Consider the following 45465-nt stretch of genomic DNA (forward strand, 5'->3'; position numbering starts at 1 on the left):
CGGCCCCGCCGCCGCGGAACTCTTCGACGCGCCGCTCGACACCCTGGGCCGCCACATGGTGGTGACACTGGTGAACAGCCGCCGGGAGACGCAGACCGACCCGTTGCTGCGCGTCGTCTTCTCGCTCGGCAACCGCGACGAACGCTCCCTGCTGCGCGACCGCTTCCACGAACAGGTCACCGAGGCCCTGGCCGCCCGCCTCACCGGCCCCGAACGCGCCCTGCGCGCCGAGCTGATCGCCGGCCACCTCCTCGGCCTCGGCGCCACCCTCGGCCTCCACCGCGACGGCGCGGGCGCGGGCGCCACCCCCGAACACATCGCGGACCTGTACGCGCCCGCGCTCCAGTCCCTGATCACGGGGTGACGCGGGGCCCCGGACCGGACAGGGCGACGGAGGCGGACCCCGAGGGTCCCGGCCGCACCGAGGAGCCGATCGCCCGGATCGGCACCCGCGACCGCACCGACCCCCGAGAACCACCACTGCCGCTGCACCGCTGACACTGCGCCATTGCCATTGCCATTGCCATTGCCGCTGCCACTGCCGCCCGGTCGCCGGGCGATGAGTTCTTCCGGCGGCCGGAGTCATACCTCTGTCATCACAACGGCACCCCGACCGCGGGCTGCCGACGGAGGAAGGACCACCGGCATGACCGCCATCCACACTCTTCGGGTACCCGGCGCGCACCTGCACTACGAGGTGCGCGGCTCGGGACCGCTGCTGCTGCTCATGGGGTCGCCGATGGAGGCCGCGGCCTTCGCGTCGCTGGCCGACGCGCTCGCGGGCGACCGCACCGTCGTCACCCACGACCCGAGGGGCATCTCCGGCAGCACCCTCGACGACCCCGACGAGGACACCGCGGTCGACCGGCGGGCGGACGACGTGGTGGCGATCCTGGACGCGCTCGGGGCCGATTCGGCCGATGTGTTCGGCAGCAGTGGCGGCGCGGTGACCGGGCTGGCACTCGTCGCCCGCCACCCGGACCGGGTACGTACGCTCGTCGCGCACGAGCCGCCCGTCATGGAGATCCTCCCCGACGTGGCCGAGCACCGCGCCATGACCGAGGACATCATCGAGACCTTCCGCCGGGAGGGGCAGGGCGCGGCATGGGCGAAGTTCATGACCGGCGCGGGCTTCGACGACGAGAGCTGCGAGGAGGCCCCCGCCGGCCCGCACGGCGAGCCCTCGGCGCAGGACGTCGCCAACGGCGACCGCTTCTTCGGCCACGACCTGCGGGCCACCGCCGGCTACGTGCCCGACGTCCCCGCACTGACGGCCGCACCGACCCGGGTCGTCGTCGGGGTCGGCGCCACATCGAAGGGCCTGATCACGTACCGGACGTCCGTCGCGCTGGCGGAACTGCTCGGCACGCGACCGGCCGAGTTCCCCGGCGACCACGCGGGTTTCCTGGAGGACCCGGACGGGTTCGCCGAGGCCCTGCGCAGGACACTGGAGGGCTGACAACGACCGGGCCGGGGGCGGGGCGGACGCGGGACGACCGGAACGGGCACAGGTACGGGCACGGGCACGGGCGTGGGTACGGGCGTGGGCGGAAAAAATCCGGCAACTCCCGGTAGTGTCCCGAAAGTTACGAGAGGGTGCGGGGCCGGTCGAAGGCATCCGCCGACCGTGGGGGGACCGGCTGTGGTTCTCGAGATCTGTACGTACCTGCTGAAGCCCGGCACCGGCCTGGAGTTCTCCGAGGTGATGCGCGAGGAGTCGGTGCCGCTACTGAGGAGGGTCGGCATCCGGGTCGTTGACCACGGGGCGTCCATGGCGGACGAGGACGGGCGCGAGGAGGCGTATCTGATCCGTGCGTTCTCCTCCATGGAGCAGCGCCACCGGCAGAAGAAGGAGTTCTACGACAGCGACGCCTGGCGGCAGGGTCCGCGCGAGGCCATCGTGTCCCGGATCCTCGAGTCCCACACGGTCGTTCTCGACCCCGAGGAAGGTCTCGCCCGGGCGCTCCGGACCTGGTGAAGGCCGTCGCCCGCCCCGACGTACGTACACACCGCCCCCGCGCACGTACACACCGCCCCGCGTACGAGCACACCGCCCCGGCCGTACAGGCACACCACCGCCCCGGTACGGGCGCGGGGCACGGTTCGTACCGGGGCGGTGGCGGTCACCTGGCGCGGATCGTGGCGCGGCGCGGTGGCCGGGTCAGCTGAAGACGACCGAACGCAGCTTCAGTCGGCTGGAGGCGTGGCCGCCGTCGGGCCGCAGGGTGAAGTAGTCGCCCTGGCAGCCGGGTCCGGTGAAGACCGTCGCGCTGGAGTCGGTGAGGTTCTGCGGGGTGTGGGCCGGGTACGACGAGTTGGGGTCGGCGACCTCGGGCAGCGTGATGCACACCCGGCTCGGCGGGTCGATGAGGAAGCCCACCCGCGGCGAGCCGTCGAGGCCGGTGTACGTGTACGAGAAGTCTCCGGTGGCCGCGTGGGCCGAGGCCGGCAGGGCGACGACGAGCGCGAGCGCGCCGAGGGCGGCTGCCGCGGTGGAACGAAGGCGCATGGAAAGGGCACTCCTTGGTGGGGGGATCGGAACCGGCCCAAGTCTGTGCCGCTGAGCTGCGGGCACCGTCGAAAGTCGGGCCCCGCCACTCGGATGGCAGCTGCCGAATCGATTTTTCCGACGCCAACCGGGTCATGCCCGTAACCTGCGCGGGAGTTCCGGGAAGGATCGACCGCCGCTTCTGGAGCGTTGGATTCACGCTTTAGTGTGGTCCGATGAAGACGCGCATGATCGTGCTCAACGGCGGTTCCAGTTCGGGGAAGACCGGGATCGCCCGGTGCCTGCAGTCGGTGCTGCCGGACCAATGGCTTCTGCTCGGGGTGGACACACTGATCGACGCGATGCCCGCAGCCATGCAGGCGTCGGACGAGGGAATCGACTTCGCCCCCGACGGCGGGGTGGCCGTGGGCTCCGGGTTCCGCGAGCTGGAGGCCGCGTGGATCGAGGGTGTCGCCGCGATGGCACGCGCGGGGGCCGGGATCGTCGTCGACGAGGTCTTCCTCGGCGGTGCCGAATCCCAGCGCCGCTGGCAGAAGGCGCTCGACGGGGTAGGGGTGTTGTGGGTCGGCGTCCGGTGCGATGCCGCCGTCGCCGCGGGCCGTGAGACCGCGCGGGGCGACCGGGTCTCCGGTATGGCGGCCCTGCAGGCGGACGTGGTGCACCGGGGCGTGACCTACGACCTGGAGGTGGACACGACGCGGCAGGAATCCATGGAGTGCGCGCGGATCATCGCCGCCCATGTGGCGTGAGGTCGCACGGTACGGGCCCGCACCGCACGACCACGCACCGCACGATCGCACGGCCTCGCACCACACGGCCGCACGACCACACACCGCCCGGCCTCGTACCGCATGGCCTCGCACTGCACGGCCGCACGGCCGACGCCGGGGAACATCGTCCCAATGATCATTTCCGGCCACGGCAACACCCGGGGAACGGGCGGCACCCGCGGACGGGTCCGCCCGTCCTCACCCGCACACTCACCCACCATGGAGCGGCCGGGTCGTCCCGGCCGCTCCGGCCGTCCGACTACGCGTCGCCGAGCTCCAGTTCACCCACGACCTGGTCCCCGCTCATCTCCCCGGTCAGCTCGAACCCGAGTCCGAGATAGAACCCCTCGGGCCCGTGCGCGCCGGGAACCCAGGTCACGGTCACACGGTTCTGTCCCCGCCGCCGGATCTCCTCGCACACCGCCTCCACGGCGAAACGGCCGTATCCCCGGCCCTGCTGATCGGCGGCGATGTTCAGCCGCCACAGCCCGGAACGGAGCCGGTCCCCGGGGTTGTCCGGGTCGAACCGGACGTCGAAGAAGGCCATCACGAAACCGACGAGCCGTTCACCGTCGAAGACCAGTCGGGGCCAGGCGATGTCGGGGGTCGCGTAGGCCTGGGCCAGCGACCAGGCGACCGGCTTCACCAGTCCCTCCTGGTCGGGCCGTACTTCCAGTGCACAGGCGGCCTCGACGTTGTCCGAGGTGATCTTTTCGAGGCGGAGCGATGAGGTCATGGCCGCAACCTACAGATCGGTGTCCTGCCCCGTGCAGCAGGTTCGCCGGGTGCCGGTGCCGGTGCCGGTGCCGGGTGCCGGGGCCGCCGGATCAGCGGCACCGGCACCCGGTGGATTCCCTTGTCGCGTGCGTCAGTTGGCGGGTGCCTGGTAGAGGCCCCGGCCGGCGCGGTGGGCGCGGGAGGTGGCGACGAGCCGGTCGAGGGTGCTGCGCACGGTGTTGATGCCGTTGGGGGTGAGCTCGCGCCCCAGGGCCTCCGTGACGTCACGGGCGCGGACGGCGGCGTCGCCGGACGCGGCCAGCACCTTCATGACCAGCTCGGTGAGGCTGCCGCTGTCGTCACCGGCCGGTGCGGCAGCCGCCTTCTTCGTGGCCGCGGTCGTGGCCCTGGCCTTCGTGGACCGGGTGGTCCTGGCGGCCTTGGCGGCCTTCTTGGCCGGTGCGGCGGCGGACTTCGCGCTCCGGGCCGCCTTGGTCGCCTTGGCGGGCGCGTCGGAGTCCGCGGCCTCGGCACCCTTGTCGGCCTCGGCGGACGCGGGCTTGTCGGCGGCGGCCTTCTTGGCGGCCTGGCCGCGCTCGGCCTTCGGCTTGGCCGCGGCCCGCTTGCGGCCCTTGGGCGCGGCAGGCGCCTTGCGCGCACGGCGACGCGCGGGGGCGGGCTCGGCCTCCGCCGACTCCTGTGCGGCTTCAGCCGGTTCCTGCGCGGCCTCCACCGGCGCCTGTGCGGCCTCCTCCTGAACGGCGGAGTCGGCGGAGTCCTGCGCCTGCTGCGGAATCCTGGCGGCGGGAACGCTCGCCGGCTCGGCCTCGACGGCCTCGGCGCCGTCCGCTTCCACCGCGGCCTTCGGCTCCGCCTCGGCACCGCCGTCCGCCACGGGAACCGGGCTCGGGGCGGACGACAGCGCACGCAGCGCCGTCAGTGCGGTCCGCACCGACTCCAACCGTCCGGTGACGGCGGAGAGTTCCTTCTCCAGGGTCTGCTGGTGCTGCTCGAGGCGCGGAAGTTCCGCCTCCAGCAAGGCAGTTGTCGCATCGATGGTGACCAGTGTGCTGGTCTCTGAGGTCATGTTGTCGCCCTTCTGTCCCGGCCGACCGTTGGTGATCGATGTATCGCAGGGTAAGGGGTGTTGTGTTGTGGCCGGAAATTGCCCCTCTGATGCGAACTGTTCGATCGACACCGTCAGCACTGACCGACAGTCTCCCGAAACCCCGGGCGCCGCGCCCCGAAGTCGGCGAATGACCCACTCGTTCGGCCGCATGCCCCGCCACCGGCGAGGCGGTTTCGACAGCGCCTCCCCGGCCCGCCCCAACCGTCAGTCGTCGCCGCCCGCATCACCACCACCGCGTGAGGCGGCCTCCGCCATGCGCGTTGTGGTGCTGGAACCGTCCAGTGCCTCCCGGACGATGTCCGCGTGCCCGCTGTGATGGGCGATCTCCCGGAAGACGTGCAACAACACGTGCCGCACGGTCCACGTGACCGGCTCCGACGGCGACCAGGGGTACTGCGGAAGCGTCACGAGGCGCCCCAGATCGGGTTCCTGCCGCACGGTGCGATCGAACTCGGCCGCCGCCGCGCGGAACGCGTCCACCAGCCCCGCCAGGGTCTCGCCCTCGGTCATCCGGTTCCCGTCGGGATCGAGGTCGGTCCACTCGACCTTCGCCGGCGCCGTGCCGTCGACCACTGCGAGCCAGGTCCGCTGCACCTCGCCGAGATGCTTGACCAGCCCGCCCAGGGTCAGTTCGCTGACCGTCGTGGCGCGGCCGGCCTGCTCGTCGGTGACGTCGGCGACGGTGTAGAGGAAGTTGGTGCGCTGATCGGCCACGATCGCGAGCAGGTCCTCCCGCTCCCCGGCCTGCGGGGCGCCGGTGTTCGTCGTTCCCATGGGCGTTCCTCCTGATCGACTGCGGGTGCGCCCACACTAGGGGTGACTACGGGCGTCCGCCCGGTTTCACAACAACCCGCCCCGTGCCCCGCCCGTGCCCGTGCCCGTGCCCGTGCCCGTGCCCGTGCCCGTGCCCGTGCCCACGATCGCGGGCCGGCCCCAGCCGCAGAGCCGTGGCGGCCAGCGCGGCCAATGCGAACCCGATTCCGGCGAGGGGGAGTTGACGGGTTCCCCAGTCGGTCATGACCCAGCCGCCGACCGCGGTGCCCACGGTGATGCCCAGGTTCGAGAAGGAGATGAAGAGGCTGTTGCCGAACTCGGGCGCGTCGCCCGCGTCCCGCCCCAGCCAGCTCTGGCTCACGACGAGTCCGCCCGAGTGCACGGCGCCCCAGAGCAGCACAGCCGGAACCATCGGTGCGAGCAGCGGGCCGACGGCGTACAGCAGTGCGTACACCAGCAGGCACAGCACCGGGTAGGCGACGACGGTACGGACGAGACCGCGTCGCAGCAGGCCGCCGAAGGCGAAGTTCCCGAGGACCATCACGATGCCGAACGCCATCAGCATGGCGCTGACCCAGCTGCCGTCCATGTGTGTGACCTGGCCCAGGAACTCGGCGAAGTAGCCGTAGACCGAGAACATCGCGGCGAAGACGAGAACGACGGAGATGATGGTCAGCCATATGTGGGGCCGCTTCAGAATGCCCAACTGGTTTCGGTGGGAGAGCCGTTGGCCGCGCTCGACGGGCATGGCCGGGACGAAGCGCAGGATGCCCAGGAAGGCGACCAGGTTGACGAGCGCGCCGAACCAGAACGCCGACGCCAGCGAAAGGTGCTCGGCGAGGTACGAGGTCAGCGGCACACCGAACGCGAAACCGACGGTGACCCCGGCGAACACGGTCGTCGTGGCCCGCACCGCGTTCTCGGCGGGCACCGTCCGGGCCGCGGTCGCGAGCGCGACGGCGAAGAACACGGGGTGGAAGAGCGCGGGAACGACACGGAAGGCGAGCATCACCTCGTACTGCGTGGTGAGCGCGTAGGCGGCGTTGGAAACGGCGAACACCGCGATCGCCGCGGCGAGCACCTTCTTGCGGTCGATGCCGGAGGCGAGCAGCGTGGTGAACGGCCCGGAGACCGCGATGACCAGGGCGAAGACCCCGACGAGCCAGCCGGCGGCGGACGGGCTGACGCCGAGTTCGGCCGAGACCCGGGGGAGCACGCCGACCATGCCCATCTCGGTGGTGATGATCCCGAACACGCCCAGGGCGAGCACGGGGACGGTGAGGGAGGTCCTTCGCATCGGAACGAACGAAACCTTTCTTCAAATCCAGAAAAGTAGATATGTAGGGACAGGGGTCGGGCCGGGGCATGGGCGATCGCCCTCGGGGGGAGCTACAGCTCGTCGCGGACGTGCGCCGCGAACTCGGCGATCGCCGGCTCGTCGCGCCGGTAGTACGTCCACTTGCCGATGCGCTCCGAGGTGAGCAGTCCGGCGTCCTTCAGGGTCTGGAGGTAGCCGGAGACCACCGACTGGGCCAGCCCGGCGCGCTTCTGGATGTCGCCGACGCAGACGCCGATGTGGAAACCGAGCCCCTGCTGCCGGTAGGACTCCTCGTCGAAGTACTTCTCCGGCTCCTTCAGCCACTGCATGAACTGCAGGCGGGCGGGGTTGGCGAGCGCCTTGTGCACGGCCAGGGGGTCCATGGTCGCCTCTCCTTCGCTCCCGGGGTTCGTATCCAGCTTTCGCGATATGTAGTGCCAAGTCAAATCGCGGGACCGGCCCCCGTGGGCCGGCGAGTGACGGGCGATGGGCGGCGGGTGACGGGCGGGGCCTTGTTCCGGCGTCTCCGGGCTCCCCGACCTCAATCGTTATGCCGGGCCAGTACGACAAATCGCAGATTGAGTGACATAGGTGTATCGATGCGCCTTGACGGACCCATGAGGCCGAAGGAGGCTGAAGCGCCCCCCACGGAAGCCCATCTCCCACCTGTTGGAATTGTCTATGCGCTCACTCGCTTCCGCAGGCACGTTCGCAGCAGCCGTCGCCGCGACGATGCTGCTGGCTCCTGCCGCCCATGCCACCCCTCCCGGCGACAACGGCACCGTGAAGATTCACGACGCCAAGACCGGTGAGGAGCTCCGTAAGAACGAGCCCCACGTGTGCACCTTCTACCTCGACGCCTTCGGGTTCGACGGTGGTCAGAACGTCGACTGGCGCATCGAGGCGTGGGCCCCGACCGCCGGCGTCAAGGGCGAGGTCGTGAAGACCGGCTCGCTGAAGCTCGACGCCGAGGGGCACGGCCGTACGCCGGACCAGTCCCTGCCGGACGGCCACTACAAGCTGTTCTGGAACTTCGACGGCGAGCACGGCCGTGCCAAGCACAAGGTCTTCTGGACCGACTGCGACGGGGAGAAGCCCGGCGGCGGCAAGCCGACGCCCTCCACCGGCGAGTCGACCCCCGGCACCCCGTCCTCCGCGCCCTCCTCCCCGTCGGCCCCGTCCTCCGGCCCGGCGAAGCCGAGCGGAGAACCCACGCCGTCCACCCCCGGAGGCACGGTCCCCACCCCGCAGTCCTCCATCTCCTCGCCGCCCGCGTCGGCAACACCGTCGCCGACGTCGTCCGAGCCCACGAAGGGCGACCTCGCCGAAACCGGCACGGGCGCCCCCGTCGGCCTGCTGTCCGCAGCAGCCGCCGCCCTCGTGGCAGCAGGCGCCTACCTGGCCCTCCGCCGCCGCAAGGCCCAGCAGCAGCACTGACGGCCCCACCGCTCCACCGGCCATGAGGCCCCGCTGCCCCCGCACTCCTTCGTGGCGTGCGGGGGCAGCGTTGTGCGCGGCCGGCGAAGCGGAACGGGCTCCCGTTTCTGTTTCAGAACAGCCCTGCCTGGCGCATTCGGGAGACCGGGCGGCTGGCGCGGAGGTCAGCCGGATTCCCGGACCGCTGCGGACAGCAGGAACTTGACGTCTTCGTGCCGGCCGGCGTTGTTGAGGGCGGCCGTGATGTTCAAGACGGCTTGCCTGTCCGAGCGTTCAGCAGCGTTGAGAAGTATGGTCTCGGCGGCGTCCAGCAGACCGGCTGAGTGGCACGAGGTGACGGCCCTGACGATTTCTTCGGCCGAGTACGAAACCCCTGCCCGCCAGAGCAGGAGGTCCGCGTCGCGGCTCTGGCCCTCAGCAAGGTACCGGGCCACCAGTCGGGTCTCGCTCCAGGTGAGTTCGGCGACTTCTGAGGGGTGCCGGTCCCCCTCCGCATGGGGGACCGGCACCCGCGTCTGTTCCTGTGGCACGGAAAACTTGCGCCGACGGGACATGCGGCGAAGACGCAGCGCCCGCCTCATTGGTGGTTTCTGAACGATCCGGGAAGCCGGCCGCTCCGCGTCGGCCGGGCCGACAGCGGATGGATATCCGATGCTGCAGCAGTCGCAGTGCCGTTTCTGCGCGTGGATGCGGAGATCCAGCAAGGCGTCCAGCGTGTGCGGCAGTGGGCCGGTGGCGTCCTTCCTGATGACCTTGTAGAAGGCCCTGAGCGGGGACTCATCGGGGATACGGCCACCGTTGAGGTGGTTCGAGAGGGTTGTGGCCGCTTGGTGTGCTTCAGCCGCGATCTTCGCTTGGGTCCTTGGGCTGCACTCCCGGACTTCGCGCATCGCCGTCACCAGGGCGCGGTGAGCCGCACTGATGTCGCTCGGCAGCTCTTTCCATCTCTTCGGTCTGGACGTCACCTGCGGTTTCCGTTCGTCTGATGGCCCGACGATGAATGACCAATTGTGTAGGACGCGGCTAGTTCTCGGGCCGCGCGAATATTTTCCATCTCCCCTCGAAACTCTGTGAAGCCTGGCGTGATGAGGCGTCATGCGAGAAGACTGGCAATGCCCGCAAGGGGGTGCCAGCGGTTTCTTCATGGCTCTCGTTCGGGCTGCCATATGCCTACATAAGGGGAATGTGAATGACTCTGCCGTCGTGGCAGGACGGGAAGTACGGCACCATGAAGCGCGCCGCGCTGTGGCTGGTTACGGTCATCGGGGAGGGCAACGTCTTCACCAAGGAAGACGTTAAGAGCGCTTTCCCGGGAATCAGCCAGGCCGATCGCCGGGTACGTGACCTGCGCGACTACGGGTGGAAGATCGACACGCACAGGGAAGACGCACTGCTGGGGCAGCATGAGCAGCGGTTCGTTGCCCAGGGACAGCCGGTCTGGGAGCCCGGCAAGGCGACCAAGGCCAGCTCAGCCATCACGGAGACCCAGCGGCGGAAGATTCTGACCATGGACGGCAACCACTGCCGGTCGTGCGGGATCACTCCCGGACAGGTCTACGCCGGCTCATTCGAGTCAGCGCAGATCGACATCGCCCGGCGGAAGGTGAAGCAGCCTGACGGCAGCATCGCGGTCCAGCCCGTGGCGGAGTGCAACCGCTGCCGCGTGGGCGGCCGTGGTTTGGAGGCAGACTTGGGTGCCGTGATCGAAGGCATCTCGAAGCTTGGCAGTCTGCAGCGTCAGATGCTTACGGACTGGGTGGTCGCGGACGAGCGGGAGTTCGGTGCCGTGGAGCTGCTCTGGGCCGACTTCCGTACGCTGCCGGCGGAGTCCAGGGACAAGGTCCGTGAGGCTCTGGGGCTGCCCCCCGCCTGAGCCGTTCCCCGCGATCTCGTGGTGGGGGCCACCTCCAGCGGCGGCCCCCACCACGAACAGAACTCGATCTTTTGTTAGCCAGAGGAGAACGTACTGTGAGCAAGAACGTCGGAGAGTTTGGGCTCCCTCCGCACGCGGCCAGGAACAAGGACGTTGTGGAACAGCGCCTTAAGGACGTGGCCTCGGGCTCGGGGCTTCAGGAAACCCTGACGATCGAGTGGCGCACGAAGCCGGTGGTAGTAGAGGTCATCGACATGCCCGTGGAGTTGCTTTACTACAACCCGGGCACCCACCGGATCCGGGCGCAGCGCAGTTTCGACCCTCAGCAGGATCGCCGGCTGGACGATGATCCGTGGAGCGATGAGAGCCAGGATTACCTTCAGTACCTGCTTCAGGCAGAGCCTTCCGACCCTTCGAAGAGGGACAAGGACTTTGATGAGCTGAAGCAGAGTCTCAAGGACTTCCGGCAGAACGAACCTGGTCTGATCACCCGCGAGGGCATCCTGGTCAACGGCAACACCCGTGCGGCAGCACTGCGGGAGCTTGGCGTCCCTGACATCCGGGTGGCCGTACTCCCCGACTCCTGCACCTGGGCGGACATCAACAAGGTTGAGCTCTCGCTCCAGCTGCGGCATGACACCCGCAGGCCGTACTCGTACATCAACAGACTGCTCACCATCGACGAGCAGGTTGAAGCAGGCCGGCCTCTCAGGGAGGTCGCGCGTGACTTCCGCATTAGGGAGTCGACGGCGGAGCAGGATCTCTGGGTGCTCGCCTGCCTCCGGGACCTGAGGGACAGGTCCACGACCGGAGATGTGCAGCTTCGGCTGCTGGACTTCGAGGACGCCCAGGAGAAGCTTCGTGAGGTGCATCGCGCCTACGGCAAGGAAGCCAAAGCCGATCTTAAGAAGGCGGAGCTGCTCAAGGAGAACCGCCTGGCCGCGATCGTGATGGACTTCTCCAAGACCGATGTCCGTCTCATCGAGTCCAACTTCAGGGAAAGATACTTGGAGCACCGGCTGCCGGACGAGCTGAAGGCCGAGCCCGCCGTGGCAACCGCGCGAGTCATTCCCGGGATCAACCGGACGGTGAAGGCCGAGGTGCCGCAGGTGGCCACCGCTCGCGCGTTCACTGACTCGGTTCTGCGGGCGAAGGCCGTGATCCGCGCAGGGGACAAGGTTCCCCTGGCACAGTCCCAGCAGGCTGCCTCGGTGTTCAAGGAAGCGCACAAGGCGGTCGAGGACGCCCTTGAGCCGGCAGGTAAGGACGCCCGTGTACGCAAGCGGAAGCAGGCAGCGCCTGACAGGCTCAACGACGCCTGTCAGGACATCGAACAGTGCATCACGGACATGGTGCTGGCGAGCGGGTCCCGGAGCCTGGATGAGGAAGCTCTCGACGAGGCTGTTCTCAAGCTGAAGGCCACTTTGAAGAAGCTGGCCCTGGCCACCGCCCAGAGCATTGAAGTGCCCGGTGAGGGCGTTGAGTGGCTGCGCGAAGCCGTCCGGCAGGAGCAGCGGTGACCGTGACTGTCGAGGAATCGTCCCTGCAGATCGGCTTCGACGTAACGCGGACCAGGGCTGTTCTGCGCACCACTGAGCTGTGCCGCAGCGACCTGAACCGGCTGGCAGCCCGCTTTCCCGGGGGCGGGCTGCGCGGTCGGCTCACCCTGGAGCTGTCTCTGGACGACTTTCTGGTGGGCATTGACGCCCTGGCCGACTGGCCGTACCCAGAGTCAGTCGCCTGGACGGATGAGCTCGGTGAACTGGTTGGCGAAGTACTTGATGACGCTGACCAGGCTGAACAGAGGCTCCAGGCACCCGGCCAGGACCGGATGGGGGATGACGATGCAGTGGAGGCAATGCTGGGCTCCGCCTGGCATGCCGACCTGACGGGATTCCAGCGGCGTGACATCGCCCGGCTGCTGTCGTTGCAGCACGGTGCCAACTTCAGTGTTCCCGGGGCCGGTAAGACCCGTGTGGGACTGGCTGTGTACGCGGCCATGAGGGAGCGCGGTGAAGCCCGGCGTCTGCTGGTCGTGAGTCCCAAGTCCGCGTACGAGGCATGGCTTTCTGAGAGCGAGCTCTGCTTCAAGCAGCCTCCGGTCACCATGGTCATGGGGAAGATTCCTGACCCTAGGGCCGAGATCCTGGTGGTCAACTACGAACGCCTCGACAAGTCGCTCGCGGCACTGGCCTCTTGGCTGCGTGGCGCTCCCTCGATGATCGTCCTTGACGAAGCGCATCGCATGAAGCTGGGAGCACAGGGGACGTACGGCAGCGCGTGCATGGCACTTGGGCCGCTCAGCCGGCGGCGGCTCATCCTGACTGGTACACCGGCTCCCAACGGGGCACGGGACCTGGAGAACCTGCTGTCCTTCGTCTGGCCGGGCCACGGACGCCGGGTAGTGACGCAGGCCGTCGCGGGAGGCGACCTCGCGTACGCCAGTTCAGTGCTCCGCCCGCTCTTCACCCGTACCACGAAGAACGAGCTGGGTCTGCCTCCGTTCGAGACACGAATCCGGCGTCTGAAGATGCCTGAGCTCCACCGTGAGGTGTACGACGCGCTGGTCGGACGCTTCACCGCCAGGGCTGAGGCGTCCCGGGCCGACTTTGACGCCCTGGGTAAAGCGATGTTGCGTTTGCTCATGGCCGCCACCAGCCCCGCGCTGCTCGTCGAGGGCGAGAGCCGGCACGAACCGCTGACTTACCAGGTGCCGCCGTTGGAGATCCCGCAGCACGAGTCGCTGTACTCGCTGATGCGGAACCTGCCACAGCATGAGCTTTCTCCGAAGTACAAGGAAGCACTGAAAATCGTCGCGACCAACGCCGCGATGGGACGGAAGACTCTGGTCTGGACGACGTTCGTGCGCAGTATCACCACGATGGAGCGTCTGTTCGCGGGGTACGGGCCTGCTGTGGTGCACGGCGGTACCCCCGACCGTGAAGAGCAGATCAGGCGGTTCCGTGAGGACCCGGACTGCCATGTCCTCCTTTCCAACCCGGCCACGCTTGGCGAAGGCATCAGCCTGCACCACGTCTGCCATGACGCTGTCTACGTGGACCGCGATTTCATGGCCGGACGGTTCCTGCAGAGCCTGGACCGGATTCACCGTCTCGGTCTCGCTCCCGGTACCGAGACACGAGTCACCGTGCTCGCGGTTGAAGGCACCATCGATGAGGTGGTGGCCATGAGGCTTGAAGAGAAGCTTGAGTTCATGGGGAGGATCTTGGACGACCCCTCCGTGCAGCAGCTGGCAGATCTTGAGGACGAGCCGTCTGGCGCCGCAGGCATGGACATGGCTGATGTCCGGGCGTTGCTGAGGCATGTCGATGCTGTCGCCGCCCAGTGACGCCACGCGGCGAGCAGCGCTTCGCTGGCTGGCCGAGCTGCGTGGAGCCGGGGTGCCTAGAGTCCGCATGCTCTTCGCCAACCATCCGGCCTACGCGGACCTCACGCCGGCGCAATACGCCGAAGGCCTTGCCTGGCTCAGACTGACAGGAATGGTGACGGCAACGGGGCATCCCACCGTGGAGATCAGCGACAGCGAGCTGAGGGACACAGAGGCGGCGTCGGCGATTACCCAAGTCCGGTGGAGCCGTGCCGCCGAAGAAGCCAGACGGGCTGTCGGGGAGTCGGGCGAGCAGGCGCTGCTCCGGCTGCTCATAAAGGGAGGTGTGCCGCAGGTCAGGCACGTGGCTGCGGAGTCGGACGCTTATGGGTACGACATAGCCGCAGGAGCTTCCACGGAACGTGCGCACCTGGAGGTCAAGTCAACGACCAACCCCACCCGTCTTGTGATTCACCTGACGCGGCACGAGTACGAGGTCATGGCCACGGATCCTGTCTGGTACCTGGTCGCTGTTCTCGTTGGCAGGGACGGTGACGCGGTGAACGTGGCCACGGTAAGTCGTGCGTGGCTTCACTCAGCCGTCCCGGCGGACCGGGACAGGGCCGGCCGCTGGGAGTCAGTGAGGCTTGAGGTTCCTGCCCGCGCCATAACCCCAGGACTCGCTACGAAGGCGTGGAGGCTTGTGGAGAACTGGCCGACATCCGGCCGGTCGGTCTGGGCGTTCCAGCCCCCGGCACCACTGCCCGTATGAGCGTGAGCGGCGGAATCCAGAGAGGGACGCTCCGGCAGTAGCGGGACGCCGGGAGCGCGACCCGGCCAAGTTTTTGTGGCTGAGGTCACAGGCTGCGTACTTGTTCCCCGCTGCCGGCTGCTGGAGCGGATGCCCGGGCAGAAGGTGCGCGAAAGGAACCAGCGGAGCAGGTCTGGTGTGTACCGACAGCTTTCAGCCGGGCCGAGGGGCGGGATGACCAGCCCGGCCTCGTTTGGCGGGAGGTGAGAAGGCGCCGAGAACCGGATGCTTAGATGCGACACTTGCATGTCTGTATCAGCCATGCCAGGAGGAGTCCCATGGGGTCCCGGTCCCGTCAGCCACACCAGGAGCAGCTGGTGGGCCCGAACGATCACACGTTGACCTCGATCGAGATCTGCGCAGGTGCTGGTGGGCAGGCCATCGGGCTTCACCAGGCCGGTTTCAAGCACCTGGCTCTTGTCGAGATCGATCCACATGCCGCGGCCACGCTTGAGGCGAATATTAAGCGGTTGGAAGAGTGGAGTTGGGAGCAGAGCTACTGCGACGTATTTTCTGGGGATGTTAATAAATTTGTTCCGATCCCCACCGAAGAGGTTCCTGATTCCGGCTTGAGGAAGCCGGTTGGTTTTTTGGGCGGTCCGCTTCGCAGAGGTGATCTTGACCTTCTTGCCGGTGGCGTCCCCTGCCCGCCCTTCTCGCATGCCGGTAAGCAGCTGGGGAAGGATGATGAGCGAGACCTCTTCCCGCGCATGCTGGACCTTGTTGACAAGCTGCACCCCAGGGCAGTGATGATCGAGAACGTTCGCGGGATCAAGGACGCGAAGTTCGAAGATTATCGAACCTATATTGAAGCGCGCCTTCAGGGCGGGCGAGCTAAGCACCCTGAGACGGGGATTGAAGAAGATTTCGCTGGATTCGGCTACGAAGTATGCGAGTGGGAGGTGCTTGAGGCCAGCGATTTCGGTGTACCTCAGCTGCGCCCGCGAGCCGTTCTTGTGGCTATCAGGAAAGACGTGCTCGGTGATCTGAAATTTGTTTGGCCGACCGTCATGGGTGAGCCGAAGAGTGTTTTCGATGCCCTCTCTGAATCTATGGAGAACCGCTACCGCCCTTACTTGGAAAAGGGGGGAGAATTCGCAGGGGTGGCGAGGAAATGCCTGGATGGCTGGAAGCAGAAGGCGTCCAGGGCTGCCGTAGAGAAGAAGGACGGTGGCGTCGCTCCCACTTTGGTTGGAGGGTCGAAGAAGCATGGCGGCGCTGACCTCGGACCGAGCCGGGCGAAGGCGGCGTGGAAGCAGCTCGGCGTTTCTGGTATGGGCGTAGCAAATGGCTACGAAGAAGGGGAGAAGAAGCGGAGCCAGGGTCGTGATCTTTTTGGTCCGGACGGCCCCATGCTGACGGTTGAGCAGGCCGCGATCATCCAGGGATTCCCGGACGACTGGGAATTCACTGGCGGAAAGACCGCTCGGTACCGGCAGGTAGGTAATGCCTTCCCTCCGCCTGTTGCCAGGGTGGTAGGAGAAGCGATCGCGGACGTGCTGCGCGCTGCGCGTGAACGCGACGAGCAGGCCGAGAAGTAGTCACTGAACCCTTACCGGGGGAGGTTGCGCCGACGGTCGAGGACCGTGCTGATGATCGATGCGGCGCAAGCGTCCGAATCCTGGTGTTCCCAGAACCGCAGGACCATCCAGCCTGCTTCGGTAAGGCGCTGGTTGGTGTCACGGTCACGGGCCATGTTTCGCGCGACTTTTTCTGACCAGTAGCCAGAGTTGGTCTTCGGCGGAATGTAGTGCTCCGGGCATCCATGCCAGTAGCAGCCATCGATGAATACCGCGACCTTCGCCGGACGGAAGACCAGGTCTGCCGTCCGGCGAAGGTCTGGAAGAGGTCTGGCCGCGACGCGATAACGCAGACCTTGGGCGTGGACGAGCTTGCGGATCAGCTGTTCTGGCTTCGTGTCGCGACTACGGATGGCTTGCATGTTCCGGCGTCGCGCGGCCGAAGATGCCCAGGACCCCTCTGGCGGTACCCAGTCGTCGCTCATTCTTCCCCAGGTCTGTGCGCGGGGTAAGTGCTAGGTATTTACACGCCCCTCCTGGGATTCTCGCGCCAATCCGGCTCGGTTGCAATCCTGGATGAAGGATTGGAAGTGTTTATTCCTTTTGGTGGTCGGGGGTGGTGCTCACTTATCGGAATGGGTGCCGATGATTGGCGAGTCTGCCTGTCCGGAGTTGATTACGCGGAAATGGAGGCAGGGGGTTGACCTGGCTAGAGGGTTCGCGGCTGGGATGAAGGCCATAGCCATGATGACCTTGGCCGGATCGATGCTGCCGCGTGTCACGTGACCAGCGAGAGGGCCAAGATCAGGGTCAACCACTGGGTAGAGGAGAACGGCTCCACGCCGTGGCTGATGAAGCTGGGAGGCGAAGGGGTCGTCCTCGCACAGCGGACGGATGCCGGCGATGCGTTCGGCGGACTGCCGGTGGGACACGCCGGAGATGCGGTTGAAGACGCCGTGGGCATTTCGCTTGCGCTGCACGAGAGTGAGCGGCTCCGCTCCAAGGATCCCAGCTGAGACGCTCGTGCGGCCAGAGGTCTGGGGAAGGACCAGGGCCCAGTCGTCAGTGGCGCAGCCAGCGCCGCTGGAGTCCTTGAGGTAAGCCAGGTGGGGAGCGAAAAGGTCGGGGCGTCCCCAAGCGAGACCACCCATGACGCTGAGCAGCTGATCATGGCTGAGGACCGTGGTCCTGGCCGGGTACCGGATGTAGTTTCCACGGTCGTCTTCGGACAAGGTGACGAACACGGAGATGTCCTGGTCTAACGTCTCAAGAGCGGGCAGCCACGTCTCCGTGTTGTGCCGCAGGTCCGCCGGGTCCGTGGGGTATGCCGTCGGCTCGACCCACTGGCCCGGTGAACGGATCTCCACCAGCTCCGCGTTGAACATCTTGTTGCGGCCGCTCGGCCTGATCCACGGCAGGTGCTGGGATACCAGCGGGGGGATCTGGGCGGGGGTCACCTGGGGTCTGCCGTCCACCGGTTTCGCGTAGCGCGAGAGCTGGGAGCGGAAGGTCTCCTCGTCGCGGCAGATCGCCTCGAACGCCTCGTACAGGTCGACCGTCCGCGTCTTCGTCAGTGGTTCCTCGCGGCCGATGTAGAGGCGGACCAGGTCGCGGTAGCCGGGGCGGAAGCCGAACCAGCGGCCCATCTGCATCAGGGTGTCCGCCTGGCGGGTGGTGCGGCGGTAGTAGGTGACGGTGAGGCCCTCGACCGTGAAGCCGCGGGAGAGCTTCGTGCCGCCGACCAGGATCTTCCAGACGTTCGGTGTCCGGTCGAAGTCCAGGTCCACCTGGGAGAAGTAGCGGTCCGTGTCGCCGTTGACGACCACGACCGGGTTGCCGCCCGCGTTGATGAGCTGGCGGGCGCGGGAGACGTACGGGCGCAGCTCGGCGTAGTCGGACGGGGTCGGGAGGCCGTCGTCCGCGTGGCGGGCGAAGTCGTCGGCGAGCAGTGCCTCCAGGCGGGCGTGGCCCTCGTGGGAGGTGTAACCCGCCCGGTGCCACTGGGTGTTGATGCGCAGCGCCAGGTCCGCGTGGTCGTCCATCCTCACCGATTCGTGCACCAGCATCGTGTGGTGGCGGAACGGGCCCTCGGGGACTCCGCGATCGATGCGGTACAGCTTCAGCGCACCGGTGAGGACGAACGCGTCCATCGCCTCCTGGAGACGGTCGCCCGTGTCGTCGCGGATGCCGCGTACGTGCGTCTCCTCGGCCGTTCCCCCGCCGTCCAGGTCGTGGAAGTCCTGCACGCCCATGTAACCGGTGGGGCGGGGAAGGGAGATGAGGAAGTCGCGCGGGAAGATGTCCTCGCCGTCGCTCGGGTCGATGAAGACGTTCGCGAACGGGGTGGCGGTGTAGCCGACGTACTGGGCGCGCGGGAGCAGGCCCAGGAGCTGGGAGATCAGACCGTTGATCGCCGTGCGCCGCGTCCGGCCCGATTCCCACTTCTTCGGGTCGGACGTGTTCACGGACGCCTGGTCGGACTCGTCGTCGATGATCAGGGTGGGGATCTCCCGGAGGATCGGGCCGATCTTCCGGAGGTCCTTCACCAGGTTCGTCAGGACGGACTTGTTCTTCTTGACGACCATGACGCGGGCGGCCGCGCGGTGCAGGTTGTCGGGGACGTACAGCGGCAGGTGCTTCTCGCGCTTCTCGATCTCCAGGGCCCCGATGCCCTGCAGGAGGCTGCGGTAGTCGTTGTCCCGGGTGGTGAGGCGTTCGATGTTGAACGGGCGGTGGCCGTGGCTGACGAACTTCGCCGGCCAGTCCTCGTCGTCCTGGTAGTCCACGCCGACCAGCGAGTCCGGGTCGGACGGGTCGGCGCCGCGCAGGATGTTCTCCTGCCCGATCAGCTCCATGTCCAGGCGGCGCTGGGTCTGGCCGCGCAGGAGGTTCAGCGTGCCGCCGAGGACGATGACCAGGCGGTAGCCCGCGTCGACGGCCTTCGCCGCGACACCGGTGAAGTTGGCCGTCTTGCCGGACTGGACGTAGCCCACGACCAGTCCGCGGGCGCCGTACGCCTCGGTGCGGGTGGGGTCGGAGAGGCGTTCCACCACGGCGTGGCTCGCCTCGTCCAGGCCGGCGACCGCGGCGTCCGACCAGCCCTTGCGGCGCAGCAGCCGCTCGTAGGAGTTCCAGTAGAAGGAGCGGGCGGCGGCGAGGTCCCGCGAGTACCAGGAGACGAATTCCTCGCTGATGACGGTGGGACCGGGCTCCTTGAAGACCGGGACCGCGGAGTCGAGCGCCTTGCGCAGGTCGGCGCCGAGGCCGAGACGGTCGTACGTGTCCGTGCGGCGGGCGTCGGTGCGGGGCGGGGCGGTGGACCAACCGGCCTGTTCCGCCAGGTCCCAGCCGGTCAGGGTGCGGTGCCAGAGCGCGGCGAGCGCGTCGCCGGGACCGGCGGCGGCGATCCGGTCCCGGAAGTGGCCCAGCTCCGTGTCGGCGGGTTCGTCGGCCTCGGAGAGGACGAAGGCCAGCTTCGCGAAGTGCTTCGGGCCGCGCCGCATCGCGGCCAGGACGTCGCCGTGCAGGTTGAACAGGTGGTCGGTCATGGGGAGCGGCTTCCTCGGGATACGGGCGGGGGACGCGGGCCGGTCGGTGGTCAGCGTGCGAGTTCGCAGCGCGCCGCCGTCACCAGGACGCTGTTCCACAACGCGACGTTGTCGGTGTGGACGGCCCGGACCCGTTCCTTCTGGAAGATCTCGTTGACCATGAGGTAGAGCATGCTCTTGACCACCGGCGCGTCGTTGAGGCCACCGCGCCGGCCGCCGTTGAACACCTGCCGGTACTCCTTGTTGAGCCGCACTTCCCGTTCCTCGCGGTCGAGTTCGAAGAACACGTCCGGCGGGAGCGTGTCCCAGCGGAAGGAGATCGGGTCCTCGCCCTCCAGCTCCGGCAGTTCGTCGCGCAGGGTGCGCCGGAGCTTGGGATCGATGCCCTTGCCCGCGGGGAGGACGGCCCTGCGCTGCGGTTCGGTGGCGCGCCGGGAGGCCTCCCGGTAGGTCGCCTCGGCCTCCTGGAGGTACGCGCCGAAGGCGTGGCCGGTCCCGTCGACGGCCTGCTCAAGGCCGCGTGCGAACGCGGGGGTGACGGTCACGCCGTCCTTCTTCACCGTGAGGCCGAAGACGTCGTTCGGCTCGCCGGGCAGGTCGACGGCGATCCGGGCGAGGGCGAGGTGGCCCTCCGCGCTGCGGGTCCCGTTCCAGCCGCCCGCCTGGACGAGCCGGTCGTTGCGGTAGACGTAGAAGCCCTGCCGTTCGGCCAGCGGTCCGATGCCGCGGAAGCTGACCAGGGGCGACTTCGGCGGCCAGACGTGGGCGGTCAGTGCCACGTCGCCGACACCCTCGACCGGCGCGGTGTACGTACGGGGGTAGCCGGCCCGGCCGGGCACGCGGTAACCGAAGGGGTCGATGGGTTCGACGCCTCGGTGGTCCAGCTCGTCCCTGGTCCGCACGTCCTCCACGACGATGTCCATGTGGAAGCCCTCGCGGGCGAGGAAGCGGTGCAGGTGGAGTCCGAGATGGGTCTCCAGCTTCTCGATCGCGTCGTTGAGGAAACGGTCGGCCTGCCCGGCGACGACGGTCTCGAAGGCGCGGACCCGGTCCCAGCGGACGATCGTGCCGTGCCACTGGATCAGCCCGTCGTAGCGGTCGACCAGGTCCTGGCAGTAACCCGGGTCGACGATGTCGCACGTGAAGTCGTCCTGGGCGCGTGCGGTCAGCCAACGGCGGCCGGTCGACGGGCTCTTCCTGGTCCGGCTGATGACGGTGAGCGAGTCGGCGTGGGAGAGCGACGCGGCCTTGAGGCCGGCGCCGAAGTGGCCGAGCGCCGTCTCGGAGTAGTTCTCACGGCCGCCGACCGTCATCGCCGTGTCCAGGGCCTCGTCGTTCATGCCGTGCCCGTCGTCGATGACGAGGAGACCGACGAGCCGCTCCTCGTCCCGGAGGAAACTCACCACGACGTTGTGGGCGCCCGCGTCGATGGAGTTGTCGACGAGGTCCGCGACGGCCGCCTCGAAGCCGTAGCCCTGGTGCGTCAGCGATTCGACGTAGCGGGCGGCCGGTGGGAGCCGCTTGCTTCCCGAGGTCGGGATCTCGAACTGCCAGTCGGAGGAGGGCTGATAGGGAGGCATGAACACTTCCTCGCGCACACAGAGCTGAGACCTGCGTGTGGAGGTGTGGCCCTGAGATCGAACGGTGAGGATGTGATGATATTGCAAAGGTGGGACAGAGGGGAATCCTGTTGACAAAGCCTCCGACTGTCACCCCGATCCGCTGTCCGGATCCACCGGCCCGCCCGTCGCGGCCACCGGCCGCGTCGGCGGTCCGCGTCAGTTCCTGCGTGCGATGTCCAGGGCGTAACGGAGCCCCGGGCGGTCGCTCAGCCAGACCTCTTCTCCCGTGGGGACGAAGCCCGTGCGGGTCAGGACCGTGCGGGAGGCCGTGTTGTCGAGGGCGGCCGACGCGTGGAGGGCGGTGAGGCCGTATTCCGTGGCGGCCAGTGTGCACAGGTGGCGGACGGTGGTGGTGGCCAGGCCCCGCTTGGTGGCCTTCTCGGCCATGCGGAAGCCCAGGTCCGCGGAGCCGTCCGCGACGTCGACCAGGTTGAACCGGCCGAGCACCTCGCCCTCGGGGTCCACGAGGAGGTGGAAGTGGCAGATGCCCTCGGCCTGTTCGGCGAGCCGCTCGGCGTGCAGGGCGTCGAAGTGGGTGAAGTAGTCGTCGCCGCGGTCCGGTACCGACGCCGCGAAGTACGCACGGTTCTCCCGCTCGAACGCGAGCAGGGCGGGGGCGTGGTCGGGGCGGAGGCGTTGGAGTTCCGGCATGGGAGAACCATACGGATCGCGGGCGCGGGGTGCCCGTGCTTTGCCGGGCGGCCCGGCCCCCGCCCGCCGGAGCGGTCGGGCGGGGGACCGGGGCCGTACGGCCGGGGCTCACTCGCCTCCGTGGCACTCCCGGTAGGGCCGGTCCGAGCCGCACCAGCAGGGGGCGTTGCGGGCCGGGGGCCAGGGGATCGCGCGGCCGCGGGCGGCGAGGGTGGTGGCGTACTGGGGGAGGAGTTCGGGGGCGGTGGGGGAGGCGGCCTCGGAGGCGGCGAACGCCTCGTACGACGGGACCGTGCCGGTCACGATGCCGAGGTTGGGGGTGCCGGCCCGGTGGAGGTCCCGCAGGGCGGCCTCCAGGCGGGCCAGGTGCTCGGGGTGGGAGGGGTACTCGTCGCGCAGCTGCGGGTACGCGGCGAGGAGTTCGTCGAGTTCGGCGGCCGGCCAGTGCAGCAGTGCGACCGGGAACGGGCGGGACAACTCCGTGCGGTACGCGCCCAGTTCGGCGCGCAGACGGGTGATCTCGGCGCGGAGCTCGCCCGGGTCCGAGGAGCCCAGCGACCACAGGCGCTTGGGGTCGTGGAGTTCGTCCAGCGGGACGGCGGCCGTGTGGACGGTGTCGGCCAGCGTGTCCCACGCGTCGTGGTCGGCGCCCATCAGCCGGCGCACCCGGTGCCGGCCGAACAGCAGTGACCGGGTGGCGTACGGGACCTCCTCGCCGGGTGTGAGGAGCAGCGTCAGCGCGGTCGAGAAGCAGTCGTGGGCCGCTTCGAGCTCGTCGTGGTTCTCCAGGGTCCCGGCCGCGACCTCCCAGGCGGCGGGGTCGAGCGGGGCCGCGGCGCGGATGCCCTCGATGATCGCGCGGGCCTCCGCCTCGTGGCCGTACTCCCACAGGTTGGCCGCGTTCAGGGCCTTGACCAGGTGGGGGTGGTCGAGGTCGGGGGAGCCGAGCAGCTCGCCGTAGAGGGTGGTGGCGCGGGCGCGGTCGCCGGCGAGTTCCAGATGGGCCGCGGCGCGCAGGAGCAGCGGCTCGCGGTCCTCGGGATACCGCGCCGCGGTGCGCAGCAGGCGCTCGGCTTCGGTGGTGTGGTCGGCAGGCGTGTCGGGGCGCATGAATCACACCGTACTGCCGTACGGCTCCTGGGCGGAGGGACGTTCGGGCCCTGGAGAGTTACGGACGATGGGCCTATCGTGCGGGCCGTGCGGGAGCGGATACCGGTTGTGGTGCAGCGGAACCCGTGGGGGCGGAGGGCCGTCGCGCGCGGGCTCTGGACGGCTGCCGAGGTGGTGGTGACCCTCGGTGTCGTCCTGTTGCTGCTCGTCGTCCATCAGCTGTGGTGGACGAACCGGCAGGCCGGTGCCGGGGCCCGGGACGAGGTGCGGGCCCTCCAGAGGCAGTGGGCGCAGGACGGGGGGACCGGTGAGGGGGCGGGGGACGGGCGGGGCGAACGGGACGAGCAGGGGGAACGGGGGGAGCAGGGGGAGAAGGCGGCGGCGGAGGGGGGCGGGGAGCGTGGGGGAAGCGGTGGGGGCGGGCCCCGGGAGGACCGGGCGTACGCCGTCATCCGCATCCCCCGGATCGGGCTCGCCGCCCCCGTCGCCCAGGGGGTCGGCAAGCGCGGCGTCCTCGACAAGGGGTACGTCGGGCACTACCCGGGCACCGCGCAGCCCGGACGGCCCGGGAACTTCGCGCTCGCCGGGCACCGCAACACCCACGGCGAGCCCTTCCGGTACATCAACCGGCTGCGGCGCGGGGACCGCATCGGCATCGAGACCCGGGACGCCGTCTACACGTACACCGTCGACCGGACGCTCGCCCGGACCGGCGCCCACGACAGCGGGGTCATCGCGGCGGTACCGCGCAGCGTCGTGAAGCCGTCCGCCGGGTACGACACGGCCGGCAGCTATGTGACGCTCACCACCTGCACGCCCGAATTCACCTCCCGGTACCGGCTCGTCGTGTGGGGAAGGCTCACCGATGTCCGGATGCGGTAGCCGGGCGCCCGACGCGGTGGCCGGATGCCCGGACGCGGCGGCCGGGTCGCACTAAGGTTCCCTGACGTGCTCAGACGACGTCCGCAGTTGTTGTGGTTGCTGGTCCCCTACGTGCTCTACCTGGGGGCGCTGCCGTTCGTGAACCGGGTCCGTCCGGTGGTTCTCGGGCTGCCGTTCCTCTTCGTGTGGCTGCTCGGGGCGACCCTGCTGACCCCCGTCGCCGTATGGCTGACCCGGCGGGGGGACCGCCGGTGAACGCCACGGTCGCGACCTCCGTCTTCGGGGTCTTCATGGTCGTCACCGTCGCCCTCGGCCTGCTCGCGACGCGCGGCCGGCGGAAGGGGAACGGGAGCGGGGAGGGCGGTGGCCTCGCCGAGTGGTCCGTGGGCGGGCGCAGCCTGGGGACCGTCTTCATCTGGGTGCTGATGGCCGGCGAGGGCTACACCAGCTTCAGCTACCTGGGCGCCGCGGGATGGGGCTACAACTACGGGGCGCCGGTCCTGTACGTGGTGGCGTACATGTCGTGCGGGTACGCCGTCGGCTACGTCGTCGGACCGATGCTGTGGGCGTACGCGCGCAGACACGGGCTCGTCGGGATCACCGACATGGTGGCGCACCGCTTCGGCCGGCCCTGGCTCGGCGCGCTCGTCGCGGTGCTCGCGACCGTCTTCCTGCTGCCGTACATCCAGCTCCAGATCACCGGCATGGGCGTGGTCGTCTCGACCATCTCCTACGGCGCCATCGGCCTGAACCAGGCGTACTTCATCGCCTTCGCCGTCACCACCGGCTTCGTCGTGGTGAGCGGGCTGCGCGGCAGCGCGTGGGTGTCGGTGCTCAAGGACGTCCTCGTGATCGCCACGCTCGGCTTCCTCGCCGTCTACGTGCCGATGCACTACTTCGACGGGTACGGGCCCTTCCTCGACCGGCTCGTCGCGGAGAAGAGCGAGTGGCTGACCTTCCCCGGGCACGGGGACAGCGGGCTCGGGCAGGCGTGGTTCGTCACCACCTCGTTCCTCAACTCCCTCACCGTGGTGATCTTCCCGACGACCGTCGCCGGTTACCTCGGCGCGAAGAACGCCGACGTGCTGCGCCGGAACGCGATGCTGCTGCCCGCCTACAACGTGCTGCTCTTCGTGCCGATGCTGCTCGGCATGGCGGCCCTCTTCGTCGTGCCGGGGCTGGTCGGGGCCGAGTCCAACCTGGCGCTCTTCAAGCTGGTCGTGGACTCGCTGCCGGCCTGGACCGTCGGGCTCGTCGGGGTGGCGGCGGCGCTCTCCTCGATCGTGCCGATGGCGGTCTTCATGCTGGTCATCGGCACGATGTGGGGCCGCAGCGTGCTCTCGCTCGTACCCCGGTGGGAACGGCGGCAGAAGGGCGCCGCGCAGGTGGTGGTCGTGGTCGCGGGGAGCCTGGCGCTGCTGCTCACGTACACCGCGCCGAACACTCTGGTGCGGCTCTCCCTCATCTCGTACGAGGGGATGGCGCAACTGCTTCCCATGGTGCTGCTGGGGTTGGTGTGGCGGCGGCTGACCCTGCTCGGGGCGATGAGCGGGCTGGTCGTCGGGGTGGGGACGGTGTGCGGGTTCGTGTTCACGGAGAACGATCCGGTGTGGGGGGTGAACGCGGGCATCGTGGCGCTCGGCGCCAACCTCGCCGTCGCGCTCGTTGTGACGTACGCGGGGCCGCGCGAACGCGACGACCGGCCGGACGACGAGGTGCTGGCCCGGGACGAGATCGGGCTCGTGGCGCGGGACGCGGAGTCCGGCGAAGGAGGCGACGGCAGCGATGGCGGCAGCGGTCGTGGCGGCGGTGTCCGGACGAGCACGGGTACGGGTATGGGGACGGGCACGGGCACGGGCACAGGTACGGGCACGGGGGGCTGACGCGTCCGGGGCGGGAGACGGTACCGGAGGCGGATGGCGCTGTCGGACCCATCGTGTATAACGGCTGGAGAGCCGAACGCACGCACACGCGCGGGCACACACATGTGTGAACGGGGAGAAGAGGGGAGGGACCGATGACCAAGGACGCGAACCGTCTGCGCGATGGTCTCGCCCGGCTGCTCCGTCCCGCCGGGCTGCTGCTCTTCCTCGTCACCGAGATCCTGCTCGCCGAGGGCGGCAGCCTCTCCGCCGCGGTCGCGCTCGCCGCCACCGCCGCGGCCGGTTCCGCGCTCGCCGTCGCCTCGCTCATCAGCGCCCGCTGTGCCGCCCCGGTGCCCCGCACCCGGGTCCGTACCGCCATCCGGGACCGGGAGAGACGCACCGCGTTCCTGCCGCAACGGGACCCGGACGCCAAGGGGCGCAGACGCCCCCGAGCCCCCGGCCGTGTTCTTCCGACGGCCGCGTAGGGGTTCGTTCTCGCCGGTGGGTGCCGAAGCAGGCGCCCGTCCCCGCCCGTAGAAGCCCCTGCGGTCCGTCATGCCGATCACGCATTTCCTCCCGGCACGACGAGACCCTCGGAGGGCTCACCCATGTCCGTCTTCATGTCCGCATTCGCCGCCCTGGTCGGAGCGCTGGCCGACGCGCTGGAACCGCTGTTCCAGACCGCGTCCGCGGCCGCCGCCATCGTGCTGTTCACCGCCCTCGTACGGCTCGCCGTGCACCCCCTGTCGCGGGCCGCGGCGCGTGGGCAGAAGGCCCGCACCAGGCTCCAGCCGCAGATCGCCGAGCTGCGCAAGAAGCACGGCAAGAACCCCGAGCGCATGCAGCGGGCGCTCATGGAACTGCACAAGAAGGAGAAGGTCTCGCCGCTCTCCGGCTGCCTGCCCAGCCTGTTGCAGATGCCCGCCTTCTTCCTCCTCTACCACCTCTTCTCCAGCGGGACGATCGGCGACGAGCCCAACGAACTGCTCGGCCACCAGCTCCTCGGCGCCCCGCTCGGCGAGCGCTGGCACGACGCGCTCTCGCAGGGCGGGCCGTTCGGCGAACAGGGGCTGGTCTACCTCGGCCTGTTCGCGATCGTCGTCGCCGTGGCCACGTTCAACTACCGGCGTACGAAGCAGCAGATGGCCGCCAACCCCGTCACCCCGGCCACCGGCCCCGACGGGCAGCCGGTTCCGGGCATGGGCGCGATGACGAAGCTGATGCCGCTGATGTCCTTCGCCACGCTCTTCACCGTGGCCGTCGTACCGCTCGCCGCCGCGCTGTACGTCGTCACGAGCACCACCTGGACCGCGGTCGAGCGGGCCTTCCTGTACCGGGACATGCCGGCCGCCGGGGCCGCCGCGGCCACCACCGGGTGAGCGGGGCGGGGACGGGGCAGGGTGGGGTGCCGATGCCGGACACCCCGATGGAGGGCCTGGGCCGGACACCTTGATGGAGGGCCGGGACAGGCACCCGGTGGAGGGCCGGACAGGCGTCCGGCGGAGATACGGGGACGGGCACCCGGTGAAGGTGCGGGACGGGTGCCCCGGTCCAGGTTGTGAACAGGGTCTTGCAGAGTGATCGGATGTCTTGGACGATCGGACAAGCCTGCGATGGCCGCCACCCATCCGACGGGCCCGATCTCGACCAAGGGGAGAAAGACCGTTGAAGCTGCTTCGTGTGGGTACGCCGGGTGCGGAACGACCTGCGCTGCTGGACGAGGACGGAACCCTGCGCGACCTGTCGGGAGTCGTCACCGACATCGACGGCGCGCTGCTCGCCGACGCCTCCGCGCTCGCCCGGGTGCGGGCCGCCGCGGCCGCGCCCGGTGAGCTGCCCGAGCTGGACGCCGACGGGCTGCGGGTCGGGCCGCCGCTCGCCCGGATCGGCAAGATCGTGTGCATCGGGCTGAACTACCACGACCACGCCACCGAGACCGGCGCGGAGATCCCGGCCGAGCCGATCCTGTTCTTCAAGGCGCCGGACACCGTCGTCGGACCCGACGACACGGTCCTGGTGCCGCGCGGCAGCGTCAAGACCGACTGGGAGGTGGAGCTCGCGGTCGTCATCGGGCGCACCGCCCGCTACCTGGAGTCCGCCGAGGAGGGGCTCGCGCACGTCGCCGGGTACGCGACGGCGCACGACGTCTCCGAGCGCGAGTTCCAGATCGAACGCGGCGGCACCTGGGACAAGGGCAAGAACTGCGAGACGTTCAACCCGCTGGGGCCGTGGCTGGTGACTGCGGACGAGGTCGCCGACCCGCAGGCGCTGTCGCTGCGGCTCTGGGTCAACGGCGAGCTGAAGCAGGACGGCACGACGGCCGACCAGATCTTCCCGGTGGGCGAGGTGGTCCGCTACCTGAGCCACTTCATGACGCTTTACCCGGGCGACGTGATCAACACCGGCACCCCGGCCGGGGTCGCCCTGGGACGGCCCGAGCCCAAGCCGTACCTGCGCGCCGGGGACGTCGTGGAGCTGGAGATCGAGGGGCTGGGGCGGCAGCGCCAGGAACTCAAGGACGCCTAGCCGCAGGGGCGGGCGGTCCTCCGGGGTGCGGGGCGAGGAGGTCCTTCGGAGGCCGTGAAGGCGTAAAGGTCGGAGGGGTGGGGTGCCGTGGGAGCGGTGCCCCACCCCTCCGCCGCGTTCAGGCGGCGAGCGTCGCCGCGAACCGCTCCAGCGCCTCGACCACCAGGGCGTGGTCCTCCGCCTGGGGCAGGCCCGAGACCGTCACCGAACCGATGACGCCCGCGCCCTCGACGGCGATGGGGAACGAGCCGCCGTGCGCGGCGTAGACGCGCGGGTCCAGGCGCGAGGAGTCCTCGAAGGTCGTCCCCTTCGCCCGGAACCGCGTTCCGACCAGGTACGAGCTCTCGCCGTACCGTTCCACGACCTTGCGCTTGCGGTCGATCCAGGCGTCGTTGTCCGCGCTCGATCCCGGCAGCGCGGCGTGGAACAGCTGCTGCGCGCCGCGGCGGATGTCGATCGCTACCGGCGCGTGCCGTTGCCGGGCCATCGAGACCAGCAGGTCGCCGAGCGCGTACGCGTCGTCGTGGCCGAAGTGCGGCAGCGTCAGCCGGCGCTCCTGGGCGATGAGCTCGGAGATGGTCGGAGCGGTGGGGGTCATACGGGCTGCACCTCGGGGTCGGCGGAAGCGGATGCGGGGGAGCGGGGAGGGGAGGGGTGCGGGGACGGGGGTGCGGTGCGGTGTGGGGAGAAGCGGGGGAGGGGAGCGGTCAGGCGGGCAGGGACACGGTCACGCCCTCGCGGGCCGAGCGGCGGGCCGCCTCCAGGACATCAAGGGCCGCCGCGGCCTGGAAGGCGGTCACCGGATTGTCACCCTTTCCGCGCAGCGCGTCGGCGACCGCCGCGTAGTACGCCGGGTAGTCGCCCGGCAGGCTGCGGACCGGGGTGCCGCCGCCCGTCGGCGGGGACTCGCCCGAGCCGATCCGGCCCCACAGCTCCTCGGGCTCCTCGCCCCACGGCCGGTCGGCCGCCCCCGGACGGGCGCCCGCCCGCAGGTCGGCCTCCTGCGGGTCCAGGCCGTACTTCACATAGCCGGCGGACCGGCCCAGCACCCGGAAGCGTGGGCCGAGCTGAGCCGCCGTGGCACTGACGTACAGATGCGAGCGGACCCCGTCCGCATGGGTGATCGCGATGAACGTGTCGTCGTCCGCGGCGGCGCCGGGGCGGCGCACGTCGGACTCCGCGTACACCCGTACCGCGGGCCCGAACAGCACGAGTGCCTGATCGACGACGTGGCTCCCCAGGTCGTACAGCAGCCCGCCGATCTCCTGCGGGTCGCCCGACTCGCGCCAGCCGCCCTTCGGCCGCGGGCGCCACCGCTCGAAGCGGGACTCGAAGCGCTGCACCTCGCCCAGCTCGCCGTCCGCGATCAGCCGGGAGAGGGTGAGGAAGTCGTTGTCCCAGCGACGGTTCTGGAAGACCGAGAGCAGCAGCCCGCGCTCCTCGGCCAGGGTCGCGAGCCCGCGCGCCCCGGCCGCCGTGCCGGCGATCGGCTTGTCCACGACGACCGGCAGGCCGGCTTCGAGCGCGGCGGTCGCGATCGGGACGTGGGTCCTGTTCGGCGAGGCGATCACGACCAGGTCGAGGTCGTCCGCGCGGTCCCACAGCTCCTGCGGCGACGCGGCGAACGCCACGTCGGGGAACTCGGCGCGGGCCAGGTCCCGCCGCTCCTCGTTCGCGGTGACGACGGTGTCGAGGACGAGCCCGTCGGTCGCGGCGATCAGCGGGGCGTGGAAGACGGAACCCGCAAGGCCGTAGCCGACGAGTCCGACGCGCAGGGGGGTCCCGGACGGCTCGGAGGTCCGGTGAGTCGCGGTGCCAGTCATGCCGACCACTTAAGCAACGCTGTTGCCGAAGTGCAAGCGACGGCGACAATGGGACCGTGAACAGGAGCAACGGGGAACAGGGTGAGCGGTGAACAGGATCAGCGGCGGCGTGAACCTGCCGATGCTGCGCGGCCACAATGCCGCGCTCGTGCTGGATCTGCTGCGGTCGGCGGGCGGGGACGGCATCAGCCGGATCGAACTCGCCGAGCGCACGGGGCTCACGCCGCAGGCCGTCAGCAAGATCACCGCCCGGCTGCGGGCCGAGGGGCTGGCGACCGGGGCGGGCCGGCGGGCGTCCACCGGGGGCAAGCCGCGCACCGTGCTGCGCCTGGTGCCGGACGCCGGACACGCGGTCGGCCTGCATCTGGACCGGGACGGGCTGACGGCGGTGCTCGTCGACCTGTCCGGCGCGGTCGTCGCGAGCCGTGCCGCCCCGCTGGACCTCGGCGCCCCGGCGGACGAGGTGCTCACGGCCGCGGCGGACGCGGTCGCGGCGATACGGGGCGCAGGGCCGGAGGCGGGGACGGGAACGGGAACGGGGGGCGGTACGGGTTCGTGGGGAGGCGAGGGGCCGGAGGGCCGGGCGGTGCTCGGGGTCGGGGTGGCGGTGCCGGGGCCGCTGGACCACCGGGGCGGCGTGCTGCACCGGGTCACCGGGTTCCCGCAGTGGGATGGGTATCCGTTGCGGGACGAGCTCGCCGCACGGACCGGGCTGCCCGTCGTCGTGGACAAGGACACCAACGCCGCGGCCCTCGGGCTCGCCCTGCGGACGGCGTGCGGCGACGGGGCGACGGACGGCGGCGACTTCGCGTACCTGCACCTCGGGACCGGGCTCGGCGCCGGGCTGTTCCTCGGCGGGGAGCTGCACCGCGGGGCCCGTACCGGGGCCGGTGAGTTCGGGCACCAGACGGTCCGGCTGGACGGGCCGGAGTGCGGCTGCGGGGGGCACGGCTGCATCGAGGCGCTCTGCCTCGCCGCCGTCGCCCGCGGCGATGTCGCCGAGGCGGCCCGGGTGCTGGGGACCGGCGCCGCCAACCTCGTCGGGCTGCTCGACATCGACCGGGTGGTGCTCGGCGGCCGTACCGTCGCGGCCGATCCCGACGCGTACGTACGGGGCGTCCGTGCCGTGATCGACGAGCGCACCCGGCGGGGCGGCATCGCGCCGGTGCCGGTCGCCGCCGTCGAGGGAGGCGACCGGCCGGTCGCGGAGGGGGCCGCCCAGCTGATCCTGGCCCCGCTGTTCGGCCGGACGGGCGGCACGAACGGAACGAACGGTGCGGATGGGTCCGCGGGGCGCGAGAGGTGAGCCGGGCCGAGCGGGGCGAGTGCGAACCATGAGGCTCAAGGGGCGGGTGAGTCGGAGGGGGAACGGCACCAGTACGCCGGAGGCTGGGCCGATCGGGCGGATTCGGGCGGCCGACCGGGCGGCACTGCGGCATGTCTGCGGGCGACGTCTCGCGCGTGCGTGGCAGCGTCGCGGTTCCAGAACCGGTGAACTCCGGCCGTACGGGCCTTGTGGGTGTCCGCGATGTCCTGCGCCGTCCGCGGGGCCCGGTCCGTGGCGCCCGACACGCCTGCCCGCGGTGTCGCCGGAATGCCCGAGCGGCTCTCCCCGCAAGGCCCTGAAGCGAAGGGCGGGGGACTTCCCGCCGGGGCATCCCGGCGCTCTTCGCCCGGGTGCGCCGGATGCCCGGGGCCCCGCCCCCGGGCGAACGGCGACACGCCGCGGACGCCGCAGAAGCCGCGGCCGACCGCACAGCGAGCAGCGAAGGTGATCCCCAGATGTCCCCTGCACCACCCCCGCCCGGCACGCCCTCCGGAGCCACTTCCACCTCCAGGGCCACCTCCGTCCCCGGGGCCCCTTCCGCCCCCAGGACCACCCCCGCCTCGGTCCCCACGGTGAGCCCGTCCCCCACGACGAGCCCGTCCCCCACGGTGAGCCCGGCACCCGCCTCGGTCCCCACGACGAGCCCCACCTCCGTCCCCGTGACCTCCGCCGCGTCCATCTCCGTGTTCGGCGCCCCGGCACGTCCTCCCTCGCCACCCCCGTCCCCCGGACGCACCCGGCACGGGCTCGCGCTCGGGCTGGCCGCGGCGAGTGTCGTTCCCGCCGTCGTTCTCGGCGGCACGTCCGTCGCGTCCGCCTCCGTCGCCCCCTCGGCCACCCCGGTCTCGGCGCCGGGCACCGCCGCCGACCAGCAGCCCGCCTGCGGCGATCCCGCGGCGAGCGAGTTCCCGATCCGTACCCGTATCCACGGCGGCCCGGACACCTACGCGTCCGGCGGCGGTTACGGGACCTGGTTCCTGGACCTGACCAACACCACCACCGAGCCGTGCCGGGCCATCCACCCCGTGCTCGTCCTCATCGACGAGGACCGGAGGCTGACCTCCGACCAGATCCAGCTGAAGTTCTCCGAGCAGGCCCGGCCCGGTACGGAGCACCGCGTCACCTGGGAGACCACCGACCGGGACGAGCACATCGGGGTCTTCGGGGGCGACGACGGCGACGACTTCGACGGGTTCACGGTCCCCGCCGGTCACACCGTCACCGTCCAGGTCCGGATGGCCTTCACCTCCGACACCCTCCCCGGGCGGATCACCGCCAACGCCGCGATCGTCCAGCGGCAGCGCGCGGGCGGCGACGGTGCGACCGGCGACGGCGCGACCGGCAAGCCGGGCGGGGACGACGGGGCGTGGGTGGGCGAGTCCGACGACTACCCCTTCACCGTCGTCGACGACAGCCACACCGGTGACCTCGACGACCTCGACGACCTCGACGACACCGGCGGGACGGACGAGTCCTGGCCCGACGACCCCTCTCGTCCGGTCGAGCCCGGCCGGCCCCCGGCCGGGGACGATCCGCCGGAACTCGCCGAGACCGGACCCGGACCCGGACCCGCCCCGCTGACCGGCCTCGCCGGCGCCACGCTCCTGATCGGTGCCGGGGCCGTGGTGATCCGGACCGCCCGCTCGTGCCGCACCCGCCCCTGACCGGCCCGCCCCTGACCGGCAGCTCCCGTGTGCCCGGGCAACTCCCGTACCCCGGAAGCTCACCGTCCCGCTCCTGGGCGTTCATCCCCGTTCATGTCCGTCTGCCACCATCGGGCCGTGGACTACCCGCACGACCAGGCACCTGGCGCACCCATCCGTTCCGGCATCCCGGAGCACGGCCGCATCCCCAAGTACTACGCGGTGAAGGCCCGTGTATCCACGCTCGTCGAGGAGTTGGGCGAGGGCGGGATGCTGCCCACCGAACGAGACCTCGCCGAGCGGTACGAGGTCTCGCGCGAGACGGTGCGTCAGGCGCTGCGCGAACTCCTGCTGGAGGGGCGGCTCGCCCGCCAGGGGCGCGGCACGGTCGTCGCGGGGCCCAAGCTGGAGCAGCCGCTCTCGCTGGCGAGTTACACGGAGGGCGTGCGCCGCCAGGGCCGTACGCCGGGGCGCCACCTGATCGGACTGGAGCGGTTCCCCTGCCCCGGGGCGCTCGCCGTCGACATAGGGGTGGCGCGCGGGGAGCCGGTCTGGCACCTGGAGCGGGTGCTGCTCGCCGACGACGACCGGGTCGGGCTGGAGAGCACGTACGTCTCCGTCGCCCGAGTGCCCGACCTGGACCGGGACTTCGACCCCGACTCGTCCTTCTACGCCTATCTCCGCGACCGGCTCGGGATTCCCTTCGGCGACGCCGACGAGCGGATCGAGACCGTGCTCGCCACACCGCGCGAGGCGCTGCTCATCGGCACCCCGCCCGCGCTGCCCATGCTGCTGATGCACCGCATCTCGCGCGACACGGAAGGCGATCCGCTGGAACGCGTGCGGACCCTCTTCCGGGGCGACAGGTTCTCCTTCACCGCGCACCTGGGCGCGCAGGACGGTCACTGAACACCTCCCCACCCGTTGCGGCGAGCGGCGGAGGCGGCGATTCCACCCGCCCGAACACCCCATTCCGATAACGGGAATGTAACGGGTCTAGGCCAACTTTGGGGTCCAGTTCACCATCCCGTTGCCGTACGGATCAGTCCGGGTCACCGGTCCCGAGGAGCGTGGCCGCCGTGAGAGTCATCGTCGTAGGAGCCGGCGTGGTGGGAACCATGCACGCCTGGCACGCAGTGAACCGCGGCCACGAGGTCGTACAGATCGAGCGCGAGAGCGAGGCGCGCGGGGCATCGCTCCGCAATTTCGGACAGATATGGGTCAGCGGCCGGGCCGGTGGCGAGGAGCTGGAGACCGCGCTGCGCGCCCGTGAGCTGTGGGAGGGCATCGGGGCACGGGTCCCGGAGCTGGGCTTCCGGGCCTGCGGCTCGCTCACCCCGCTCCGTACCGAGCTGGAGATCGCGGTCGCCGACGCGGCCGTCGCCCGGCCCGACGCGGTGGCGCGCGGCTACAAGCTGCTCACCGCCGACGAGGCCCGCGCGATCAACCCCGCGCTGCGCGGTGACTTCACCGCGGCCCTGTGGTGCGAGCGGGACGCGGCGGTCGAGCCGCGCACCGCCCAACTGGCCCTGAAGAAGGAGCTGCTGAAGTCGGGCCGGTACACGTTCCTCGGCGGGCGCGAGGTCCGCGAGGTGGTGGGCACCGCCTCCGTCCGTGACGACCACGGCGACGTGCACACCGGCGACGCCGTGATCCTGGCCACCGGTGCCTGGCTCGGCGGCCTCGTCCGCGAACTGGCCGGCCCCGACCTCCCGGTGCGCCGCGTCCGGCTCCAGATGATGCAGACCGACCCGCTCGGCGAACCGCTCACCACCTCCGTCGCCGACGCGGACAGCTTCCGCTACTACCCGGCGTACCGGAGCGAGGCGCTCGACACCCTCAACGCCGAGCAGGCACAGGCCCCCACGGCGGCGGCGCACAGGATGCAGCTGCTGATGGTGCAGCGCCGCGACGGCGGACTGACCATCGGCGACACCCACGAGTACGAGCACCCCTTCGCCTTCGACACCGTCGAGGAGCCGTACGAACACCTCATCGGGGTCGTCGAGTCCTTCCTCGGCCGCCCGCTGCCGAGGATCCGCCACCGCTGGGCCGGGGTCTACGCCCAGTGCACCGACACCAGCCGGGTCGTCCACCGCCAGCAGGTGCGCGACGGCGTCTGGCTGGTGACCGGACCGGGCGGCAGGGGCATGACCTGCTCGCCCGCGATCGCCGAAACGACCGCCGACGAACTGGGCTGGTGAAGAAGTTGAGCAACACCGAGAACCCGAGCACCGGGAACCCGAGCAACACCGAGAAGCCGGACGCCGGGAAGCTGAACCTGGTCGTCCTCGACATGGCCGGCACCACCGTCGCCGACGGTGGCCTCGTCGAGCAGGCGTTCTCCGCCGCGGCCGAACGCCTCGGCGTGGAGCCCGGCTCCGCCGACCACGCCGAGAAGCTCGACTACGTGCGCGCCACCATGGGCGAGTCCAAGATCTCGGTCTTCCGCCACCTCTTCGGCGACGAGGACCTGGCCCGGCAGGCCAACACCGCCTTCGAGGAGGCGTACGGCGAACTCGTCGACGGCGGCCGCATCGCACCGCTCCCCGGCGCCCGCGAGGCCATCGAGCGACTCCGGTCCGAGGGCCGGACCGTGGTCCTGACCACCGGTTTCGCCCGCGTCACCCAGGACGCCATCCTGGCCGCGCTCGGCTGGCAGGACCTGGTGCCCCTGACCCTCTGCCCGGCCGACGCGGGCGGCCGCGGACGCCCCTACCCGGACATGGTCCTCGCCGCGTTCCTGCGCACCGGCGCCGTGGACGACGTCCGGCGGATCGCGGTCGCGGGCGACACCTCGTACGACATGCTCAGCGGCGTGCGCTCCGGGGCCGGGATCGTGGCCGGGGTCCTCACCGGCGCCCACGACAGGGACCAGCTGGCCCGGCACGGCGCCACGCACGTCCTCGGTTCCGTCGCCGAGCTCCCGGACCTGATCGCGCGGGCCGAGGCATGACCGGCGGAGAGCGGTCCGTCCGCAGCGGCATCAGGTTCGACCAGGTCAGCGTCGTGTACGGCGGGAACACCGTGCTCGACCGGCTCGACCTGACCGTCGAGCCCGGCGAGGTCATGGCCCTGCTCGGCCCCTCCGGGTCCGGGAAGACCACCGCCCTGCGGGCCGTCGCCGGATTCGTCCGGCCGGCCTCGGGCCGGGTGTACCTGGGCGACCGCGACGTGACCGGGCTGCCGCCGCACAAGCGCGGCATCGGCATGGTCGTCCAGCAGTACGCCCTCTTCCCGCACATGCGGGTCCGGGACAACGTCGCCTTCGGGCTCAAGTCCCACAAGGTCGCGAAGGCCGAGATCCCCGCACGGGTCGCCGAGGCGCTCGAACTCGTCGGCATGGCCGCCTACGCCGAGCGCTACCCGCGCGAACTCTCCGGCGGCCAGCAGCAGCGCGTCGCCATCGCCCGCGCGCTCGCCATCCGGCCCGGCGTCCTGCTGCTCGACGAACCGCTCTCCGCGCTCGACGCCCAGCTCCGCTCCGGAATGCTCGCCGAACTGGCGCGACTGCACCGCGAGTTGCCCGACGTCTCCATCCTGTACGTCACCCACGACCAGGTCGAGGCGCTCACCCTCGCCGACCGGATCGCGGTCATGGACAAGGCACGTCTCCAGGACTGCGGCACCCCGCAGGACCTGTACCGCCGCCCGCGCACGGAGTTCACCGCCTCGTTCGTCGGCAATGCCAACCTGCTGCCGGTGACCGTCGCCGACGGCACCGACACCGTCGACTTCGCCGGGCACGCGCTGGACGTACCGACCGGCGAGGCGGCCCGCGGGGCCACCGCCATCCTGTGCGTCCGGCCCCACCTGGTCGGGCTCGGCGACGGACCCAACGCCCTGAGCGGCACCATCGCCGAGGTCCAGTGGCGCGGCTCCACCCACCGGCTGTACGTCGACGTGGAAGGCCACCAGGTCAAGGCCGACCTGCGGGAACTGCGCGAGACCCCGGCGCTCGGCGACCGGGTCACCGTGCACTTCGCGGCCGAGGACGCGGTACTGCTGCCCGCGGGCACGGCGTCCGGAGCCGAAGCCGAAGCCGTTGCCGGAGCCGGAGCCGGAGCCGGAGCCGAAGCGGCAGTCGGAGTCGGAGCCGGGGGAGGAACCGATGGCTAGCGCCGCCCACCCCGCCGCGTCCGGCGTCACCGTGACGAAGGCGCCGCGCCCACGCACCGGCGGCGACGGGACCGGCCCGGCCGGGGCGACGCCCCCGGCCCCGTCCGGTCCGGCCGCCCCGGCCCGCGAGGCCCGCCGCGTGCCCCGCTTCGTCTGGGCGCTGCCGCCCGTCGCCGTCCTCGCCCTGGTCTTCCTCTACCCGCTGGCCCTCGTGGTCCAGCAGTCCGTCACCCCGGACGAGGGCGGCACCTCGTTCGCCCCGTACGGCGAGGTGTTCGCCTCCGAGGCGTTCCGCTCGGCCCTGACGACCACCGTCTGGCTGGCGGCCGGCTCCACGGCCGGCTGTCTCGTGCTGGGCTTCGTCCTGGCCATGATCATCGCCTTCGTGCCGTTCCCCGGCTGCCGGGCGGTCGCCAGGTTCATCGACGTCTTCCTCTCCTTCCCGTCGTTCCTGATCACGCTCGCCCTGCTGTTCATCTACGGCAATGTCGGCATGGCCAACGGCGTCTGGACGGACCTCACCGGGGCGTCGAGCGGACCCTTCGACTTCCTCACCACCCCGTGGGGCGTCCTGCTCGCCGAGATCACCTACTTCACCCCGTTCGTGATGCGCCCGCTGCTCGCCGCGTTCTCGCAGCTCGACAGCGCGCAACTGGAGGTGGCGTCCTCGCTGGGCGCGAAGCCGGCCCGGATCGTGCGGCAGGTGATCCTCCCCGAGGCCCTCCCCGCGCTCGCCGCGGGCGGCAGCCTCGTCCTGGTGATGTGCCTCAACGAGTTCGGCATCGTGCTGTTCACCGGAGCGAAGGGGGTCACGACCCTGCCGATGCTCGTCTACGGCAAGGCGATCCTGGAGTCCGACTACCCGACGGCCTGCGTCGTCGCCGTCGTCAACATCGTGATCTCCGTCGGCCTCTACAGCCTGTATCGGATGGTGAGCCGCCGTGTTGGTGCATAGCCGTACGGGGAAGTGGGCCACCTGGGCCGTGTTCTTCGTGCTCTTCGTCCCGCTGTTCGCGGTGCCGCTGCTGGTCGTCGTCGCCGCGTCGTTCGCGACCAACTGGTCCGGGGCCTTCCCCTCCGGACCGACCGCGAAGCACTACGCGGCCGCGACCGGCGGGGACTCCCTCCAGGCCCTGACCACCAGCCTGGTCACCGCCGTCGCCGCCAGCCTGCTCGCCCTCACCATCGGTTCCTGGGCCGCGCTCGCCGCCGCCTCGATGCGCAGGCGCGGCAAGCGGTTCCTCGACGCGCTGTTCATGCTGCCGGTCGCCGTGCCGTCCGTCGTGGTGGGCCTCGCCGTGCTGGTCGCGTTCAGCCAGCCGCCGATGCTGCTCAACGGGACGCGCTGGATCGTGATCCTGGCGCACACCATTCTTGTCACCGCGTTCGCCTATTCGTCGGTTTCGGCGGCGACGATGCGTCTCGACCCGATGTACGAGCAGGCGGCGGCCAGTCTCGGCGCGAGCCCCGGCCGGGTGCTGTGGCGGGTCAGGCTGCCGCTCCTGCTGCCGTCCCTCACCGCGGCGGCGGGGCTCTGCTTCGCGCTGTCCATGGGCGAGTTGAGCGCCACGATGATGCTCTACCCGCCGGACTGGACACCGCTCCCGGTGCAGATCTTCGCGGCCACCGACCGCGGTTCGCTCTTCACCGGCGCGGCCGTCGCCGTGGTCCTGATGGGAACGACGCTGCTCGTGCTGCTCGGCGTCTCCCGCATCCGCACCAGGGCCTCCTACCGCTGACACCCGGGGCCGGGCGGCCCGCAGGCCCCCGGCCCCACCCCCTCCGTCGGCCCGCCCACACCCCTCGTCGATCCGCTGCCACCCCCGTACCGACTCCGGTGCCACCCCCGTACCGACTCCGGCCGGCTTCCGGCCGACATCCAGGAGATACGACTGCCATGCGCAAGAACCACCTCAAGCCCGTAGCCGCCGTCACCGGCTGCCTCGCCCTCGCCGCCACGCTCTCCGCCTGCGGCGGCTCGTCGGCCGCGTCCGACGAGAAGGTCGTCACCGTCTACAGCGCCGACGGCCTCAAGGGCGAGAACGGCGACGGCTGGTACGACAAGGTGTTCAAGGACTTCGAGAAGAAGACCGGCATCGAGGTCAAGTACGTCGAGGGCGGCTCCGGCGAGATGGTGCAGCGCGCCGTCCGCGAGAAGTCCAACACCCAGGCCGACGTACTGGTCACCCTGCCGCCGTTCATCCAGCAGGCCGACAGCAAGGGCCTGCTGGCGACGTACGAGCCGGCCGGCTCCGACAAGGTCGACGGCGCCGACAAGGCGTACAACTCCAAGTGGACCTCGGTCGTCAACAACTACTTCGGCTTCATCTACAACAAGAAGGAGATGAAGTCGGCGCCCGCCACCTGGGAGGAGCTGCTCGACGGGAAGTTCAAGAACAAGATCCAGTACTCCACCCCCGGGGTCGCCGGTGACGGCACGGCCGTGCTCATCAAGGCCATGAACGACTTCGGCGGCAAGGAGCCGGCGATGGAGTACCTGAAGAAGCTCCAGGACAACAACGTCGGCCCGTCCGCCTCCACGGGCAAACTGGCCCCCAAGGTGGACAAGGGCGAACTGCTCGTCGCCAACGGCGACGTCCAGATGAACTTCGCCCAGTCCAAGGACATGCCGAACCTCGGCATCTGGTTCCCCGCGAAGCAGGGCGGCAAGGCCACCACCTTCGCGCTGCCGTACGCGGCCGGCCTGGTGGAGAAGGCCCCGCACACCGAGAACGGCAAGAAGCTGCTCGACTTCATGCTCTCCGAGCAGGCCCAGAAGGACGTCAGCGCGGTCGGCGGCGGCTTCTCCGCCCGCAAGGACGTCGAGGCCACCGACACCAACGCCATCGCGCTCGCCGAGCTGATGGACGGCGTGGAGGTCTTCGAGCCGAACTGGTCGGACATCGGCACCAACCTGGACGTGTACGTGGACGCCTGGAAGTCGGCCACCGGCAGCTGACCCCACCGCACCGGACGGGGCCCGCCGGACGGGCCCCGCCGCACGGCCCCGGGGGCGGCTCCTCCGACGGCCCCCCGGGCGGCTCCCGGAACGGCTTCCCCGACGGCTCCCGGGACGGCCGGAACCGTCACGTCCGGGGCGGCCTAAAATCGGGGGCGTCGGCGCTGCACAGCGCGGTGCCGCCGGCGTCCCCGCACACGACGTACGGCAGGAGTCCCACGCATGGCAGAGCGCAAGCCGATCTCGTCCTGGCTCACCGACATGGACGGAGTCCTGATCCACGAGGGCACGCCGATCCCCGGCGCGGACGCCTTCATCAAGCGGTTGCGTGACTCGGGCCTGCCCTTCCTGGTCCTCACCAACAACTCCATCTACACCGCCCGCGACCTGCACGCCCGGCTGAACCGCATGGGCCTGGACGTGCCCGTGGAGAACATCTGGACCTCCGCCCTGGCCACCGCCCAGTTCCTGGACGACCAGCGGCCCGGCGGCACGGCGTACGTCATCGGCGAGGCCGGGCTCACCACCGCACTGCACGACATCGGCTACGTCCTCACCGACCACGACCCGGACTACGTGGTCCTCGGCGAGACCCGCACCTACAGCTTCGAGGCGCTCACCAAGGCGATCCGGCTGATCAACAACGGTGCCCGCTTCATCTGCACCAACCCCGACGAGACCGGCCCGTCCGCCGAGGGCCCGCTGCCCGCCACCGGCTCCGTCGCCGCCCTCATCACCAAGGCCACCGGCAAGGCCCCGTACTTCGCGGGCAAGCCCAACCCGCTGATGATGCGCACCGGGCTCAACGCGATCGGTGCCCACTCCGAGTCCAGCGCCATGATCGGCGACCGGATGGACACCGACGTGCTGGCCGGTCTGGAGGCGGGGATGCAGACCTTCCTGGTCCTCACCGGCCTCACCACGGTCGCGGACATCGACAAGTACCCCTTCCGGCCGTCCACGGTCGTCGACTCGATCGCCGACCTGGTCGCCCTCGTCGACGAGGGCTGAGCCACCGGGGCGGGGACGGCGCGGGGAGGGGCACGGGCGGGGGCGCTGCGGATGCGGAAAGCCTCCGCAGGCGCGAACCTGCACTGAGGAGGTTCACCATGCGTTCCCTGCCCCTCACGTTCTGTGCCGTCGCGATCGTCGCGGCGACCCTGGCACCGGTCCCCGCCGCACTGGCCGACTCCGCGGCCGGGGCCGACCGGGAGGAGGGCGGGGGCCCGCGCGCCTCCCTCACGGTGACCCCGTCCACCGTCGGGCCCGGCGGCGAGGTGGACCTGCGGCTGGAGGGCTGCGGGGGCCGGAAGGCCGAGGGGACGGCCGACGCCCTCGTCTCCCCGGCGCGCTTCTCGCCCGCCGCGGACGGGGGACTGTTCGCCGAGACCCGGATCGGCTCGGACACCTCCCCGGGCGACCACGACATCCGCGTCGTCTGCGAGGACGGCAGGGGCACCGAGGCCGTCGGCACGGTCACCGTCACCGACCGGGGGCGGGCCACCCCGGTGGCCCCGGTGAGCGCGGGCGGCGGCGGCACCTCCCCGTCCGGGGCGTACGCGGGCGGGGGTGCCTCCCTGGCCGAGTGGGAGGCCCGGCAGGAGGGCCCCGGCACCACGCACACCGTGACCGGGCTGGTCCTGGCCGCCGTCGCGGCCGTCGCCGTCGCGCTGCGCAGCGTGCGCCGTCGCCGCCCGGCCGCGGAGTGACCGGGTCCGCCCCGGACCGCCCCGCCGGGCACGGCCGACTGCTCGCCGGAGCGGTCTGGGCCGTCCTGCTGCTGGGCCTGTGGCTCTGGGGGCGCGGCATCACCGACGGCCCCGGTGCCGGTTCCGCCCCGACGACCGGTGACGTCGCCGCGGTGGGGCGCCCCCTCGGCGTGGCGCTGCCCCCGCCGCACGACCCGATCGGGGGCGCGGTCCCGCGGCGCGTCGAGATCCCGTCGATCGGCGTCGACGCGCCCGTGGTCGTCCGCGGCCTGGACGGGGACGGCGCGGTCGAACCGCCCCCGTTCGACCGCCCCCAGACCGTCGGCTGGTACGGCGACGGCACCCGGCCCGGCGCGAACGGCCCGGCCCTCCTCGTGGGCCACGTCGACACCGAGACCAAACCGGCCGTCTTCTACGGGCTGAGCGCCACCCGCCCCGGCGCCGAGGTCGAGGTCACCCGCGCGGACGGCACCGTCGCCGAGTTCACCGTCGACGACGTCAGGGTCCTCACCCGGGCACGCTTCGACGCCGCCGAGGCGTACGGCCCGCGCAAGGACGGCCGGGCGGAACTCCGGCTGATCACCTGCGGCGGCACCTACGACCGGGCATCGCACTCCTACGACGCCAACGTGATCGTCTCGGCCTACCTCACCGGCGAGAGGCCCGGGGAGAAGCGGGGCGGGAAGCCGGACGGGAACGACGACGGGAAGCCGGTCGGGAACGACGGCGGCTGAGGGGAGCGGCCGGCGGACCCGCCGACGACGTCCCCAACTCCCGGACCGCGCGGACCAGTACGCGGCCCGGTCGGGAGCTCCCGGCAGGGCCGTCGGCGACCCGCCCCGCGCCGTCGGCGACCGGAACACCCCCGCGGCCCCCAACTGCCCGGCGCACCAGCGCGCGTCAGCGGGCATCGCCCCCGCCCACAGGGGCGAAAAGCCGGGTTCCCAGTTGTATGTGCGATTTGCGGAATCTTCGCGAAGGGGGCGTGCGCGGGGGTCCGCGAGGGCAGCCTTCCTATCGCTGGGTGACGGGCCGGTCACTGTGCGGCATCTGTGAGTTGGCTGTGCGTCGGTCGCGGAAGGTGGTGGGAACGAAGAAACCCCCTCACGCGTGGTGAGGGGGTTTCGACTGTGCGTGCGCCGCCAGGGACTCGAACCCCGGACCCGCTGATTAAGAGTCAGCTGCTCTAACCAACTGAGCTAGCGGCGCCTGCTGACCTGCGTAACTCTACCCGAAGTCGAGGGGTGCTCCCGACCATTTCCCGTCCGTCCCGGCCTGTCGGATGGTCGTTTTTTCTCTTCTGTCCGTCAAAATGCGTTATGTCAGGAGAGTTGAGACACTGGCGCCCGTGCCGACGGGCCAAAAGATCTTGACGAGTGCGGAGGGGAACCACATGACTGTGCCGTCCTTCGAGGAGTACGTACCCGCCGTCGACTGCGTCTGCGCGGGATGCGCCGCGCAGCGACGGGCCGCCGGCGCGTTGTCCGTGCGGGACGGCGGCCACCCGGCCGCCCACGGCGCACGCCGCGCGATGGTGCTGGTCACCGCGGCCGGTGTGGTGCTGAGCAGCGGAGTGGCGGAGGCGGCCGGGACCGATGCGGCGGGCGCGCCGGCCGTGACGGACACGGGTGCGGCGGGAGCGCCGGCCGTGACGGACGCGGTCGGAATGCCGGCCGCGGCGGCGCCCGCGGATCCGGCCGACGCGCCCGCCCCCGGAGACCCGACGGTGTCGGCGGCGTCGGCGGACGTCCCGGTCGACCCGGACCCGGACAGTCCGCAGGGCGGTCCCGGACCGCTGCGCGGCGGCGGGGCCTCGGGGCCGCCCTCGTCCACGACGACCACGCCCAAGCTGCGCCCCACCAGTCGGGCCGACATCATCAACCGGGCGAAGAAGTGGGTGTCCGCGCAGGTCCCGTACAGCATGGTGAAGTACTGGCCGGACGGCTACCGGCAGGACTGCTCCGGCTTCGTGTCCATGGCCTGGAACCTGCCGGGCAACGAGTGGACCGGCAGCCTCGCCGCGTTCGGGACGCGGATCGCGCGGGAGGAGCTCCAGCCCGGCGACATCCTGCTCTTCCACAACCCGGCCGACCCCTCCAAGGGCTCGCACGTCACGATCTTCGGCGGCTGGACCGACTACACGCACACCCATTACACGGCGTACGAGCAGACGAAGCCGCACACCCGCAGGCGGACGACACCCATGGCGTACTGGACCCACTCGGGCAACTACGTCGCGTACCGCTACAAGGGCCTCACCGGCGGGAGCAGCGGCGGCAGCGCCGCGACGACGACGAGGTTCCCCGGCACGGGGATGTTCGGCCCGGGCAGCAGCAACAAGTACGTCACCCAGCTCGGCCGGATGCTGGTGAAGCGCGGCGGCAAGCGTTTCTACGGGGTCGGCCCCGGCCCCGGCTGGGGCGACGCGGACCGGCGCGCCACCCAGGCGTTTCAGAAGGCCCAGGGCTGGAAGGGCAAGGAGGCGGACGGCATCCCCGGCCCCGACACCTGGCGGCTCCTGGTCGCCGGGACCGGGCGCGACATCCCCGGGACCGGAAGCGGTACGGGGGGCGGCACGGGGGCCGGGCAGAACGGCTCGAACCCGGATTCGAAGTTCCCCGGCCGGGGCTATTTCAGGCCCGGTCAGTCCAACGGCCATGTCGAGAGGCTCGGCAGGCAGTTGGTGAAGAAGGGGTACGGCAAGCACTACGCGTCGGGCCCCGGACCCCGGTGGACCGAGGCGGACCGGCGCAATGTCGAGGCCTTCCAGCGGGCGCAGGGCTGGCGGGGCGGAGCGGCCGACGGCCACCCCGGTCCGGAGACCTGGCGGCGGCTCTTCGCGTGACAGCACGGACATGACGGAGGTGGGAATGCGATCCACGGTGTCGGACAGTTCCGGGAACCCGGAGGACGGAACGGGACGGGAGGGGCGGCGGGAGCGGCGGGAGCCGGTCCGTGCGTGGGGCTCCGACCGGACGGTGCCGCGCGAGGACGCGGACTCCCCGGCGTCCGGGCCGGGCGCCGGGGGCGCGGACCCGGGCGAGGTGCCGGACGCCGGGCCGGACTCCGTGGTCGATCTCGTGCTGGACCTGGTGCCGGGCGAGAGCGCGGACGCCGCGTTCGGCGCGACCTCGGCGGCGGTCTCGGTCCCGGCCGGGGCGGGCGGACCCGTCCCCGTACCCGCCCCCGGGGCGTCCCGGCGCCGCACCGCGCCCGACACCGTCTTCGACTCCCTGCCCGTCTCCGGCGGCGACGGGGCCGTGCAGTCCGGCGACGCGCCGTGGGGGGCCGGGCGGCACCACGCGGTCATCGCCAACGAGCGGACCGCGACCATCCCCGTGCACCTGCTCTTCCGCGAGGACGCCGCACGGGTCGACGCCGCCGCGCTCCCCGAGGGGGTGGTGCGGCGGGGGAGCGGCGACGACCGGCCGGTGGCCGGGGTGCGCCGGCCGCCCGTGCCGAGGGGCCCGCAGGTGCGGCCCCCGACGCGGCCGG

Annotated in this window: 43 protein-coding genes, 1 tRNA gene and 1 pseudogene (1 of these 45 running past the window's edge); 30 read left to right on the forward strand and 15 right to left on the reverse strand. The window is 70.8% G+C overall.

Annotated features, from left to right (window positions below; genetic code table 11):
* From ABZZ04_RS12065 to ABZZ04_RS12075, 3 genes are all read left to right on the forward strand, one after another.
* A protein-coding gene (locus tag ABZZ04_RS12065) for a TetR family transcriptional regulator (protein WP_356932072.1) crosses the window boundary here: on the forward strand, positions 1-364 show its 3' portion. Its footprint begins 302 nt before the window's first position; the window shows 364 of its 666 coding nt (coding positions 303-666); the start codon falls outside the window, past its left edge; the stop codon is at positions 362-364.
* Positions 365-646: 282 nt separating this feature from the next.
* Entirely contained in the window at positions 647-1459 is an 813-nt protein-coding gene (locus ABZZ04_RS12070) for an alpha/beta hydrolase (protein ID WP_356932073.1), read from the forward strand.
* A gap of 183 nt (positions 1460-1642) precedes the next feature.
* Positions 1643-1978 (forward strand): NIPSNAP family protein, encoded by a 336-nt coding sequence (locus ABZZ04_RS12075; protein ID WP_356932074.1) that lies wholly within the window; start codon positions 1643-1645, stop codon positions 1976-1978.
* A gap of 183 nt (positions 1979-2161) precedes the next feature.
* Here the strand turns inward: ABZZ04_RS12075 and ABZZ04_RS12080 are convergent, their stop codons facing one another.
* On the reverse strand, positions 2162-2509 hold the full coding sequence (locus tag ABZZ04_RS12080; protein WP_356932075.1) for a hypothetical protein: 348 nt from the start codon (positions 2507-2509) through the stop codon (positions 2162-2164).
* 215 nt (positions 2510-2724) lie between these two features.
* Here ABZZ04_RS12080 and cpt point away from each other — a divergent pair, with 215 nt between their 5' ends.
* Entirely contained in the window at positions 2725-3258 is a 534-nt protein-coding gene (gene cpt, locus ABZZ04_RS12085) for a chloramphenicol phosphotransferase CPT (RefSeq protein ID WP_356932076.1), read from the forward strand.
* A gap of 280 nt (positions 3259-3538) precedes the next feature.
* On the opposite strand, the gene ABZZ04_RS12090 is transcribed toward cpt, so the two are convergent.
* The 5 genes from ABZZ04_RS12090 to ABZZ04_RS12110 all read right to left on the reverse strand — a co-directional run bounded on the left by ABZZ04_RS12090 (position 3539) and on the right by ABZZ04_RS12110 (position 7600).
* On the reverse strand, positions 3539-4015 hold the full coding sequence (locus tag ABZZ04_RS12090; RefSeq protein ID WP_356932077.1) for a GNAT family N-acetyltransferase: 477 nt from the start codon (positions 4013-4015) through the stop codon (positions 3539-3541).
* Between the two features lie 132 nt (positions 4016-4147).
* On the reverse strand, positions 4148-5083 hold the full coding sequence (locus tag ABZZ04_RS12095) for a hypothetical protein (protein ID WP_356932078.1): 936 nt from the start codon (positions 5081-5083) through the stop codon (positions 4148-4150).
* A 246-nt stretch (positions 5084-5329) separates the two neighbouring features.
* Positions 5330-5899: a DinB family protein gene (locus tag ABZZ04_RS12100; protein WP_356932079.1), complete on the reverse strand. Its 570-nt coding sequence runs from the start codon at positions 5897-5899 to the stop codon at positions 5330-5332.
* 46 nt (positions 5900-5945) lie between these two features.
* The gene (locus ABZZ04_RS12105; RefSeq protein WP_356932080.1) at positions 5946-7196 is read right to left on the reverse strand and encodes an MFS transporter; all 1251 of its coding nucleotides are present in this window, start codon (positions 7194-7196) and stop codon (positions 5946-5948) included.
* A gap of 92 nt (positions 7197-7288) precedes the next feature.
* On the reverse strand, positions 7289-7600 hold the full coding sequence (locus ABZZ04_RS12110; RefSeq protein ID WP_356932081.1) for a metalloregulator ArsR/SmtB family transcription factor: 312 nt from the start codon (positions 7598-7600) through the stop codon (positions 7289-7291).
* Between the two features lie 298 nt (positions 7601-7898).
* On the opposite strand from ABZZ04_RS12110, the gene ABZZ04_RS12115 reads away from it, so the two are divergent.
* The gene (locus tag ABZZ04_RS12115) at positions 7899-8654 is read left to right on the forward strand and encodes an LPXTG cell wall anchor domain-containing protein (RefSeq protein WP_356932082.1); all 756 of its coding nucleotides are present in this window, start codon (positions 7899-7901) and stop codon (positions 8652-8654) included.
* 164 nt (positions 8655-8818) lie between these two features.
* Here the strand turns inward: ABZZ04_RS12115 and ABZZ04_RS12120 are convergent, their stop codons facing one another.
* Positions 8819-9619, reverse strand: coding sequence for a hypothetical protein (locus tag ABZZ04_RS12120; protein ID WP_356932083.1), 801 nt, complete (start codon positions 9617-9619; stop codon positions 8819-8821).
* Positions 9620-9843: 224 nt separating this feature from the next.
* Here ABZZ04_RS12120 and ABZZ04_RS12125 point away from each other — a divergent pair, with 224 nt between their 5' ends.
* The 5 genes from ABZZ04_RS12125 to dcm all read left to right on the forward strand — a co-directional run bounded on the left by ABZZ04_RS12125 (position 9844) and on the right by dcm (position 16207).
* The gene (locus ABZZ04_RS12125) at positions 9844-10527 is read left to right on the forward strand and encodes a hypothetical protein (protein ID WP_356932084.1); all 684 of its coding nucleotides are present in this window, start codon (positions 9844-9846) and stop codon (positions 10525-10527) included.
* Between the two features lie 95 nt (positions 10528-10622).
* Positions 10623-12047, forward strand: coding sequence for a transcriptional regulator (locus ABZZ04_RS12130; protein WP_356932085.1), 1425 nt, complete (start codon positions 10623-10625; stop codon positions 12045-12047).
* Positions 12048-12049: 2 nt separating this feature from the next.
* Positions 12050-13876 carry a DEAD/DEAH box helicase gene (locus ABZZ04_RS12135; protein ID WP_356932122.1) on the forward strand — a complete coding sequence of 609 codons (1827 nt, stop codon included), beginning with the start codon at positions 12050-12052 and terminating at the stop codon, positions 13874-13876.
* 67 nt (positions 13877-13943) lie between these two features.
* Complete coding sequence (locus ABZZ04_RS12140) at positions 13944-14627, forward strand: DUF3883 domain-containing protein (protein WP_356932086.1); 684 nt, start codon at positions 13944-13946, stop codon at positions 14625-14627.
* 317 nt (positions 14628-14944) lie between these two features.
* Positions 14945-16207: a DNA (cytosine-5-)-methyltransferase gene (gene dcm, locus ABZZ04_RS12145; RefSeq protein ID WP_356932087.1), complete on the forward strand. Its 1263-nt coding sequence runs from the start codon at positions 14945-14947 to the stop codon at positions 16205-16207.
* A gap of 11 nt (positions 16208-16218) precedes the next feature.
* On the opposite strand, the gene ABZZ04_RS12150 is transcribed toward dcm, so the two are convergent.
* The 5 genes from ABZZ04_RS12150 to ABZZ04_RS12170 form a co-directional block, all read right to left on the reverse strand.
* Complete coding sequence (locus ABZZ04_RS12150; RefSeq protein ID WP_356932088.1) at positions 16219-16671, reverse strand: very short patch repair endonuclease; 453 nt, start codon at positions 16669-16671, stop codon at positions 16219-16221.
* A gap of 138 nt (positions 16672-16809) precedes the next feature.
* Positions 16810-19734 (reverse strand): Z1 domain-containing protein, encoded by a 2925-nt coding sequence (locus ABZZ04_RS12155; protein WP_356932089.1) that lies wholly within the window; start codon positions 19732-19734, stop codon positions 16810-16812.
* Positions 19735-19784: 50 nt separating this feature from the next.
* Positions 19785-21314, reverse strand: a complete 1530-nt coding sequence (locus ABZZ04_RS12160) for an ATP-binding protein (RefSeq protein ID WP_356932091.1) — start codon at positions 21312-21314, stop codon at positions 19785-19787.
* A gap of 198 nt (positions 21315-21512) precedes the next feature.
* Positions 21513-22007: a GNAT family N-acetyltransferase gene (locus tag ABZZ04_RS12165; RefSeq protein ID WP_356932092.1), complete on the reverse strand. Its 495-nt coding sequence runs from the start codon at positions 22005-22007 to the stop codon at positions 21513-21515.
* Between the two features lie 108 nt (positions 22008-22115).
* Positions 22116-23117, reverse strand: coding sequence for an SEC-C domain-containing protein (locus ABZZ04_RS12170; RefSeq protein ID WP_356932093.1), 1002 nt, complete (start codon positions 23115-23117; stop codon positions 22116-22118).
* An 87-nt stretch (positions 23118-23204) separates the two neighbouring features.
* On the opposite strand from ABZZ04_RS12170, the gene ABZZ04_RS12175 reads away from it, so the two are divergent.
* From ABZZ04_RS12175 to ABZZ04_RS12200, 6 genes are all read left to right on the forward strand, one after another.
* Complete coding sequence (locus ABZZ04_RS12175; protein WP_356932094.1) at positions 23205-23999, forward strand: class E sortase; 795 nt, start codon at positions 23205-23207, stop codon at positions 23997-23999.
* A 96-nt stretch (positions 24000-24095) separates the two neighbouring features.
* A complete protein-coding gene (locus ABZZ04_RS12180; protein WP_078852680.1) occupies positions 24096-24254 on the forward strand; it encodes a DUF3311 domain-containing protein in 159 nt (52 codons plus the stop codon).
* The gene (locus ABZZ04_RS12185) at positions 24251-25882 is read left to right on the forward strand and encodes a sodium:solute symporter family protein (RefSeq protein WP_356932095.1); all 1632 of its coding nucleotides are present in this window, start codon (positions 24251-24253) and stop codon (positions 25880-25882) included. The genes ABZZ04_RS12180 and ABZZ04_RS12185 overlap by 4 nt, the downstream gene beginning before the upstream one ends.
* Positions 25883-26016: 134 nt before the next feature.
* Complete coding sequence (locus ABZZ04_RS12190; protein ID WP_356932096.1) at positions 26017-26349, forward strand: DUF6412 domain-containing protein; 333 nt, start codon at positions 26017-26019, stop codon at positions 26347-26349.
* A gap of 123 nt (positions 26350-26472) precedes the next feature.
* Positions 26473-27243, forward strand: a complete 771-nt coding sequence (locus ABZZ04_RS12195) for a YidC/Oxa1 family membrane protein insertase (protein ID WP_356932097.1) — start codon at positions 26473-26475, stop codon at positions 27241-27243.
* A gap of 286 nt (positions 27244-27529) precedes the next feature.
* Positions 27530-28390, forward strand: coding sequence for a fumarylacetoacetate hydrolase family protein (locus tag ABZZ04_RS12200; protein WP_356932098.1), 861 nt, complete (start codon positions 27530-27532; stop codon positions 28388-28390).
* A gap of 118 nt (positions 28391-28508) precedes the next feature.
* On the opposite strand, the gene ABZZ04_RS12205 is transcribed toward ABZZ04_RS12200, so the two are convergent.
* Positions 28509-28988 carry a heme-degrading domain-containing protein gene (locus ABZZ04_RS12205; protein ID WP_356932099.1) on the reverse strand — a complete coding sequence of 160 codons (480 nt, stop codon included), beginning with the start codon at positions 28986-28988 and terminating at the stop codon, positions 28509-28511.
* Between the two features lie 109 nt (positions 28989-29097).
* On the reverse strand, positions 29098-30213 hold the full coding sequence (locus ABZZ04_RS12210) for a Gfo/Idh/MocA family oxidoreductase (protein WP_356932100.1): 1116 nt from the start codon (positions 30211-30213) through the stop codon (positions 29098-29100).
* Between the two features lie 121 nt (positions 30214-30334).
* Between ABZZ04_RS12210 and ABZZ04_RS12215 the strand changes: the two genes are divergently transcribed.
* The 12 genes from ABZZ04_RS12215 to ABZZ04_RS12270 all read left to right on the forward strand — a co-directional run bounded on the left by ABZZ04_RS12215 (position 30335) and on the right by ABZZ04_RS12270 (position 42704).
* Positions 30335-31519: an ROK family transcriptional regulator gene (locus ABZZ04_RS12215; protein WP_356932123.1), complete on the forward strand. Its 1185-nt coding sequence runs from the start codon at positions 30335-30337 to the stop codon at positions 31517-31519.
* A gap of 779 nt (positions 31520-32298) precedes the next feature.
* The gene (locus ABZZ04_RS12220; RefSeq protein WP_356932124.1) at positions 32299-33204 is read left to right on the forward strand and encodes a hypothetical protein; all 906 of its coding nucleotides are present in this window, start codon (positions 32299-32301) and stop codon (positions 33202-33204) included.
* A 117-nt stretch (positions 33205-33321) separates the two neighbouring features.
* Positions 33322-34092 carry a GntR family transcriptional regulator gene (locus ABZZ04_RS12225; RefSeq protein WP_356932101.1) on the forward strand — a complete coding sequence of 257 codons (771 nt, stop codon included), beginning with the start codon at positions 33322-33324 and terminating at the stop codon, positions 34090-34092.
* Between the two features lie 170 nt (positions 34093-34262).
* Positions 34263-35387: a TIGR03364 family FAD-dependent oxidoreductase gene (locus tag ABZZ04_RS12230; protein ID WP_356932102.1), complete on the forward strand. Its 1125-nt coding sequence runs from the start codon at positions 34263-34265 to the stop codon at positions 35385-35387.
* A gap of 71 nt (positions 35388-35458) precedes the next feature.
* Positions 35459-36139: a phosphonatase-like hydrolase gene (locus ABZZ04_RS12235; RefSeq protein ID WP_356932125.1), complete on the forward strand. Its 681-nt coding sequence runs from the start codon at positions 35459-35461 to the stop codon at positions 36137-36139.
* The gene (locus ABZZ04_RS12240; RefSeq protein WP_356932103.1) at positions 36136-37302 is read left to right on the forward strand and encodes an ABC transporter ATP-binding protein; all 1167 of its coding nucleotides are present in this window, start codon (positions 36136-36138) and stop codon (positions 37300-37302) included. The genes ABZZ04_RS12235 and ABZZ04_RS12240 overlap by 4 nt, the downstream gene beginning before the upstream one ends.
* Complete coding sequence (locus tag ABZZ04_RS12245) at positions 37295-38257, forward strand: 2-aminoethylphosphonate ABC transporter permease subunit (protein ID WP_356932104.1); 963 nt, start codon at positions 37295-37297, stop codon at positions 38255-38257. Before ABZZ04_RS12240 ends, ABZZ04_RS12245 begins: the two co-directional genes overlap by 8 nt.
* Positions 38244-39041, forward strand: a complete 798-nt coding sequence (locus ABZZ04_RS12250; protein WP_356932105.1) for an ABC transporter permease — start codon at positions 38244-38246, stop codon at positions 39039-39041. The genes ABZZ04_RS12245 and ABZZ04_RS12250 overlap by 14 nt, the downstream gene beginning before the upstream one ends.
* 158 nt (positions 39042-39199) lie before the next feature.
* Complete coding sequence (locus tag ABZZ04_RS12255) at positions 39200-40261, forward strand: 2-aminoethylphosphonate ABC transporter substrate-binding protein (RefSeq protein WP_356932106.1); 1062 nt, start codon at positions 39200-39202, stop codon at positions 40259-40261.
* Positions 40262-40483: 222 nt separating this feature from the next.
* On the forward strand, positions 40484-41272 hold the full coding sequence (locus ABZZ04_RS12260; RefSeq protein WP_283851754.1) for an HAD-IIA family hydrolase: 789 nt from the start codon (positions 40484-40486) through the stop codon (positions 41270-41272).
* A 98-nt stretch (positions 41273-41370) separates the two neighbouring features.
* Positions 41371-41970 (forward strand): hypothetical protein, encoded by a 600-nt coding sequence (locus ABZZ04_RS12265; protein WP_356932107.1) that lies wholly within the window; start codon positions 41371-41373, stop codon positions 41968-41970.
* Entirely contained in the window at positions 41967-42704 is a 738-nt protein-coding gene (locus ABZZ04_RS12270; protein WP_356932108.1) for a class F sortase, read from the forward strand. Before ABZZ04_RS12265 ends, ABZZ04_RS12270 begins: the two co-directional genes overlap by 4 nt.
* Positions 42705-43105: 401 nt before the next feature.
* On the opposite strand, the gene ABZZ04_RS12275 is transcribed toward ABZZ04_RS12270, so the two are convergent.
* Positions 43106-43179 (reverse strand) — tRNA-Lys (locus ABZZ04_RS12275).
* A gap of 184 nt (positions 43180-43363) precedes the next feature.
* Between ABZZ04_RS12275 and ABZZ04_RS12280 the strand changes: the two genes are divergently transcribed.
* Together ABZZ04_RS12280 and ABZZ04_RS12285 are read left to right on the forward strand one after the other, a co-directional pair.
* Positions 43364-44815, forward strand: a complete 1452-nt coding sequence (locus ABZZ04_RS12280) for a peptidoglycan-binding protein (RefSeq protein ID WP_356932109.1) — start codon at positions 43364-43366, stop codon at positions 44813-44815.
* Positions 44816-44840: 25 nt separating this feature from the next.
* Positions 44841-45465: pseudogene (locus ABZZ04_RS12285) on the forward strand (membrane protease subunit); the annotation flags it as partial.

The sequence above is a fragment of the Streptomyces sp. NPDC006435 genome (genome assembly GCF_040612315.1).
Lineage (GTDB): Bacteria > Actinomycetota > Actinomycetes > Streptomycetales > Streptomycetaceae > Streptomyces.

What these genes read in the sequence shown, in the direction of transcription:
- ABZZ04_RS12265 (WP_356932107.1), top strand. Translation starts at nt 41,371, where the DNA reads ATGCGTTCCCTGCCCCTCACGTTCTGTGCCGTCGCGATCGTCGCGGCG.
- ABZZ04_RS12140 (WP_356932086.1), top strand. Translation starts at nt 13,944, where the DNA reads ATGCTCTTCGCCAACCATCCGGCCTACGCGGACCTCACGCCGGCGCAA.
- ABZZ04_RS12280 (WP_356932109.1), top strand. Translation starts at nt 43,364, where the DNA reads ATGACTGTGCCGTCCTTCGAGGAGTACGTACCCGCCGTCGACTGCGTC.
- ABZZ04_RS12260 (WP_283851754.1), top strand. Translation starts at nt 40,484, where the DNA reads ATGGCAGAGCGCAAGCCGATCTCGTCCTGGCTCACCGACATGGACGGA.
- ABZZ04_RS12105 (WP_356932080.1), bottom strand. Translation starts at nt 7,196, where the DNA reads ATGCGAAGGACCTCCCTCACCGTCCCCGTGCTCGCCCTGGGCGTGTTC.
- ABZZ04_RS12190 (WP_356932096.1), top strand. Translation starts at nt 26,017, where the DNA reads ATGACCAAGGACGCGAACCGTCTGCGCGATGGTCTCGCCCGGCTGCTC.
- ABZZ04_RS12115 (WP_356932082.1), top strand. Translation starts at nt 7,899, where the DNA reads ATGCGCTCACTCGCTTCCGCAGGCACGTTCGCAGCAGCCGTCGCCGCG.
- ABZZ04_RS12160 (WP_356932091.1), bottom strand. Translation starts at nt 21,314, where the DNA reads ATGCCTCCCTATCAGCCCTCCTCCGACTGGCAGTTCGAGATCCCGACC.
- ABZZ04_RS12090 (WP_356932077.1), bottom strand. Translation starts at nt 4,015, where the DNA reads ATGACCTCATCGCTCCGCCTCGAAAAGATCACCTCGGACAACGTCGAG.
- ABZZ04_RS12170 (WP_356932093.1), bottom strand. Translation starts at nt 23,117, where the DNA reads ATGCGCCCCGACACGCCTGCCGACCACACCACCGAAGCCGAGCGCCTG.
- ABZZ04_RS12080 (WP_356932075.1), bottom strand. Translation starts at nt 2,509, where the DNA reads ATGCGCCTTCGTTCCACCGCGGCAGCCGCCCTCGGCGCGCTCGCGCTC.
- ABZZ04_RS12155 (WP_356932089.1), bottom strand. Translation starts at nt 19,734, where the DNA reads ATGACCGACCACCTGTTCAACCTGCACGGCGACGTCCTGGCCGCGATG.
- ABZZ04_RS12125 (WP_356932084.1), top strand. Translation starts at nt 9,844, where the DNA reads ATGACTCTGCCGTCGTGGCAGGACGGGAAGTACGGCACCATGAAGCGC.
- ABZZ04_RS12240 (WP_356932103.1), top strand. Translation starts at nt 36,136, where the DNA reads ATGACCGGCGGAGAGCGGTCCGTCCGCAGCGGCATCAGGTTCGACCAG.
- ABZZ04_RS12165 (WP_356932092.1), bottom strand. Translation starts at nt 22,007, where the DNA reads ATGCCGGAACTCCAACGCCTCCGCCCCGACCACGCCCCCGCCCTGCTC.
- ABZZ04_RS12215 (WP_356932123.1), top strand. Translation starts at nt 30,335, where the DNA reads ATGCTGCGCGGCCACAATGCCGCGCTCGTGCTGGATCTGCTGCGGTCG.
- ABZZ04_RS12245 (WP_356932104.1), top strand. Translation starts at nt 37,295, where the DNA reads ATGGCTAGCGCCGCCCACCCCGCCGCGTCCGGCGTCACCGTGACGAAG.
- ABZZ04_RS12195 (WP_356932097.1), top strand. Translation starts at nt 26,473, where the DNA reads ATGTCCGTCTTCATGTCCGCATTCGCCGCCCTGGTCGGAGCGCTGGCC.
- ABZZ04_RS12100 (WP_356932079.1), bottom strand. Translation starts at nt 5,899, where the DNA reads ATGGGAACGACGAACACCGGCGCCCCGCAGGCCGGGGAGCGGGAGGAC.
- dcm (WP_356932087.1), top strand. Translation starts at nt 14,945, where the DNA reads ATGGGGTCCCGGTCCCGTCAGCCACACCAGGAGCAGCTGGTGGGCCCG.
- ABZZ04_RS12150 (WP_356932088.1), bottom strand. Translation starts at nt 16,671, where the DNA reads ATGAGCGACGACTGGGTACCGCCAGAGGGGTCCTGGGCATCTTCGGCC.
- ABZZ04_RS12205 (WP_356932099.1), bottom strand. Translation starts at nt 28,988, where the DNA reads ATGACCCCCACCGCTCCGACCATCTCCGAGCTCATCGCCCAGGAGCGC.
- ABZZ04_RS12210 (WP_356932100.1), bottom strand. Translation starts at nt 30,213, where the DNA reads ATGACTGGCACCGCGACTCACCGGACCTCCGAGCCGTCCGGGACCCCC.
- cpt (WP_356932076.1), top strand. Translation starts at nt 2,725, where the DNA reads ATGAAGACGCGCATGATCGTGCTCAACGGCGGTTCCAGTTCGGGGAAG.
- ABZZ04_RS12070 (WP_356932073.1), top strand. Translation starts at nt 647, where the DNA reads ATGACCGCCATCCACACTCTTCGGGTACCCGGCGCGCACCTGCACTAC.
- ABZZ04_RS12095 (WP_356932078.1), bottom strand. Translation starts at nt 5,083, where the DNA reads ATGACCTCAGAGACCAGCACACTGGTCACCATCGATGCGACAACTGCC.
- ABZZ04_RS12110 (WP_356932081.1), bottom strand. Translation starts at nt 7,600, where the DNA reads ATGGACCCCCTGGCCGTGCACAAGGCGCTCGCCAACCCCGCCCGCCTG.
- ABZZ04_RS12255 (WP_356932106.1), top strand. Translation starts at nt 39,200, where the DNA reads ATGCGCAAGAACCACCTCAAGCCCGTAGCCGCCGTCACCGGCTGCCTC.